The 49,258-nt window shown below is 46.1% G+C and carries 36 protein-coding genes, 1 tRNA gene and 5 pseudogenes; 18 read left to right on the forward strand and 24 right to left on the reverse strand.

All coding sequences use genetic code 11. The features are described 5' to 3' along the window. Window positions 1-788 precede the first annotated feature (788 nt). A pseudogene (locus tag DW083_RS16880) lies at window positions 789-1,981 on the reverse strand (DUF4861 domain-containing protein). A 250-nt stretch (window positions 1,982-2,231) separates the two neighbouring features. On the opposite strand from DW083_RS16880, the pseudogene DW083_RS16885 reads away from it, so the two are divergent. The 4 genes and pseudogenes from DW083_RS16885 to DW083_RS23065 all read left to right on the forward strand — a co-directional run bounded on the left by DW083_RS16885 (window position 2,232) and on the right by DW083_RS23065 (window position 6,279). Further along, window positions 2,232-3,136, forward strand: a pseudogene (locus DW083_RS16885) (electron transfer flavoprotein beta subunit/FixA family protein). Window positions 3,137-3,140: 4 nt separating this feature from the next. After that, a complete protein-coding gene (locus DW083_RS16890) occupies window positions 3,141-4,160 on the forward strand; it encodes an electron transfer flavoprotein subunit alpha/FixB family protein (RefSeq protein ID WP_115499565.1) in 1,020 nt (339 codons plus the stop codon). 4 nt (window positions 4,161-4,164) lie between these two features. Then, window positions 4,165-5,871 carry an acyl-CoA dehydrogenase family protein gene (locus DW083_RS16895; protein ID WP_122333186.1) on the forward strand — a complete coding sequence of 569 codons (1,707 nt, stop codon included), beginning with the start codon at window positions 4,165-4,167 and terminating at the stop codon, window positions 5,869-5,871. A 96-nt stretch (window positions 5,872-5,967) separates the two neighbouring features. Then, window positions 5,968-6,279, forward strand: a complete 312-nt coding sequence (locus DW083_RS23065) for a transposase (RefSeq protein ID WP_233552256.1) — start codon at window positions 5,968-5,970, stop codon at window positions 6,277-6,279. A 217-nt stretch (window positions 6,280-6,496) separates the two neighbouring features. Here the strand turns inward: DW083_RS23065 and DW083_RS16905 are convergent, their stop codons facing one another. From DW083_RS16905 to DW083_RS23075, 5 genes are all read right to left on the reverse strand, one after another. Further along, the gene (locus tag DW083_RS16905) at window positions 6,497-7,825 is read right to left on the reverse strand and encodes an MATE family efflux transporter (protein WP_122333187.1); all 1,329 of its coding nucleotides are present in this window, start codon (window positions 7,823-7,825) and stop codon (window positions 6,497-6,499) included. 602 nt (window positions 7,826-8,427) lie between these two features. After that, window positions 8,428-10,650, reverse strand: a complete 2,223-nt coding sequence (gene cas3, locus DW083_RS16910) for a CRISPR-associated helicase Cas3' (protein WP_233552257.1) — start codon at window positions 10,648-10,650, stop codon at window positions 8,428-8,430. A gap of 235 nt (window positions 10,651-10,885) precedes the next feature. Then, complete coding sequence (locus DW083_RS16915) at window positions 10,886-12,295, reverse strand: outer membrane beta-barrel family protein (RefSeq protein ID WP_233552258.1); 1,410 nt, start codon at window positions 12,293-12,295, stop codon at window positions 10,886-10,888. 55 nt (window positions 12,296-12,350) lie between these two features. Then, window positions 12,351-12,632: a hypothetical protein gene (locus DW083_RS23070; RefSeq protein ID WP_233552259.1), complete on the reverse strand. Its 282-nt coding sequence runs from the start codon at window positions 12,630-12,632 to the stop codon at window positions 12,351-12,353. A gap of 47 nt (window positions 12,633-12,679) precedes the next feature. Then, window positions 12,680-13,027, reverse strand: a complete 348-nt coding sequence (locus tag DW083_RS23075; protein ID WP_233552260.1) for a hypothetical protein — start codon at window positions 13,025-13,027, stop codon at window positions 12,680-12,682. Window positions 13,028-13,179: 152 nt separating this feature from the next. On the opposite strand from DW083_RS23075, the gene DW083_RS16920 reads away from it, so the two are divergent. From DW083_RS16920 to DW083_RS16925, 3 genes are read left to right on the forward strand one after another with little or no spacing between them, the layout of a single operon-like run. Next, window positions 13,180-14,415: a histidine kinase dimerization/phospho-acceptor domain-containing protein gene (locus tag DW083_RS16920; RefSeq protein WP_233552261.1), complete on the forward strand. Its 1,236-nt coding sequence runs from the start codon at window positions 13,180-13,182 to the stop codon at window positions 14,413-14,415. Further along, window positions 14,379-14,675, forward strand: a complete 297-nt coding sequence (locus DW083_RS23080) for a sensor histidine kinase KdpD (protein ID WP_233552262.1) — start codon at window positions 14,379-14,381, stop codon at window positions 14,673-14,675. The genes DW083_RS16920 and DW083_RS23080 overlap by 37 nt, the downstream gene beginning before the upstream one ends. Next, window positions 14,665-15,357 (forward strand): response regulator transcription factor, encoded by a 693-nt coding sequence (locus DW083_RS16925; protein ID WP_122333189.1) that lies wholly within the window; start codon window positions 14,665-14,667, stop codon window positions 15,355-15,357. The genes DW083_RS23080 and DW083_RS16925 overlap by 11 nt, the downstream gene beginning before the upstream one ends. Window positions 15,358-15,361: 4 nt before the next feature. Here the strand turns inward: DW083_RS16925 and DW083_RS16930 are convergent, their stop codons facing one another. Then, window positions 15,362-16,579 carry an MFS transporter gene (locus DW083_RS16930; protein WP_122333190.1) on the reverse strand — a complete coding sequence of 406 codons (1,218 nt, stop codon included), beginning with the start codon at window positions 16,577-16,579 and terminating at the stop codon, window positions 15,362-15,364. A 133-nt stretch (window positions 16,580-16,712) separates the two neighbouring features. Continuing rightward, window positions 16,713-17,216, reverse strand: coding sequence for a thiol peroxidase (tpx, locus tag DW083_RS16935; protein ID WP_122333191.1), 504 nt, complete (start codon window positions 17,214-17,216; stop codon window positions 16,713-16,715). 160 nt (window positions 17,217-17,376) lie between these two features. Between tpx and DW083_RS16940 the strand changes: the two genes are divergently transcribed. From DW083_RS16940 to dinB, 3 genes are read left to right on the forward strand one after another with little or no spacing between them, the layout of a single operon-like run. Further along, the gene (locus DW083_RS16940) at window positions 17,377-18,651 is read left to right on the forward strand and encodes a DNA recombination protein RmuC (protein ID WP_122333192.1); all 1,275 of its coding nucleotides are present in this window, start codon (window positions 17,377-17,379) and stop codon (window positions 18,649-18,651) included. Beyond that, the gene (locus DW083_RS16945; protein WP_122333193.1) at window positions 18,648-20,231 is read left to right on the forward strand and encodes a YfcC family protein; all 1,584 of its coding nucleotides are present in this window, start codon (window positions 18,648-18,650) and stop codon (window positions 20,229-20,231) included. Before DW083_RS16940 ends, DW083_RS16945 begins: the two co-directional genes overlap by 4 nt. Then, window positions 20,231-21,316, forward strand: a complete 1,086-nt coding sequence (gene dinB / locus DW083_RS16950) for a DNA polymerase IV (RefSeq protein WP_122333194.1) — start codon at window positions 20,231-20,233, stop codon at window positions 21,314-21,316. Before DW083_RS16945 ends, dinB begins: the two co-directional genes overlap by 1 nt. 22 nt (window positions 21,317-21,338) lie before the next feature. Here the strand turns inward: dinB and DW083_RS16955 are convergent, their stop codons facing one another. Further along, a complete protein-coding gene (locus DW083_RS16955; protein WP_122333195.1) occupies window positions 21,339-21,728 on the reverse strand; it encodes an L-rhamnose mutarotase in 390 nt (129 codons plus the stop codon). Window positions 21,729-21,990: 262 nt separating this feature from the next. On the opposite strand from DW083_RS16955, the gene DW083_RS16960 reads away from it, so the two are divergent. Further along, window positions 21,991-22,173 carry a type II toxin-antitoxin system HicA family toxin gene (locus tag DW083_RS16960; protein ID WP_087346030.1) on the forward strand — a complete coding sequence of 61 codons (183 nt, stop codon included), beginning with the start codon at window positions 21,991-21,993 and terminating at the stop codon, window positions 22,171-22,173. Window positions 22,174-22,266: 93 nt separating this feature from the next. Further along, window positions 22,267-22,662 (forward strand): type II toxin-antitoxin system HicB family antitoxin, encoded by a 396-nt coding sequence (locus DW083_RS16965; RefSeq protein ID WP_122333196.1) that lies wholly within the window; start codon window positions 22,267-22,269, stop codon window positions 22,660-22,662. Between the two features lie 807 nt (window positions 22,663-23,469). Here the strand turns inward: DW083_RS16965 and DW083_RS16970 are convergent. From DW083_RS16970 to DW083_RS16980, 3 genes and pseudogenes are all read right to left on the reverse strand, one after another. Continuing rightward, window positions 23,470-23,543 (reverse strand) — tRNA-Arg (locus DW083_RS16970). 122 nt (window positions 23,544-23,665) lie between these two features. Next, window positions 23,666-26,077 (reverse strand): TonB-dependent receptor plug domain-containing protein, encoded by a 2,412-nt coding sequence (locus DW083_RS16975; RefSeq protein WP_122333197.1) that lies wholly within the window; start codon window positions 26,075-26,077, stop codon window positions 23,666-23,668. Between the two features lie 98 nt (window positions 26,078-26,175). Then, a pseudogene (locus DW083_RS16980) lies at window positions 26,176-28,523 on the reverse strand (BamA/TamA family outer membrane protein). 74 nt (window positions 28,524-28,597) lie between these two features. Between DW083_RS16980 and DW083_RS16985 the strand changes: the two are divergent. Continuing rightward, complete coding sequence (locus DW083_RS16985; RefSeq protein ID WP_122333198.1) at window positions 28,598-29,368, forward strand: RNA methyltransferase; 771 nt, start codon at window positions 28,598-28,600, stop codon at window positions 29,366-29,368. Here DW083_RS16985 and DW083_RS16990 read toward each other — a convergent pair. The 11 genes and pseudogenes from DW083_RS16990 to DW083_RS17040 all read right to left on the reverse strand — a co-directional run bounded on the left by DW083_RS16990 (window position 29,288) and on the right by DW083_RS17040 (window position 43,824). Then, window positions 29,288-29,671 (reverse strand): hypothetical protein, encoded by a 384-nt coding sequence (locus DW083_RS16990; protein WP_122333199.1) that lies wholly within the window; start codon window positions 29,669-29,671, stop codon window positions 29,288-29,290. The two genes, DW083_RS16985 and DW083_RS16990, sit on opposite strands and share 81 nt — an antisense overlap. A gap of 9 nt (window positions 29,672-29,680) precedes the next feature. Next, window positions 29,681-30,484, reverse strand: coding sequence for a DUF4296 domain-containing protein (locus DW083_RS16995; protein WP_122333200.1), 804 nt, complete (start codon window positions 30,482-30,484; stop codon window positions 29,681-29,683). Between the two features lie 13 nt (window positions 30,485-30,497). After that, window positions 30,498-31,112: a lipoprotein signal peptidase gene (locus tag DW083_RS17000; protein ID WP_115499544.1), complete on the reverse strand. Its 615-nt coding sequence runs from the start codon at window positions 31,110-31,112 to the stop codon at window positions 30,498-30,500. Then, window positions 31,113-31,493, reverse strand: a complete 381-nt coding sequence (locus tag DW083_RS17005; RefSeq protein WP_115499543.1) for a TraR/DksA C4-type zinc finger protein — start codon at window positions 31,491-31,493, stop codon at window positions 31,113-31,115. A 113-nt stretch (window positions 31,494-31,606) separates the two neighbouring features. Further along, a pseudogene (ileS, locus tag DW083_RS17010) lies at window positions 31,607-35,031 on the reverse strand (isoleucine--tRNA ligase). 49 nt (window positions 35,032-35,080) lie between these two features. Next, window positions 35,081-36,136 carry a DUF3810 domain-containing protein gene (locus DW083_RS17015; protein WP_122333201.1) on the reverse strand — a complete coding sequence of 352 codons (1,056 nt, stop codon included), beginning with the start codon at window positions 36,134-36,136 and terminating at the stop codon, window positions 35,081-35,083. A 28-nt stretch (window positions 36,137-36,164) separates the two neighbouring features. Further along, the gene (locus DW083_RS17020) at window positions 36,165-38,183 is read right to left on the reverse strand and encodes a HAMP domain-containing sensor histidine kinase (protein WP_122333202.1); all 2,019 of its coding nucleotides are present in this window, start codon (window positions 38,181-38,183) and stop codon (window positions 36,165-36,167) included. A gap of 97 nt (window positions 38,184-38,280) precedes the next feature. Continuing rightward, window positions 38,281-41,979 carry a methionine synthase gene (gene metH / locus DW083_RS17025; RefSeq protein ID WP_122333203.1) on the reverse strand — a complete coding sequence of 1,233 codons (3,699 nt, stop codon included), beginning with the start codon at window positions 41,977-41,979 and terminating at the stop codon, window positions 38,281-38,283. A gap of 9 nt (window positions 41,980-41,988) precedes the next feature. Beyond that, entirely contained in the window at window positions 41,989-42,450 is a 462-nt protein-coding gene (gene smpB, locus DW083_RS17030) for an SsrA-binding protein SmpB (protein WP_115499537.1), read from the reverse strand. 12 nt (window positions 42,451-42,462) lie between these two features. Further along, on the reverse strand, window positions 42,463-43,029 hold the full coding sequence (locus tag DW083_RS17035; RefSeq protein WP_115499536.1) for a YIP1 family protein: 567 nt from the start codon (window positions 43,027-43,029) through the stop codon (window positions 42,463-42,465). A 33-nt stretch (window positions 43,030-43,062) separates the two neighbouring features. Continuing rightward, entirely contained in the window at window positions 43,063-43,824 is a 762-nt protein-coding gene (locus DW083_RS17040) for a hypothetical protein (protein ID WP_115499568.1), read from the reverse strand. Between the two features lie 939 nt (window positions 43,825-44,763). On the opposite strand from DW083_RS17040, the gene DW083_RS17045 reads away from it, so the two are divergent. After that, window positions 44,764-45,195, forward strand: coding sequence for an META domain-containing protein (locus tag DW083_RS17045; RefSeq protein ID WP_158582129.1), 432 nt, complete (start codon window positions 44,764-44,766; stop codon window positions 45,193-45,195). Window positions 45,196-45,351: 156 nt separating this feature from the next. Here DW083_RS17045 and DW083_RS22315 read toward each other — a convergent pair whose 3' ends face one another. After that, entirely contained in the window at window positions 45,352-45,510 is a 159-nt protein-coding gene (locus DW083_RS22315) for a hypothetical protein (RefSeq protein WP_199659188.1), read from the reverse strand. 169 nt (window positions 45,511-45,679) lie between these two features. On the opposite strand from DW083_RS22315, the pseudogene DW083_RS17055 reads away from it, so the two are divergent. The 4 genes and pseudogenes from DW083_RS17055 (at window position 45,680) to DW083_RS17070 (ending at window position 49,228) form a co-directional block, all read left to right on the forward strand. Beyond that, window positions 45,680-46,806 (forward strand): annotated as a pseudogene (locus tag DW083_RS17055) (YhcG family protein). A 147-nt stretch (window positions 46,807-46,953) separates the two neighbouring features. After that, window positions 46,954-47,988, forward strand: coding sequence for a lipopolysaccharide assembly protein LapB (locus DW083_RS17060; RefSeq protein WP_122333205.1), 1,035 nt, complete (start codon window positions 46,954-46,956; stop codon window positions 47,986-47,988). Window positions 47,989-48,220: 232 nt separating this feature from the next. Then, window positions 48,221-48,715, forward strand: coding sequence for a hypothetical protein (locus DW083_RS17065; protein ID WP_122333206.1), 495 nt, complete (start codon window positions 48,221-48,223; stop codon window positions 48,713-48,715). A gap of 168 nt (window positions 48,716-48,883) precedes the next feature. Next, window positions 48,884-49,228, forward strand: coding sequence for a DUF3244 domain-containing protein (locus tag DW083_RS17070; RefSeq protein ID WP_122333207.1), 345 nt, complete (start codon window positions 48,884-48,886; stop codon window positions 49,226-49,228). The last annotated feature ends 30 nt before the right edge of the window (window positions 49,229-49,258 follow it).

Consider the following 49,258-nt stretch of genomic DNA (forward strand, 5'->3'; position numbering starts at 1 on the left):
AAATGTAAAAATAGCATCGCAGGAATGGGATTCAATACATTAATTTTATTAAATAATCAGTTAATCATACATTATATATATATTCAAGATTCGATTTTAAGTGTTCAAACTAACTTACCGAGTTCTGCAAGAACTATGTTACATAAAAAATAAAAAGCAAGCTTATACTTTCTCGACTTGACCTTAAATAACCAACCTACCCATAAGCTCCTCCCGAATTAACGAATCGCCAGCTTTTCTGTATTCTGCAAACAGACTGATCTAAAAAAATACAATAACCCCCTTTTCGGCCGTTTTTCTATTTCGTCCGAAATCTTGATCCATTTTGAATTGACTTTTTTCATGGTTTTAACCTCCCCGGATGACAACAGGAAGAATGAGGTGCCGAGACCGCTCTGAAAAGCCTGCAATTTGATTGGTGGAAAGTAAAAATAGCGACAATGTGATAAACCTTAACTCCTGGAGAATCGAATATTTGAAAATAAAACGGACGGCGTCCCAAATATCCCAAGGAAATTCAGGTGCTTTTTTGCCATGAAAACGGTCCTCTTTCCAATTACGACCGTCATAATCGCCATTACGACCGTCCTAATCTTCGCGAGGTGCCGAGTGCACTACACATTAGAACGGTCGTAATGGCAAAGAGGACGGTCGTAATTGCGGAAAACGCTCAAAAAAGAGGGAAAAGTCCCTTTTTGAGGTCTAAAAAACGGATTAACATTTATTTTGTTTCGGATGTCTTTCGAGCCGGGAAAATACGTTTTTTACAATAACCCCTTAGCGAGAGACTACTTAATCCGGACACGGCAAGGCTGTTGCAATTCCTTTTTCCACTTCTGTACAAATGCGAACCAGTCCTCTTTTGTCTTATAACCAAATGTTTCCTTCATGGATGTAAAGGTGATATGATAAGTAAAGGACGATTTCCCCTCCGCCCCTATTATATATAGGTAATTGACGGGGTCTTGCGATTCTCCTTTTATAAGTCCGGACGGCAGGCAGGTAGCGACGCCGACCGTTTCTTTTGCATATTTGACCGTATCGTTCACAGGCCAGTCCCTTCCCCAGCAGGCAATCAAACCCTGATGATCGGAAAAAGAGGTGGAACCTTTTATGTTCAGAACGCCTGTGCTGAATATCTCTTTCTTCAACGGTTCGGCAAAAAAGACCTGCACTTCACAATCCCGATGCCCGGCATACAGGATATAACGGACTGTCATTTGGAGCTCCGAACCCTGATACTGCCAGTCGTTTGAAACAATATCCGTGACAGTACGCACCGGACCATATGCCCGAATCGTCTCCGTCAGGCTGGCAACCGGCTCGATATGGGTGGCCTTCTTACCGTCCCATCCTTTCAATGCGCCGACACCGCAACTGCCGCCCACCAACAACACGTCGTCACCGAAACCGCGTGCCAACTGCTCGTCTGTCGGATAAAACTGGGATTCCTGTATCTCAAAACCTTTATTGAACTTTCCGTAAATATCGACGGTCTGCTTCTTGTCGAAATAAATGCGATAGGCCACTAACTCCGACTCGAAAGCCGGACCGTGATGATGCAGCTGGTTGTAGATATTGCTTGTTCCCGGAATGGTCAGGGAGGTAATCGGGACATGCTTGCCGTTCCTGTCGCTCACCAGCATCTCGGCAAACACACGGGATGGATAAGTCCGGTCCGTCTTCTCGGAAGACAGGACGACTTTAAGCTTTTTTACCGCTCCGGAAGGGACATCCAACACGAGGCCAATTCATCCGCCTTACGGTCGCCATCGAGGTCATCCAATTGAGAAGGAATTTCCGTTGTCCCGTCCCAGACCGTTGCCGAACGCACACGAAAAGAGGGATTCATATCGCTCAGGCGGAGCACGACCGGCTCGTCTGCCTTATCGATATTCCATTCATTGGAGACTTCTACGGTGCGGACCAGCTCTTCCGCCTGCACCTTATATTGGAAGGCGGCAAAAAGAAATCCGGTCATACAAAGCGTGATTAACGGCCTTGTGGTTTTCTGATTAAAATTCATGGTACTGTCTTATTTTATTTTTATTGGTCTACCCGGAAGCAAAAATACAAAAGATATTCTAAAGCATATGCTCAAAAAAACCTAAAGTGTGCAGATTCCGGAAGAAAGTTCTTTGATATAAAGAATGTTTGATTACTTTTGCAGGTCAGTATTTGAAGGTTAATGCGAACAAATATCTGATATAGAAATCTAATATTCCTATAATATGAGTTTAAAAATTATTGTATTAGCGAAACAGGTTCCGGACACACGTAATGTGGGAAAGGATGCGATGAAGGAAGACGGGACAATCAACCGTGCTGCCCTTCCTGCCATCTTCAACCCGGAAGACTTGAACGCGTTAGAACAGGCCCTTCGTTTGAAAGATGCCTATCCGGGAACTACAGTAACCCTGTTGACAATGGGTCCGGGGCGCGCCGCAGAAATTATTCGTGAAGGTTTATATCGTGGAGCAGATAACGGTTATCTGCTGACAGATCGTGCATTTGCCGGCGCAGACACCTTGCTACGTCTTACGCACTTGCCACAGCGATCAGAAAAATCGGTGACTACGATATCATTATCGGAGGACGTCAGGCTATCGACGGCGACACGGCACAAGTAGGTCCGCAGGTAGCTGAAAAATTAGGACTGACACAGATCACATACGCTGAAGAAATCCTGAATGTAGACGAAAAGAGCCGCCGCATCACGGTAAAACGCCATATCGACGGCGGCGTCGAAACAGTGGAAGGCCCGCTGCCTATCGTGATAACGGTCAACGGTTCGGCTGCCCCATGTCGCCCGCGTAATGCCAAACTGGTGATGAAATACAAACGGGCATTGGGCGCACAGGAGAAGGCTCCGGCACCTGCCTGCCATCCGGAAGGCGTAGCGGCATTAGCTTACCCTGAACTGTATGAGAAACGTCCGTATCTGAACATTCCGGAATGGAGCGTGGCAGATGTAAACGGAGATCTCGAACAATGCGGTCTGTCCGGTTCGCCGACGAAGGTTAAAGCCATTCAGAACATCGTGTTCCAGGCAAAGGAAAGCAAGACGCTGACCGGTGCGGACAAGGATGTGGAAGATTTGATTGTTGAACTGTTAGCTAACCACACTATCGGATAAGAGTATGAATAATGTATTTGTATATTGTGAGCTTGAAGGTACGACGGTTGCCGATGTAAGCCTCGAACTGCTGACCAAAGGTCGCAAGTTAGCGAATCAGTTAAACTGCCAGCTCGAAGCCATTGTTGCAGGTTCCGGCCTGGAAGGGATCGAGAAGCAGGTGATGCCTTACGGCGTCGACAAGTTGCACGTTTTCGATGCACCGGGATTGTTCCCTTACACCTCCCTCCCGCATTCTTCAGTCCTGATCAACCTGTTCAAAGAAGAAAAACCGCAAATCTGCCTGATGGGTGCAACGGTTATCGGCCGTGACTTGGGACCACGTGTTTCATCCGCCCTGACAAGCGGTTTGACGGCAGACTGTACTTCCCTTGAAATCGGTTCGCACGAAGATAAGAGAGCTGGTAAAACGTATGAAAACCTGTTATACCAGATCCGTCCGGCTTTCGGTGGTAACATCGTGGCTACGATCATCAACCCGGAACACCGTCCTCAGATGGCGACTGTCCGCGAAGGTGTGATGAAGAAGGAAATACTGGATGCCAACTACAAAGGCGAAGTGATCAAACACGACGTTGCCAAATATGTTCCGGAAACGGATTATGTAGTGAAAGTCATCGACCGCCATGTAGAAAAGGCTAAACATAACCTGAAAGGAGCTCCGATCGTCATAGCCGGCGGCTACGGAATGGGTTCCAGAGAAGGATTCGACAAATTGTTCGAACTGGCGAAAGAACTTCATGCCGAAGTCGGAGCCAGCCGTGCAGCCGTTGATGCCGGTTACTGCGACCATGACCGCCAGATCGGCCAGACAGGTGTAACGGTCCGTCCGAAACTGTATATCGCTTGCGGTATCTCCGGACAGATCCAGCACATCGCAGGTATGCAGGATGCAGGTATCATCATCTCTATCAACAACGACGAGAACGCTCCGATCAACACGATTGCCGACTATGTTATCAACGGCACGGTTGAAGAAGTGATCCCGAAGATGATTAAGTATTACAAACAGAACAGCAAGTAAAGAGATGGCAAATTATTATACAGACATTCCGGAACTCAAGTATCACTTGAACAATCCGATGATGGAACGTATTTGCGAACTGAAAGAACGCAATTACAGAGATAAAGAAGAGTTCGACTATGCACCGCAGGATTATGCCGATACGTTGGATTCATTCGACAAGGTGCTCGAGATCACCGGCGAAATCACCGGCGAAATCATCGCTCCCAATGCCGAAGGTGTCGACGAAGAAGGCCCTCACTGTGCTAACGGACGTGTGGAATATGCTTCCGGAACGAAGCAGAATCTGGACGCAATGGTCAAAGCCGGCCTGAACGGTATGACGATGCCGCGCCGTTTCGGTGGCTTGAACTTCCCGATCACTCCGTACACCATGTGTGCCGAAATCGTATCTGCTGCAGATGCCGGATTCGGAAACATCTGGTCACTCCAGGACTGTATCGAAACATTATATGAATTCGGTAACGAAGACCAGCACAGCCGTTTCATCCCGCGTATCTGTGCCGGAGCGACGATGTCTATGGACCTGACAGAACCGGATGCCGGTTCAGACCTCCAGTCCGTGATGCTGAAAGCGACCTTCGACGAGAAAGAAAATTGCTGGCGCCTGAACGGTGTAAAACGTTTCATTACCAATGGTGATGCTGACTTGCACCTGGTACTGGCCCGCTCGGAAGAGGGGACAAAAGACGGACGCGGTTTGTCTATGTTCATCTATGACAAGGAAGAGGGCGGTGTGGATGTTCGCCGTATCGAAAACAAGTTGGGTATCCACGGTTCTCCTACTTGCGAATTGGTTTACAAGAATGCGAAAGCCGAACTTTGCGGAAACCGCAAATTAGGTTTGATCAAATATGTGATGGCTCTGATGAACGGCGCCCGTTTGGGTATCGCCGCCCAGTCTGTCGGCCTGAGCCAGGCTGCCTACAACGAAGGGTTAGCTTATGCCAAGGAACGGAAACAGTTCGGCAAGGCAATCATCGAATTTCCGGCTGTCTACGACATGTTGTCTATCATGAAAGCGAAACTGGATGCCGGCCGTGCACTGTTGTATCAGACTTCCCGCTATGTAGACATCTACAAAGCATTAGATGATATCGCACGCGAACGCAAGTTGACTCCGGAAGAACGTCAGGAGCAAAAGAAATATGAGAAGTTGGCAGATGCTTTCACACCGTTGGCAAAGGGTATGAACTCCGAATATGCGAACCAGAATGCATACGACTGTATCCAGATTCACGGTGGTTCCGGTTTCATGTTGGAATATGCTTGTCAGCGTATCTACCGCGATGCCCGTATCACCTCCATCTACGAAGGTACGACACAGTTGCAGACTGTCGCTGCTATCCGTTACGTAACGAACGGTTCTTATCTGGCGACCATCCGCGACTTCGAAACGATCCCATGTTCTCCGGAAATGGAACCGTTGAAAGCGCGGTTAGTTGAAATGGCCAACAAGTTGGGAGCTTGCATGAATATCGTGAAGGAAGCCCAGAACCAGGAATTGCTGGATTTCGTTGCCCGCCGCCTTATGGAAATGGCAGCCGACTGTATCATGGCCCATCTGCTGATCCAGGATGCAACAAGAGCACCCGAAATGTTTGCCAAATCAGCCGTCGTATATCTGAACTACGTTGAAGCCGAAGTTGAAAAACACAGCAGCTTCATCCACAGTTTCAACGCAGACGAATTAGTAAACTACAGACAATAAGAATCATTGTCTCCCCCATAAAAAGAGCCGGGTATCACCTTGATATCCGGCTCTTTTATTTATATTTGCATCATCACAACCAAAACAAGAATAACTATGAACAATTACAATCCCGACATCCACCACCGCCACAGCTTCCGCCTGCAAGGATATGACTATTCACAGGAAGGGTTGTATTTCGTTACGATATGCGTACAAAACATGAAATGCATATTCGGAAACATTATCAATGGAGAAATCATATTAAACGAAAATGGGAAAATCATTATATCTTGCTGCAAACAAATCGAACAACAAAATCCCCATATCTTATTTCATATATATTGTATCATGCCCAACCATTTCCATGCCATTATCGAAATCACCACCCCACGTAGGGGCGGTTCGCGAACGCCCTCCCAACAATAATAAAAAAACAAACCCCTCGGTCGTATCATCGGTGCCTTCAAAACAATATCAACCAAACAAATCAATATCAATAATAACACAATCGGCAATCAAATTTGGCAAAGAAACTATTATGAACATATTATACGAAATGAGATGTCATATAATAATATATATTGGTATATCATGAATAATCCACAGAAATGGGAGGATGATAAACTTTGGAAGGGATGAATATTTACCCAGGAAGAAGGGCGGTTCGCGAACCGCCCCTACGAGGCCTGCTCATTTGATGCCACAGCCCCCATTGCATAATCCCCCGCAAGAACAGATAGGTCAGGAATGCCATCCATAATGCGTGGTTTCCCATTGTGCCGGAAAAAAGGTAATAGATCAAGAAAAAGGTTCCAGAGGCTACCAGCATGGAATAGAGCATCAGGCGGGTGGCAGTGGCACCGATCAGGATACCATCCCAGAGAAAGGCTGCAAAACCGGCAAGCGGAACGGCCAGCACCCAATAGAAATAAGTTCCGGCTTCCTGAATGACGGCAGAATCGTTGGTCAGGAGTGACAGGAAACCCCTTCCCCCTACTCCGTAAAGCAGGGTAAAGAAGAGAGACAGACCGATCCCCCAGCCAAACAGCAGATGAATCATCCGGTTGAGCGCACTTTGGTTTCGGGCGCCGATATAACGTCCCGCCAACGCTTCACCGGCATAGGCGAATCCGTCCATTATATAAGAGAATAACGTAAACAACTGCATCAGCAATGTATTGACCGCCAAAACCGTATCCCCCTGCCGGGCTCCCGTAGAGGTAAAAAAGGTCGTAACGGCCACCAGGCAAAGCGTCCGGAAAAAGATATCGCTGTTTACCTGGAAAAAGCGGCGCATGGCAACCTTATCCACAATCTCCTGCCAGCCGACACGCCCTTTCAGCCGCTTCCGATAGAAAACAAGCCACAGAAAGACAGCCATCAGAAACCCACCATACTGTGCAATCAGCGTTCCCGTAGCAACCCCTTCCACCTTCATACCAAAGACAAACACAAAGATCAGGCTTGCCACGATATTGACAATGTTCTGCGTTATTGCAATAAACATCGGAAAACGGGAATTCTGCATCCCGATAAACCAACCGGAAAAGCCATATAATCCCAATACGGCCGGTGCACCCCAGATACAAATACGGAAATAAAGCGTAGCCAAATGCTCCACCTCCGCAGTCGTATCGAGCAAGGCAAAAGCTATTTTCCGTATCGGATACTGCAGCAGAAGCAATGCCAGCGAAATGAAAAGCCCGACTCCCACCGACCGCAACAACACCCGTGTCACCTCCGGCAAATCCCGTCTTCCCAAAGCCTGTGAAGTCATCCCACTCGTCCCCATACGCAGAAATCCGAATAGCCAGTAAATAATATTGAACAACATCCCCCCTACCGCAATCGCCCCTATATAAGAAGCCGCCCCCAGATGCCCGACAATCGCCACATCAACCAGCCCCAGTAAGGGAACGGTTATATTGGAAACAATAGAAGGGAGCGCTAATTGAAGGATTTTTTTATTCATAATTTATCGTATATATAAAAAGCTTATTCCTAAATTTGTGAGCAAAGTTACAGATTACTTTATAGATAACATTATTACGCCTATGTTTCAACAACAGACAAAACGCGAACCCTAAGTGGTTGTAAAAACGTTAGCTGTTCGCATTCCCTACTAATCAGATATTTACGTATTTGCTTAGAGAAAATGAACATCTATTATTTTTCAACTCTATCATTCGCAAAATTATATGCTAAACGTGTTGTCAATAAAGCTTTTCATAAACATGGAGTCGCATCCTTTATGGGTGCGTGGGTTGAAACCATATCAGCAGTAAATGCTGCGGCTTTATCAAACGTCGCATCCTTTATGGGGTGCGTGGATTGAAACCAGGATATCCATTCGAAAGTGTTCCAGGTGAACGTCGTATCCCGCTGGGGTACGTGGGTTGAAACTTCGACCTTTTTACGGCTGCATATCACAGGAAGGAGTCGTATCCACCAGGGATACAAGCTATGCTCCATTATTCTGTCTCAAGGTTGATAGTATTCCATAAAAGTACAAGTTTTATGGAATACTATCAACCTTATTTCACCTATTAAAATTACAATTATATCATATTTCCATCAAACCAACAACAACTCCTCCACCCAAGCACCATCCAATACCAATCCCGCCTGCTCATCATAACACCGACTATCCTCCAGAATGAAAATTCCGGCGTACTCTGCTACTGTTCCCTGTTTACGTAATTGCTCGAAATCCCACTTTCTGACAGATACGCTATATTGCTGTAGTTTACGCAGTAACCAGAATTCCGGACCGTTTCTTTTCAGTTCCTCCAGTAAGGTTGCGCCATCGCCATAACCGACTAAAATAGATACAGAATCCTTATCGTCTATCAACCGGAATCGATCGGCAGCCGTAGCAAAAAAGAAATTCATTTCTGCGGCACCTTCATATAAATTCTTTTTAATCTCCGCCCTATCAAAGGTGTTGCAATTAGCATAAAATAAACTGAAATATTGAGCTATACAAGCTGGAGAAAACAAATCCTCCCCATCAGAGACAGACAACATCTCTCGCAAAGTATTCGCCCCCTTTCCCATCAACCCACGTAAAATACTGTTCTCAAACTTGAAGACAAACACCTGTCCTAATTCACCCTTTTCATTTAACCTGCCTTCGCGGTTGCATCTTCCGGCAGCCTGGATAATTGAATCCAGACCGGCAAATGCACGATATACGACCGGGAAATCTATATCTACCCCAGCCTCAACCAACTGCGTGCTTATGACACGAACAGGTTCATTATTCTTCAACTTCTGCTTGATCAACTTTATCACCTCCATGATATGCGCGGAACACATCATACGCGACAGATGCAAAGTTCCTTCAGGCATTCGCCGGCAAAGCTCCCGCGCCTCCTTACGGGTATTAACAATACATAGTACGCTATCATATCCGGACAGTTTGCCGGCAAGTTCATCGAAGGTCGTGGTTGTGTTCGGTTCCGGCCAATGCAGCTCCACCCGTTTAAAAGCTTCAAACAAATTATCATGCACGGAAGTAATTTCCGTTACGGGAGTTTTCAATCCGTTAAAGGCCTCCGGCCCCGTTCCGATATGACCGGAAAAGACGGGCAATGTCGCCGTCGTAAACAAGATACTGGCTTTAAAAGAGGCTTGCAGGCTCTGCAAAATATCCAGTACCGGACGCAGAAACTCAACCGGTAACATCTGCGCCTCATCCAGAATAACAACAGAGTTACAGATATTATGCAACTTCCGGCACCGCGAACTACGGCAAGCATACAGCGATTCGAAGAACTGCACATTTGTTGTCACGATAATCGGAGCATCCCAGTTTTCCGTAGCCAGCAAAGAAGGGGATCGTTCGTCGTTGCTATCCCGCTGCAAATTACTATGATGCTCCACCACATTCTCCGCGCCGAAAATATTCCGGAGCACGGCAGCCGTCTGTACAATAATACTCGTATAAGGAATAACGATGACAATCCGGTCTTTTTGATAACGAACGGCATGGGTGAGCGCCCAGGCCATCGACGCCAATGTCTTTCCCCCACCAGTCGGAACCGTCAGGCTAAAAAAACCGGGAAGCCCACCGGCCATCTCCCGGCAACGGGACAGGATAGCCGCCCGCTTCTCATTGATAAAAGAAGCTGGAGCATTCGCCGTAAGCGATTCCATATAGGTATCAAACCGGTCTTTCAACGTTTCCATTGAATCATATTGTCCGCGCCTGTTCGCCTGTTCCGGCTGCATAAACCGCTCCGTATCCAGATAGTCGGCATCAACCAGGCAGGAGAACAACATGCGAATCCATTGATGCATCTCCTTCTCAAAATCATCAACCAAAGGCTGGTCTAACGAAGCAACCACCTCTTGCATCTCTTCCGGCGCATCTTTCAGCATCTCCTGATAGCAGTCTGTTTTAGACAAACGCCTATCCAGATTCGCCTCACCCGAAGAAGTCCAGTCTAACAACCCCGAATGGTGTCCGGCAATGCAATAAGCCAAAGGTTGATAATATCCCGGCAATTTCACCTTCGCCAGAATCGCTCCGGCCGAGGAATGGTCGGATTTATTCACTACTTTCTGTTCCACCGTCATACCGGATGCGCTACGGATATAAGGTTGAAAACTATTCCTTGTATATTTTCCCATATCATGCCACCAGCCATTCTGCTTTCCCCAGGCCGCCGCCCCGAAAACAGCTGCAAACGATTCACTTAAATCGGATGTACCGACAGAGTGTTCCTTTACCGTCTGTATCCGGAAAGCATCATCCTCGACCTTGACATGCGCTATAAAATCTTGCTCTTTCATTATATACGTGAAGGAATTTTAGTCCTCTGAAACAAACGGTTAAGGAAAAGTTTATACTATACCTCCCTACTTTTGTTTTATATTCAGTAATAACAAAGGTATGAAAGTTTTCCGTACTAAAGAACGAAAACTACGGGATAGTCAGCTATTTATCAAAACTCTTCTTCAAGTCCATGATTCCCGGAGAGATAAAAGAGAAAACTGAAAATCGCGACCAGCTTACAATTCCAATATATCAGATTCCCGTTCCAAAGCGCGAAGTGTCCACCTCTTTTGCTTTTTTCTCTTTGTAGCCACCGAAACTATAGCGCAATGTAAATGTCACATTCCGGCTGTCCTGCCAGAGTTTCATCCGGCTTTTCTGTCCCTGCTCGTCCACGTGGGTGACGGGATTGCCGCCCTCGAACAAATCATTGCCCCGAACCGTCAGGCGCATCTTCTTTTTCGCAAATGTCCAGGTCAGACCGGCCGAGACGTTATAAATCAAGTCGATATCATACAAGCCTTGAATAACCGGAGAGATACAATAACCACGCAAATCCAACGACAAGTTACGGTCTTTGGTCAGATAGAACGTATTGTTCAGTTCGGCCCGGCCAAACAGTTTTTTACGGTCGAAAGAGACATCATAAAGCGTCCCTTTGTTATGAATGGCACAACCCATCAATGTCAGCCTGGAACTCATAAAATCAAAAGGTCTGAAAGGGATGACGGCTACGGCTCCGTACATATTGTAGATATCCATATTCACCGTCTGGAATACGGAGCGCAACTCATCGTGGCGCTGGTACGTCATCTGTTGTATTTTATCGGGCTGGATATTGGCAAACAGGCCGAATACATACTTGCTCTTCAGGATATAATTCAGTTGCATCGAATAAGAGAGTTGCGGCTTCAAATCCGGGTTCCCGATAATAGAACTATAAATATTCATATAATAGGTATTGGGAGTAGTCATCCAGTAGGACGGGTAGGATTTATCACTCGAAAAGGAAAACATCAGCATACCGGACGGGGCTACCTTGTAAGTAAAGTTCAATTGAGGGAAAAGACTGACCCTGTTCCATAATGTCTTTTTCTTGCCCGCCGAATCGACGGATGCCTTATAATATTGCAAGGAGACAGACGCATCCAATGAAATCTTTTTCCCGAACTGTTTCGTAAAACCGGCAAAAGCCCCCACGGAATAGTCTTTTTGTTTAAGGCGGAAAGTCCCTTCAGGAGCTTCTTCGTCATTGATCAACTGGCCGGACTCGTTACGGGTATCGGAAAGAGAAGCCTCCACTCCATAATTCAGCATCCATCCTTTTTCCAACTTACGGCTGTCATTCAGATAAAGATTTGCGCGTTGTACCTGCTGGGAAGACAGAGTCGAGATTGTCTGTTCTTCCTCTTTTTCAAAGTCATTCACCAAGTGTTGCTTGTCGTCATTCTTATAAAAAGTATAATCCATCCCGGCATTGAACCCTTTGTGGCTGACATAATCCATCCGGGCATTATGCAGATTGGAGGCTCCGGACAATTCCAGTTCCGTCTCTACCCGCTGGATACCGACAAACTCGGTTAACGCGCCCCTTCTCGACACTTTATCCGGATCATAAAAACGGCCGGTATAGGAAAGTGACAACCGGTCTTTGTTCTTCAAATCGAAATCGAAAGCTCCCCGTATATTGTGGGAAAGGCTTACAAAATTATACCAGTCATCCTGCCTGATATCGTACGGCCGCGTTTACAATCGGTTGGGCAGTCATTTCCTCTTCCTGGCGTCCATGATTATAAGATGCCGAATAAGAGATATCCGCCGAATAGTTTTTCCCAACATACGAAAGATTTGCCTGGCCGGACGGAGAAAAGAAATAGCCTTGTTTACCCGTCAAAGAGATTTCCCCTTTCAGCACGTCTTTTAAAGATTTGTCATTTTCTATCACGACATTAATGGAAGCACCTTTCACGCCAAACCGGGGAGGCGTGCTATACATCACATCTATTTGTTTTACTTTGGATGAAGAGGTTGATTTCAATAAATCGGCTAATGCTCCGCAGTCATCGAACTTTTCCGTCCGTTGATCAGGATCGAAGTCGAAGGGGTTCCGATAATCGACACCTTATCCCCTTCTTTTTGTATGCCTGGCAGCTCACCAATCACATCAAAGGCGTTATCGACCGGCTTGTCTTTTACCAGGTTCGGAATGTCGTACTGCAATTTTCCTTCCGACACCTTTACTAATGGCCGTTCCGCCTTCACAAACACCTCCGGCAGGTCTACCGTTATACTGTCATTCACCAGGATATGTTTCTTTTCCGTTGCGTTCTGTCCCCATACAGGTGCCTGGCCTACCAGGAAAGCGATCCACAAATAATAATAGAAGTGTTTCATCGTATTCTTTTTTCTTGTAAAGGTTGTATTCGGAAACGAGAGTTCCAAACTTTGCCTTTCTTTCGTAAGACTATATAACATCGTCCGGTCCGAATGTTATTTAGTCTTACCAAATGAGCCGGATCAGATAAACTTTCCCTACATTTGTTTATATGAAATCTTCGTTCAAATATGTAGTCATACTGGTCATTCTTTCCTTGTCCGGAATCTTCATTTACCAGCTGTTCTGGCTAACCGGCCTCTATCACTCCCGGCAGGCCCAGAACCGGGAAGAGATCCGGATGGCTATCAAAAACGCAGACCATATCGAACTGTTCGACCGGGCAGACTTCCTTAGCAAGGCATTACACAAACAGCGGGAGACTTCAGCCATTGCCGATACGGAAGGCGGTGTCGCTATCAGCACCAGCTTTCCGGATAAAGACTCGATCATCTCCGAACGGAGCATTTTACCGCTCGACACAAACATATACAATCCCAGCTACAACAGGAAGACACTCAGCAAAGAAGCGGGGGAAATGCTTAAAAGCACGGCCGTAAAAGTAGGGGATGATTTCAGTTCGCTGGGAGAATTGGGGCTACAGATGCAACGTGCCCTGCACGAAACAATCGACACGATCAAACCGATCAGCCTTGCCAGGTTCGACAGCATCCTTTCCTCCCATTTGCAAAAAAGCGAATTGGACATTTATCATTATACCGAAATATGGAACCTGGAGGACAGTTCCATCATTTCCTCATCCGTTCCTGCCAACCTGGACCGGACAAAATATGAGCTACACAAATGGGATTACACGACTTACCACAAAAGGGCTTACTTCGTATATACCGAACCGACAAAGTGGGAAACGGTCCGGATGATGTCAGGCATCCTGTTTTCGTCTTTCCTGATCCTTCTGATCCTGACTCTTTCTTTTGCGTATATGCTCTGGTTCCTTATCCATCAGAAAACAGTGGAACAACTGAAAGATGATTTTACACACAATGTCACGCATGAACTAAAGACTCCGATCGCCATTACGTATGCCGCAGTCGAAGCCATGATCCATTACAACATAACCGGCAATAAGGAAAAAACGAACAAGTATCTGCATGTCTGCCATGAAGAACTGCAACGCCTCGGAAACATGGTCGAACAGATCCTTTCCCTCAGCCTGGAACGGAAAAAGGAGTTTAAACTCAAATTCGAACGGATCGACCTGAACGAACTGACCGGAAAGATCGTCGAACAGCAGACCATCAAATCTTCCAAAGCGTTTCACGTCTGCCGGAATTTACTCCGGACACGATCTGCCTCGAAGCAGACCGCACCCACCTTTACAACATCCTTAGCAATATACTGGATAATGCAATCAAGTATTCCGGAGACGATCCGCAAATATCGATAACAGCAAAAGAGGCGGACGGAGTTATTTCGATATGCATAACAGACAATGGAATCGGGATAGCCGAAGAACATCTGTCGCACATCTTCGACAAGTTCTACCGGATCCCGAATGAGAACAGGACTCCGGTTAAAGGATACGGAATCGGATTGTTCTATGTCAAAACTATGGTGCAAAAACACAACGGGACAATCCGGGTTGAAAGCCATCCCGGCGAAGGAAGCAGTTTTATCATCACATTACCCCAGACACATGAAAGATAAAAAGTCTATATTGGTAGTAGAAGACGAAGTAACCCTCTCCATGATCATCAAGGATGCGTTGGAGGAAGAGGGATATCTGGTTATAACAGCCTGTAACGGCCTGCAGGGAATCGACTGTTTCTACAAACAACATCCTGACCTGATCATAGCCGATGTCATGATGCCGGAAATAGACGGATTTGAAATGATCCGGCGAATACGAAAAGAAGACAAAGAGGTCCCGGTGCTCTTTCTCAGCGCCCGTTCCTCCACCGACGACATTGTCTCGGGCTTCGAGTTGGGTGCAAACGATTACGTACGCAAGCCTTTCAGCCTGCGCGAGTTAGTGGTACGGGCCAAAGCTCTCCTTATCAAAAGCAAGACGGAAGAAGAAAAAGCCGGATTTTATGAGATCGGTCTTTACACCTTCTATCCTAAAACCCAGACACTGCTGATAGCCGGTGAAAGCGATAAACTGTCCTTTAAAGAATCCGAGATACTGAAACGCTTGTGCGAAAGCGAAAACCAGCCGATTTACAGCAAAGACATCCTGCTAAACCTGTGGGGAGACGACAGTTTTTACAATGCGCGCAGCCTGCATGTATTTATCACCAAGCTGCGCCACAAATTGGAGAAAGACCCTCACATCAAGATTCTGAATGTGAGAGGTATCGGGTACAAGCTGATCAACGAACAGCTTTAAGAGATTATTTCCGAAAACTACGTCTCAAATCGTCGATCGAAGGCACAAAGAACGACACAACTCCAATCAGCCCGACTAAAACCCCGCCGATCATAAACGTATTGCCGATACCGATCGTATCGGCAAGAAAGCCGGTACTCAACAACCCGATCATGGAAGGGAGCATATTTACACTCATATAAAAAGAGAATACACGTCCCATCACTGCCGGATCGATACGGGTCTGGACCACTGTTGTAAAAGAAGCCATATAAAGAGAACCGGAAATCCCTCCTACCGCCGTTAGTATGACAAACAGCGGATATCCTGAAACAGGCAGAATTCCAGATAAAAGAAACGTAACCCCCAACAGGATATACATCCAGTTAATCAGGGAAATCTCATTCAAATGTAACTTCTTCATCCCCAAGAAAGTACCTCCCATCAAAGCCCCGATCCCCCAGGCAACCTCAACAAGGCTGATCTGGTAGGCATTCCCCGAATATTGGTTAAGTGTCATCAGCGGATACAACACGCTCACCGGCATAATGAAGAATGTACCCAAAATAGAAAGGGCGAACAACCACGACAACCCGTTTTGGCGGCGTACCTCCGTGAAAGCCTCCTTCGCCTCTTTCAGCAACCGGACCCTTTGAGTCCTCTCCGCATTTTCAGGATCGGGGATCGTCACAAACAATAACGACGTACAGGCTAATGCCGCCCCGATCACATCCATCATCAGAATATTCGTCATCTTCATAAAAGAGATGAAAAGAGCTGCTAAAGCCGGTCCGGCAATATTACAGACAGACTGGATGATCTGATTGATACCGGCAATCCGGATCAGTTCGGATTTGGGAGCCAGCAAAGGGACGGAGGCTTGCATGGCCGGCATATGGAAAGCCGAACCGACCGACCGCAATGCCAGCAAAATATAAACATGACCGAGCTTTGCAATATCCAGATAGAACAACACTGCCAGGAGCATCGTACAAAACGCAATAAAACTATCGGCCAGAATCATCACCAATTTTCTTTTCCAACGGTCCACAAAAATGCCAGTAAACAGCCCCAATATAGATTGAGGAAGCATAGCTGCAATAGTGGCTAAAGCCAAGACTTCAGCCGACTTTGTTTCAAAACTAAGCCATAAGACAATTGCAAAATTGACGATCGAGCTGGTCAGGATAGAGAAAAACTGCCCGGTCCATATAATAGCGAATACTTTTTTCCAGTTATTCATAATCGGTGCAAGTATACAAAGAAAATCCGAGATGGCAAACTGTACTAAAAAAACGAAGGTCGCGGGATTCACATCCGACGACCTCCTACACTAACCCTTAACTTTAACCAATGAAAAACAATAATCTACTTAATTAGTTTTTTAGCGAAGCGATTGCGGCTTCGTAATTCGGCTCGTTCGTTATTTCGGAAACCAGTTCCTCATAAACAATCTTACCTGCTTCGTCGACTACTATCACGCCACGGGCTAATAAACCTTTCAGCGGACCGTCAACCATCAGCATCCCGTACCCATCTTCAAAACAAGAACAACGGAATGCAGAAAGCGGAATCACTTTATCAATACCTTCCGTGGTACAGAAACGTCCTTGTGCAAAAGGTAAATCCTTTGAAACGGCAAGTACCACAGTATTCGGAAGAGAAGCGGCTTCTTTATTGAAACGTCTTACCGAAGCGGCACACACAGCTGTGTCTAAACTCGGAAATACGTTAATTACAACTTTCTTACCTTTTAACTCTTTCAGATGCAATTCTGATAAATCACTTTTCACACCTTTAAAATCAGGAGCCTCTGCTCCAACTGCGGGCAATGAACCGTTCGTATTTACGCCATTACCTTTAAATGTTATTTTTGCCATCTTTTATTGTATTTTATGTGCTACATCAAAAGCGGCTTACAAATATAAGCTGCTTTGTATAACTTAAACAAAGGTTTCAGAAGAATGTTTCTTTTTTTAACTCTTTTTAATTACTATACACGATAACTCTTTTTCTATCTTTGAGCCAAAATAGAAAAACATGAATTGGTTGATTATTTGCTTACTTGTCATTATCATTGCCTTACAACTTATCTTCCGCCTCCGGAAAGAGCATTCGGACACTGCAGACGAACTAAAACGGTTGTTGGACGAAATGCAACGTTCTTTCGAGCGCATCGAAAAAAACTTTCGGGAAGACTTTCGCCTTAACCGTGAAGAAAGCCGTATTGTCGCCCGTGATAACCGAGAAGAACTCACACATTCCATGAGTGAATTCAGAGAAACTTTCGAACGGGGTATTGCTTCCTTTAACAACCTGCAACGGGAAAAATTTGCCAACCTGGACGAACAGCAGCGTTTATTGGTCGCCAACACGGAAAAAAGACTGGAAGAAATCCGTGTCACAGTAGATGAGAAACTGCAAAAGACGCTGAACGACCGGATCGGTCAATCTTTCCGCCTTGTCACCGAACAGTTGGAAAGCGTGCAGAAGGGACTTGGAGAAATGCAAACGCTGGCACAGGATGTCGGCGGCTTAAAACGTGTCCTCAGCAATGTGAAGACGCGCGGCAATATCGGAGAGATTCAGCTTAGCATGCTCCTCGAACAACTATTGGCGCCGGAACAATACGAAGCCAATGTGCATACCCGTAAAGGTTCGGATGCCGTTGTCGAGTTTGCCGTCAAGTTGCCGGGACGCGACGATGTACGCGAATATGTGTATCTGCCGATAGATGCCAAATTCCCGAAAGACGTTTACGAACAACTTTTAGACGCCTATGACCAGGCCGACACCCAAGCCATAGAAGCTGCGGGAAAATTACTGGAAACAACCATCAAGAAGATGGCAAAAGATATTTCCGACAAATACCTGGCACCTCCGGCAACAACCGATTTCGGAATCATGTTCCTTCCGTTCGAAGGAATCTATGCGGAAGTCGTGCGCCGTTCCTCCCTGCTGGAAGAACTGCAACGGAACTACAAAGTGGTGGTAACCGGCCCGACGACGCTTGCCGCCATCCTGAACAGCCTGCAAATGGGATTCCGTACCCTTGCCATCCAGAAACATTCCGGTGAAGTATGGACAATCCTGGGAGCTGTCAAGAAAGAGTTCGAGAAAGTCGGCGGTATGCTGGAAAAGGCACAAAAGAACCTGCAAACAGCCAGCGGACAAATAGAAGAAGTATTGGGGACCCGTACCCGTGCAATCCAACGCAAGCTGAAAGACGTGGATACGCTCAGTGACAGGGAAGCACGTGCCGTCCTTCCCGAGATCGGATCATTAACAGACGAAGAAGACGAAAACAGCTTATGAAAAAGAGACAAATTCCACATACATACGTTATTATATTCTACATCATCCTGTTCTGTGCAGTCCTCACTTGGGTAATTCCAGGCGGACAATACAAGGAAAGCATCAATGCAGCCGGAGAGAAAACGGTTGTTTACGAAGCAGTAAAACATATCCCGCAAACTTGGCAAGTGTTCTCTGCCTTCTATAAAGGATTTGTCGAGAGGGCGGACATCATCGTCTTTATCCTGATCATCGGAGGGGCTTTCTGGATTGTCAACGACAGCAAGGCTTTCGATATCGGTACAGTCAGTTTCCTGCGCCGCGCCCGAAAAATGGAGAATAACCGGTTATTGCGCAAGATTGGAGTCGAAAACTTCTTATTGACGTCCATCATGTTATTGTTCAGCATTTTCGGAGCTGTATTTGGCATGAGCGAAGAAACGATTGCATTTTGCCTGGTTCTTGTTCCGATGGCAATTTCGATGGGATATGATTCCATTACCGGAGTCTGCATGGTCTTTGTCGCTGCCGGGTTAGGATTTGCCGGTGCCATACTAAACCCATTCACAATCGGTATAGCACAAGGGCTGGCCGGTATTCCGCTTTTCTCGGGAATCGAATACCGGATATTCTGTTGGATAGTCATCAATGCTATCGGTTTCACCTGGATACTCCGATATGCCGCTAAAGTTAAAAAAGACCCGCAGTCCTCACCGGTGTACGAAGAGGATAAATATTGGAGAGATCTGCACAGCAGCAATTCATTGGATGTAGTCTATCATACACCGCGAGCAGCCTGGATATGCTTTGGAATATTGACTGCCATACAAATCGTCTTTGCCGCTTTATACCCGACTACGACTTTGCAGATCGGGAACAGTCTGATCAAAGGGCTTCCTCTCCTGCCTGTCTTAACAGTCGCTTTCATCCTGACTTCCGTATTTGCCTTACGCAAAACAGTTCATTTATATATTCTGAACCTATTGTTCTTCACAATCTTTTATCTGATAACCGGGGTTATGGGATATGGCTGGTATATCATGGAGATTGCAACACTGTTCTTTGCACTCGGGCTGGCAGCCGGTATTGCTAACAACCGGACACCGAATGAGCTGGTCAAGCTTTTTCTGGACGGATGCAAAGATATTATGAGTGCTGCATTGGTTGTCGGTCTGGCAGGAGGTATTATTGTTATCTTAAAAGACGGTCTTGTCATCGATACGATCCTTTACAGCTTGGCAAAAGGGATGGAAGGACTCGGACAGGTGGCAACTGTCGGCATGATGTATGTTATTCAGACATTGATCAATCTGGTCATTCCGTCGGGAAGTGCCAAAGCTGCACTGACCATGCCTATAATGGCTCCCTTCTCCGACCTGATCGGTTTATCCAAGCAGGCAACTGTCATGGCTTTCCAGTTCGGAGACGGATTTACCAATCTGATCACCCCTACTTCGGGAGTACTGATTGCCGTGCTGGGAGTAAGCCGCATCCCCTATGACAAATGGTTCCGGTGGGCTTGGAAGTTTATTCTGCTTTTAGTGGTAGTCGGATTCATATTATTAATTCCGACAGTCTTAATTCCGATGAACGGATTTTAATGGAGCGCAAGATCATACATATCGACATGGATGCATTCTACGCATCCGTCGAACAGCGGGATAATCCGGAACTTCGCGGTATTCCACTGGCTGTCGGGCATGCCGAAGAGCGTGGTGTTGTGGCGGCTGCAAGCTATGAAGCACGGAAATTCGGAGTACGTTCCGCCATGTCTTCACAAAAAGCAAAACGGTTATGCCCGCAACTCACGTTTGTACCCGGACGTATGGATGTCTACAAAGCCGTATCCCGGCAGATACATGGGATATTCCATGAATATACGGATATTATCGAACCGCTTTCGCTGGACGAAGCCTTTCTGGATGTAACGGAAAACAAGCAGGATATCCCGCTTGCCGTCGATATAGCCAAAGCCATCAAACGGAAAATCAGGGAAGAGCTGAACCTGGTTGCTTCAGCGGGCATTTCCTATAATAAGTTTCTTGCCAAAATAGCATCGGACTACCGCAAGCCGGACGGCCTTTGCACCATACACCCGACACAAGCCGAGGAATTTATCAAACATCTCCCGATCGAATCATTCTGGGGAATCGGTCCGGTTACGGCCCAAAAGATGCATACATTAGGCATTCATAATGGCGAACAGTTACGAGCCTGTTCACAGGAAATGCTTACCCGGCAGTTCGGAAAGGCCGGAATCTTATACTATGAATTTTCGAGAGGAATCGACTTGCGCCCGGTCGAAGCTGTCCGTGTACGCAAATCCGTCGGATGTGAACATACGCTGGATAAAGATATCTCCCGGCAGTCATCCGTCATAATCGAGTTGTACCACGTTGCCACCGAACTGATCGGCCGCCTGGAGCGGACCGGCTTCAAAGGAAACACCCTAACGCTAAAAATCAAATTCCACGATTTCAGCCAGAAAACCAGAAGCATCACTCAAAGCCATGAACTGACAACACTAACCGAAATATTACCTTTAGCCAAAGAACTACTGAAAGATATCGAATACGACACTCATCCGATCCGGTTAATCGGGCTCTCCATCTCCAACCCCTACGAGAAAAATGAGGAAAAGGCCCGCTGGGAACAGTTGAGTTTTGAGTTCAGCGATTGGGAATAACTATGCCATGTTCAAAGTCCCTTTATGGATATAAATAAAAGATCCGTTCCATCAACGTCCATTTTTCCGCCGAAGAGGCATTCGGCAATGTTTTCTGGAAACGGGCGACAAAATTCTCCCATTCGGCCTGACGCGGCAATGTGTTTAACTTTGCCATAGCCGAATCCCAATCAAAATCGAGTGGAGTCTCAACAATCATAAACAAGCGGGAACCCAACAGATAAATTTCCATTTCCAGGATGCCGACAGCCCGAATGCCATCTCTTATCTCCGGCCAGGACTTCGCCTCACTATGCCACTGGACATACTCGTCGATCAACTCCGGATTATCCTTCAACTCCAACGTCTGGCAATATCTTTTCACAGGCCCGTTATATTCTTTAACCCTGTAACCGCATTTTGTTTCTTCCATTTCTTATTTATTAGTGCCAATTTGATTAACAAAGTTACACAATCATTCTTATAGTCCAGATATATTATCTGTCTAAAATCGTATTTTATCGACTTTAGACAGATACTTCAATAAAGAACACAATGGATAATAATAGCCGGCAGTCTGCATGAGTCTAATTACAAACTCACAGAATATAACAAAATAGTTATGTTTTTATTTGGCAATTTATAGCAGATACGCTATATTTGTATCGTCTTAATAAACAACGGTCTTTTATATTATGAAGTACAATCAGTTTATTGCGGAACTTACCGCAGCAGGTTGTTACGTTTCCCGTCACGGTGCTAACCATGATATTTGGTATAGCCCTATAACTGGAGAATTATTCCCGATCCCCCGTCATGGAGGTAAGGAAGTTCCCAAAGGGCTGGAACGTAAAGCAAGAAAGGTGCTCGGGGTTTAACCCCGGCATCCTTGCTTCATAAAAAACTGTTTTATTAAGCGATTGGAGTCGGTATAGTGCCGGCTCCTTTATTCACAAAAAAAGAAAAGGTATATGAAAGTTACTGTAATCATGGAAAAGGCAGGCGACGGGTATTACTCATGTTTTGTTGAGGAGGATCTGCCAGGCTTCGGACTGGCTGGTTATGGTAATACCGCAGAGGCTGCAAAAGCGGATATGTTGAAAGCCTATGAAGATATTAAGGAAATGAAAGCAGCCGAAGGCGCAGACGTTCCAGAATTGGAATTTGTCTATAAATACGATCTGCAATCATTCTTCAATTACTTCTCATTCCTAAATGTGACGAAAATTGCGGAGGTTGCCGGCATTAATCCTTCATTGATGCGTCAATACACATCAGGAGTAACAGCAGCCGGACAAAAACAATACGACAAAATACGAATAGCTGTGGAGCAAATAAGCAAGGAACTTTCCTCCGCAACATTCTAAGATAGTGTACCGCCGGGAGGCGAGACCGTTTATATTAAGACAAAGTTAAGCCCGTTCCGGTTATCGGTTCGGGCTTTATTTATTGTCCTCACCCGATAATCATTGAGGATAGCCACAAGGATGAGGCAAATTATACAATAACCCTCTTTTTTGGCGTTTTTCTATTTCGCCCGAAATCTTGATCCATTTTAGATTGACTCTTTTCACGGTTTTAATCTTCTTTACTGACAACAGATGGAGTGAGGTGCGCAGATTGTCTGAAAAAGCGTACAATTTGATTACCGAAAACAGAAAATATCGGCAAAGTGATAAAGCTTAACTCCCGAAGAATCGAATATTTCAAAATAAAACGGACGACGTTCCAAATATCTCAAGGAAATTTTGGAGACTGGTTGCCGTGAGGTGCGCAGAAAATAGCCTTGACCCGGCACTTCATCGCTCTGAAGGTTGACTTCGTACTATATGAAGTCCGACTTCAGGGCAACAAAGTGCCGGATCAGAGCGACAAAGTCCCTCTTCATGGCGATAAGGTGCAGGAAAAGAGGAATAAGTCCCTTTTTGAGGTCTAAAAAGCGGATTAACATTTGTTTTATTTCGGATGTCTTTCGAACCGGAAAAATACGTTTTTTACAATAAGCCCCCTCTGCCGCAGGCTCTCTTTTACCAAATAATGAATTTATTTATCCCCAATGATTATCGGGTGAGCCAAGAATACTCCAAAAGATCAAGTTGTGCAAATATTGTGCAACTCATATAAATCAAAAAATCGCAAACAACTATATTACAGTTATTTGCGATTCTGCCAAGTGATTCCGGAGCGATTCGAACGCTCGACCCACGCCTTAGAAGGGCGTTGCTCTATCCAGCTGAGCTACGGAACCATCCTTATTTGCGGTGCAAAGGTAGTATTATTATTTGAATATGCAAAGGCTTTTATTCCCTTTTTCGCCTTAGTTGTTATAAATCGGCTGTTCCTACTGGCAAAAGCCCCTACTCCATCGTTTTATGCAAAACCATACTTCACATCCTTTCTTAAATATATAGTTCGCCCATCCGATGTCACCCCTTCTATCAGCACAGTATAGGAACTTGCTTCATCCGCCGTATAAAACGAAAATTCAGCTTTGCCCTGTTCGGAAAGAATGACATTCGGATTCCAGTATAGCGTGGTCCGTAGATCCTGGACTTCCGAGGCTTTTTGTTCTTTTGTTTCATATACAGGAGAATAAAACTCTGCGGGACGCTGGAAACCGAGAGGGAACAGTTCACAGATATTAGGGGATGTTTTATTCGGTTTGTTTTCCGAATCCGAATAAAGTTTTGTCAGAATATAGATAACGCCGTTCTGCGTATTCAGACCATAGATATTGGAGCGAGGCGGATAGATCACTTCTACGCTTTCTACGTCAAGGACGTTCAAACTATTCAAACTTCCCTCAAAGCCATCGATCAGAATTATCGGACTTTCCCCCAACGCTCTCGATAGGGATATTGACCCATCTGTCACCTTGCACCCCGGAATAAGTCGCAATAAATCACCCATGGTCGAAGGTTTGAAACGTTTGATATAATCCGGCTTCAATACGAAATCCCCCCATTCCCCATTTCCGGAAAATGGATTCCTGGAAGGCTTTTCTTTCCGATCAGCTTCTATCACCACCTCTCCTAATTGAAGATTCCACATGACCGAATCATTAAAATAGCGTTGATAAGCTTTCCTTCTGTAAGATGCAAGAATTTCACCTCCGTTCGTTTGCAACTTCGTTTTATCGACCTCCGGAAAGTTCGGAGGAATTACCCGGATTCCAACTTGATCCCCACCCCTTGCTGTCAAAGCTGTCAAAAGAAAACGGACACTATCCGGGAACTCGAACCCTTCCAAACGAAAACGCCCTTCCCTATCTGTAACCGTATCCCTGACAAATGCACCTTTGGCAGCCAAAGCAGTCACCTTCGCTTTTCTGACAGGTCGGTTCAAAAGCAATTCTTTCACCTGACCATCTATGTACTGACCTAACTCCAATTGGTACTCTGACGGTCTTTCCGGTTTCCCCGCTAATACTTTCATATTATCATACCGCCTCCATCCCTGCGTCAGCATCAGGCAATCCAAAGCACGTTCCGACAGCAAATTACAGCTGAAATAAAATTCAGGTTTCTCTATATATCCTCTTAGATCGGATGAGAGCAACAGATAAGAACGAATTGTCAATGTCGTATCCGGCATCAGGTCCTTGCGGTCTGTAACCGAAACAGAAAAGGAGCCGGAAAGCGGATTGCCTTTTCCGTCCGAGACTTCAACGACAGACTGAATCCGATCACGGACATTATAGGAAGCACGATCTGTCGAAAACGATATCTCTGCCTGATCATCATTCCGACAGAAAACCAAACGCTCGCTGACAGATTCCAGTCTCTCATTCAACAATAAAAGCTGCAACACACCGGAAGGGAACTGATGTTTCTCAAAAAGCAACACTGAATGTGAATTATCCCATTTACCTGCATATTGAACAATACCACGCGAATGGATAACCAAAGTGTAATCTTCCGTGACACTTGCCAGATCGTCCGACTTTGTCAAAGAGACCACCAGTTTGTCGCGCATCCAGCGAGCCTGAATATTACAAATTCCCTGTTTGGCCGATGGGAAGGAAAATCGTTTTACTATTCTTTCTTCATTCCGGCATTCCGCCACATATTTCTTTCCTGCTTCCAGTTGTACACCCATTACGCCCATGCCGGCATGGATCGTCTCGAAATGAGTAACCGTGTCTCCACATTCATCCAGCAATACGCCCTTTACCTTCTCCGCCCGCCCGTCACTGTTCAAGGCTTTAACCCCGACATGCGTCAAAACGCCTGCCGGCAAATCGCCACCCTCGGGGAAAAAAGAGACGTCATAGTCTTTGCTGAATACAGTCGTCGTATTCTCTTCCTCTTTCACTCCCGCGCCAAGAGTCCCGACTGTAATCTCCCGTATAAAGAAATAGTCCGATCCCCAATTCCGCATATAATTTGTATAAGCACGCACATGGTATTTCCCGGAAGAAGCCTCTTTCGGAACATCTATGTAGCCAGAAAATACATTTTCAAAAGGACGCAGCTTCACCCGCATGACAACCGTATCTTCGCTCCCGATCAACTCCGCATACACATAACGGCTCAGCAAAACAGGACAATGCGTCGCCGCATCCACCTGATGCACACGAAACCAAATCCTATCGCCCGGCATATACACCGGCCGGTCAGTTTGAAGATAGAGCTTTTCTTGGGGATAGAGTTCTAACTGAAGCTGATATTTCGTCGCAATTGAATCGCTGATGGCAGCAACCGTATTTTGAATGCTTCCCAATAACAAAAAGATCAAAGCCAGAAACAGCCCTGAAATTCCTAATCTGCCTGACTTTCCCATATCAAGTATGATTTAAAGACTATGCTTCAAATATAACGAAAACAACAACATCAATGAACTTTTCATTCACAAATATCGCTTCTAAAAACATAAAACTATCAAAACGGATACCCCACCGCGAAATGCCAAGCGAAGTTGTCGTGGAAGTTGGGGTGCAGGATGGCCCATTTCTTTTTGCCGGTTTCTTGCGGGTTGTAGGCTTTCATACCGGTGTCGAAACGGATCAGGAAGAAATCGAAATCGAGGCGGAGGCCTAATCCATAGGAAGCGGCGATCTCCCTGTAGAAACGGGAGAAGTCGAAGTTGCCGTTCGGACGGCTCTCATCCTTATGGAAGGTCCAGATATTACCGGCGTCGAGGAAGGCGGCCATCTCGAATTTCCAGAACAGCTTGGTGCGATACTCCAAGTTCAGGTCCAGGCGGATGTCACCGACCTGCTGGGCGAACGACTTAACCGAGTCGGCCGGCATGCTGCCCGGACCAAGCGAACGGACAGACCATCCGCGGACACTGTTCGCGCCGCCGGAAAAATAACTGCGCTCGAACGGCAGCATCTTCGAATTGCCATAGGGATAACCGACACCGACGCCGACATGGAAAGCCAACTTATTGCGGCTGTCCAAGACGATGCTTTTACTGAAGTCCACATCGCCTTTCACAAACTGGGCATAATTGATACCAAACAGCTTATACCGCCCTTCATCATCTTTATCCGCTCCGGTCATTGCAGAAAGTGCATATAACAGGTTTCCCGCCATCTCGAACGACAGCCGCATGGAATGCGTGTTACGCAAACGGTTCTGGGGATTATAGTTGTTAAAGGAATATGTATATCCGGTCCCCAAAATAAACTGGTCCGTGAAGTTATAGAGCAAGGTCGATTCAGGCAGCGAATCCCTAAACGACTGGCTGATCTTCGGAAGATGCACATAATCGATATCCAACAATTTGAACACATGACGTGCCTGCATATTGCTCCGCTCCTGCCAGATGTAATTCCATCCGGCCGAAACAATGGCACGCTTGAACTCCGGCCGGGTTTGAATGCTGTAACTCATTTTCAACTCGGTAGTCGCACGTATCTTACGACGGAAATCTTCTTTCAGGAAAGGGAAAAGAAAACGGGGAAACAGAATAGAAGCCTCAGTTCCGAATTCCCAGAAATTATTACCTTCCGACTGATTGCCGGACAATGCCTCATAAGCACCACGGACTTTGGCCGAAAACACTTCCGAGCCTTTGAACAGATTACGGTGCTGATAATTCAAGCTGGAGGCAAAACCAAAATCACCCGCCGAGTTCGTCCCTTCCACATCGACCCCGAATCCTTGCAGTTTGGCAGGCGAAGTCAGAATGGTACAGCTCAGCTTCATGGTGTCGTTTTCTTCTACCTCTGAAAAGCGGATGTTCACATTGCGCAAAGCCCGCAAAGTGGCAAAAGAGGAATAAGTCTGCTCGATTGTCCGCTCATTATACAGGCGTCCCGGCGTGATATAGTTGCTCTTGCGCAAGACTCCCGGGCGGATGCTTCTTCCGTTTTTGCCATACAGGATATTGATATTGCCTGCTTTGACCGTATCATACGGCATTTCATTATCCGCTTCTAACGTCAAGGGATTATAATCCGTCACGATCGAAACATCCTTGATATAGTATTGCCGGTGCAACGTATCGACTACGCTCCGTCCGGCTTTTGCAACCGATAGGGCTTGAGCAGCATATCCAGGTCCACGATATTCCGGTTGAAAGAACTGTCGGCGATATAGGACAGATAATCGCGGTTGAAGGCATAATATCCGCGCCGGCGAAGCAAGGTCGTGATACGCTGCCGCTCCTTGTCGAGCACATCGCGGTCAAAAAGGGCGCTGTCTTTTATCAAAGAGGTGTAGTCGTCCGAATAGGTACGGAAAGCCGAGGCGAATACCGAACGGTGGGGCGGCTTAAGCCGAGCGATACTGTCGATCTTCGGGTCGCTCAGTTCCATCGAATAGTCATGTATGCGATAAGGCGTATTGGATACGATATTATACGTCACGACCGCTTTCTTGTGCTTTGAAGTATCGATAGATGCCGAAACATCCGCATTCACATACCCTTTATTGATAAAGAAACGTTCCAACTCGTCGACCGACTGTGTGACCAGCGTCGTATCCAGGATAACCGGCGCCTCTCCCATCCGGCGAAGCTGCTTGTTGATCCATCTTTTCTCATTCCGCCCGGACCAGTCGTACACGAACAACTGCCATTTCATCAATCCGAACGCCTTGAAGTTAGGTTGCTGTCGCAAATAGGGTTTCAGTTCGTTATTCTTATAGGTCTTATTATCCGATACGATTTCGATTTTGTCCAGCAGGTATTCTCCTTCGCCGACAAATTTAGTCGAGCTACAGGAGGCTAAGAGCAATATGAAACAAATGAAATATAGTATTTGGATTCCCTTCATCATTCAAGCTTTTACGCACGCAAATGTAACTGAATTTAAAGAAATTCCCGTACATTTGCCGCATAAAAAGAGTAAAGATGCTGAGCAAAGGGAAACTAAAATACATCCATTCGTTAGAAATGAAGAAATATCGGAACGAACTGAATGCATTCGTTGCCGAAGGGAATAAACTGGTTGCAGACATGCTGCACGCTTTCGAGTGTGAACTGATTCTCGCCAAACCGTCCTGGATGGCGACGCAGGGAGACATACCGACGAAAGAGCTGTTAGAAGCGGACGACGAAGACATCCGCAAAGCCAGTTTCCTGAAAACCCCGCAGGATGTACTTGCCGTATTCAAGCGCCCCACCTGGTCGCTCGCCGAAGCCGATCCGGCGTCTTCACTCGTGCTGGCGCTCGACGGCATACAAGACCCGGGAAATCTCGGAACCATCATCCGGCTTGCCGACTGGTTCGGTATCGAACATATCGTTTGCAGCCTCGACACGGCGGATGTGTTCAGCCCAAAAACAGTCCAGGCGACAATGGGAGCATTGGCTCACGTAAAAGTCCATTACACCGATCTGGCAGTCTACCTGAAAGCGCAGACGGAGAAACAGATCCCGCTGTTCGGCACATTCCTTGACGGAGAAAATATGTACTCAAAGGAATTGTCTGCAAACGGAATTATCGTCATGGGCAACGAAGGAAACGGAATACGTCCGGAGATAGAAGAATTGATCGATCAGAAACTATACATTCCGAGCTTTCCGCCGGAAAGAGAGACATCAGAGTCTCTTAATGTAGCCATTGCGACAGCCGTCATCTGTGCCGAGTTTCGCCGCCGTCAAGGAAATGCCGTTCAATAACAACAGGCAGGCAGGCTCACCGATCCCGGCCGCTTGCGGAAGCCCTAACTCCCGGCAAACATCGAAGCCGGATTCCATGCCCATGAAATTATTGTTCCATGGGCATGGAATTTTAGTTTCATGGGCATGAAATTTCTCCCCGGTTTTCACGACCGGAAAAAGGATGCCGTCATAAAACTCCGTTCCTGCAATTTCTTCTTCCAGCGGAAAAACACCTGTCAGGACACCCTTGTCGTCCAGTTCGACATAGTGCATCCGGTAAAACTGTTTCCAGTAGATATAATGAGAAGCGACCCGTCGCATAGCACCTGTTTATTTTGGAATGGAATCCTGCACGGCCACCGAATCTTTAGGCATATCGGTCAAACGGCCATAGTTATACTTCATCAGGTTCAAGCTATCTAAATAGACTTTATAATAAGAGGAGTCTGCATTATTCATAAAGATATAGCCATACACCCGCTTGATGCGCTTGGTCGGAACCGTTTTCAATATCGTCTCGTGATAGCCGTCGCGAAGGATCTTGTCGTTTACGGTCACGATCGTATCGCCCTGGTCGGCACTGATACGCACTTCCGGCTTATAAGCCATATCCTTATTGAGGCCCCAGACATGCATTCCCAGCACAAACGAACTGCCGGACGAATAATTTGTTTCCGGTTTGACATCGAATGTCACGCCGTTGAACAAAGCATCCGGTTCCAAGCGGAGGGAAGTACGGCGAGGCCAGATATCCACCGAGTCCTGCTTGGAGACGGGAGCCGCCGAAGCCTGCACATCGCCCAATGCTTTCTGCCGGCTATTCAGTTCATTCAGCACACGGTCGTACACCTTCATATAGATATCCAGGTTCCGGCCGTACCAGACCAACGAACTGTCATATTCGGCCTGGGTGATGCCATGTTTGCGGAAGATAGACTGAAACAAGGCCTCCTTATGAGCGTTATCGGGAAATTCCTTGCTGTTCAGGTTGATCATGGCTTCCGCCAACTGCATATCCACCTGTACAGCCTGCATTTTCTTTTCCGAAAGAAGACCATCGGGCACTTTGCTGCAAGCGACCGCCAGGATGCCTAACAACAAAACGACACTATATCTATGCAGTCTGTTCCGCATTTATTTTTTTCTGTTATTTTTCTTTTGAAAGACTTGTCGACAACGTGTGGCGATAGAACAGCAAAAGCAGGAAAACGCCTACACAAATAGCCGAGTCGGCCAGGTTAAAGATCGGACGGAAAAAGACGAACTCTTCTCCACCCCAGACCGGCACCCAATCAGGCAAAACCGTCTGTATCAAAGGGAAATAAAACATATCGACCACCTTTCCGTGCAACCAGCCGGCATAACCTCCGCCTTCCGGCATAAAGGTTGCCACCTGACCGAAGCTATGATCGAACACCACGCCATAAAAAACGGAGTCGATAATATTCCCGATCGCACCCGCGAAGATCAGCGAGATACAAGCGATAAAACCGAACGTGTAACGCTGTTTCACCAACTTATAGAGATAATATCCGATAAAACCGACCGCCACGATACGGAATACCGACAAAAACAGCTTCCCGATTACCTCTATCCCGAACGCCATCCCCGGATTCTCCGTAAAGTACAGATAGAACCACGGAGTGATCTCGATACTCTCATGCAACTGCATGTGAGTCTTAATCCATATTTTAAGAGCCTGGTCAAGAATAAGGAGCAGCATTATGATTAACACTGCTCCCCAACCTTTGGAATATCTCATTTACTTAGCACCTCCCTGTTTAGCTTCGATACTCAAAGTAGCGTGAGGCACTGCACGTAATCTTTCTTTCGGGATCAATTTACCGGTTTCGCGGCAAATACCGTACGTTTTATTCTCAATCCGGATCAATGCAGCCTGCAAGTTCTGGATAAACTTCATCTGACGCTGTGCCAAACGGCCAGCTTCCTCTTTCGACAAAGTCGCAGCTCCCTCTTCCAACACCTTGAATGTAGGAGATGTATCGGCGACATCATTACCGTCAGAATTCGTGACACCGGACCTCAACAACTCATAATCTTTCTTTGCCTTATCCAGCTTTTCCAATATTATGGAGCGGAACTCCTCGAGTTCGGCATCCGAATATCTTGTCTTTTCTGCCATGGTTCATTAATTTTAGGTTCTACAATAGAATATATATCAGCGCTCCCTGTCGCAGTCCAAATATACAACATTATTTATATGCGGCAAGGAGCTCTTTCTTTTTTTATTAAAAATCATACTTTTTCAATGCGCACAGACAACTTGAAATCTTCGAAATCAAGTTCCGTAGCATCGCTGATCACATCCGTAATTTCCACTGACACAGCCAATACCTGGTTGGCGATATACGAATTGAAATCCTGGATCGCCTCATCTGTCACATCGTTGGAAAGAACCGTTACCGAAATCTTATCCGTGATGTCGAAGCCATTGCTCTTACGCAAATTCTGGATACGGTTCACCAACTCGCGCGCCAGACCTTCCTTGCGGAGCTCTTCCGTCACGGTGATATCCAGTGCGACCGTCAGGCGTCCTTCGTTGGCAACCAGCCAGCCCGGTATGTCTTCGGAGATGATTTCCACGTCTGCACGTTCGACCACAGCCTCCTGTCCTTCGACAGTTAGCGTGAACGTTCCGGCCTTTTCGAAAGCGTTGATCTCGTCCTGGCTCATTGCTGGATAGCAGCAGCCAACGCTTTCATGATCTTGCCATAACGCGGGCCCAACTTCTTGAAATCGGGTTTGATCTTCTTCACCAAAATACCGGCAGCGTTATCGACAAACTTCAGTTCTTTCACATTGACTTCATTCAAGATCAGGGCTTTTACCGCCTCGAGGCTTTCCTGCTGATGCGCATCCACAACCGGCACCATAATGGTCTGCAACGGCTGGCGCACCTTGATGTTCACCTTGCGGCGCAGAGCCAGCACCATAGACGAAACATCCTGTGCCATCTGCATACGTTCTTCCAGATCCTTGTCGATCAGCACTTCGTTGCAAACCGGGAACTCGGACAGATGAACAGATGCAACCGTCTCACGTCCGGTAGCGGCAATCAGGTCGCAGAACAGCTGGTCGGCATAGAACGGCGCGATCGGCGCCATCAGCTTGGCAACAGTTTCCAGACAAGTGTACAGCGTCTGATAAGCAGACAGCTTATCGGTTGTCATGCCTCCACCCCAGAAACGGCGGCGGTTCAGACGCACATACCAGTTACTCAGGTTATCGTTGACGAAGTCGGAGATTGCACGTCCGGCACGCGTCGGTTCGTACGCATCTAAGAATCCGTCCACATCTTTCACTAACGAATTGAGCAACGACAGAATCCAGCGATCGATCTCCGGACGTTCTTTCCAGTCCACATCCGGCTCTGAATAGTCGAAGCCGTCGACGTTCGCATACAGAGCGAAGAACGAATAAGTATTATATAATGTGCCGAAGAACTTACGGCGAACCTCTTCGATACCATCGATATCAAACTTAATGTTATCCCACGGAGATGCATTCGTAATCATGTACCAGCGCAGCGGGTCGGAACCATGCTGCTCGATCGTACTGAACGGATCGACAGCGTTGCCCAAGCGTTTGGACATCTTGTTGCCATTCTTATCCAGCACCAGGCCGTTGGAGACAACAGCTTTATAGGAAACACTGTCGAATACCATCGTTGCGATAGCATGCAGCGTGAAGAACCATCCGCGTGTTTGGTCCACCCCTTCCGCAATGAAGTCGGCCGGATAGACCTTACGGTCGTCAAACAGCTCCTTGTTCTCGAACGGGTAATGGATTTGTGCATACGGCATCGCACCGGAATCGAACCAGACGTCGATCAGGTCCGTCTCGCGCTTCATCGGCTTGCCACTGGCGGAAACCAGGATCACATCGTCCACATACGGACGGTGCAAGTCGATCTTCTCATAGTTCTCCTTCGTATATTCACCCGGTTTGAACTTCAGCTCCTTATACGGATTAGCCTCCATCAAGCCGGCCTTTACGGATTTCTCTATTTCATTGTACAGCTCTTCAACCGAACCGATGCATATTTCTTCCGCCCCGTCTTCCGTCCGCCAGATAGGCAGCGGAGTTCCCCAGTAGCGGCTACGGCTCAGGTTCCAGTCCTGCAGGTTTTCCAGCCATTTGCCGAAACGTCCCGTGCCGGTGCTCTGCGGCTTCCAGTTGATCGTGTTGTTCAACTCGATCATCCGTTCGCGACAAGCCGTCGTGCGGATAAACCAGCTATCTAACGGGTAGTATAGAACCGGCTTGTCCGTCCGCCAGCAGTGCGGATAGTTATGCACATGTTTCTCGATGCGGAACACACGGTTCTGCACCTTCAGCATCATGCAGAGCTCGATATCCAATGTCTCGTCTTTTTCACCTTTCGCCTGGTCGTAAGCGTTCTTCACGAACTTGCCCTGCCAGGGATCATAGTCAGCCGCATTCATACGCGTCTGTACGAACTCCGGATCGAGGTCTTCCAGCAGATAGAACTTACCGGTCATATCGACCATCGGACGCTGGTTGCCGTCCTTATCGGTCAGCATCAAAGGAGGCACGCCGTTCGCTTTTCCCACACGGTCGTCATCCGCACCGAAAGTCGGGGCGATATGAACGATACCCGTACCGTCTTCAACCGTCACATAGTCACCTGTGATAACACGGAAAGCGCCTTCTCCCGGATTCACCCAAGGGATCAGCTGCTCGTAGTGCATACCGGCCAGTTCCGGACCTTTCCACTCGCCTACGACCTTAAACGGAATCAGTTTATCGCCCGGCTTGTAATCGGACAATGCCAGACCGGCAGCCTTCGGATTGAAATGTGCATCCAGCAAATCTTTCGCCAGCACAACCGTCATCGGCATACCTGTATATGGATTGAAGGTCTGAACAGCCACATACGTGATATTCGGCCCCACGCAAAGCGCCGTGTTAGAAGGCAATGTCCAGGGAGTGGTCGTCCATGCTAAGAAGAACGGATCGCCGAACTCCGCCATTTCCGGTTTCGGGTCAAGGATGCGGAACTGCGCCGTACAAGTCGTGTCCTTCACGTCGCGATAGCAACCCGGCTGGTTCAGCTCGTGCGAGCTAAGGCCAGTTCCGGCAGCCGGCGAATAAGGCTGTATGGTGTAACCTTTATAGAGCAACCCTTTCTTATAGAGCTCCTTCAGCAGGTACCACAATGTTTCGATATACCGGTTATCATACGTGATATACGGATTTTCCATATCCACCCAGTAACCCATCTTCTGTGTCAGGTCCTCCCACTCCTTCGTGAACTTCATCACGTCGCGGCGGCAGGCTGCGTTATATTCAGCCACAGAAATCTTTTTGCCGATATCTTCCTTGGTTATACCCATTGACTTTTCGACACCTAACTCTACCGGCAGTCCGTGTGTGTCCCATCCGGCCTTGCGGTTCACGAGATATCCTTTCATCGTCTTGTAACGACAGAAAATATCTTTGATCGAACGGGCAATCACGTGGTGAATACCAGGCATACCGTTTGCAGAAGGAGGTCCTTCATAGAACACAAACGAGGGATGTCCTTCACGTATTTCAAGACTCTTATGGAAGATGTCGCCATCCTGCCATTTCTTCAGCACCTCTTTATTGACGTTCGACAAGTCAAACTTCGAGTATTCGGCAAATTTCTTACTCATATCGCGTTATATTTATCTATCTTCTCAAAAATTGCCGCAAAGGTAGCGATTAAATCCGAATTAGGCAATAAGAAATCAGCAATGCCACCACCTCCGAATAGTTCTTGCGGCCGGAGGGGATGTTGTTGCCTTTCAGGAACCAGTTGTAGGCGGTGGATTGGACTTCGCCGATCAAAGGACTGTATAAAGACTGCCAATAGGCCGTCTTACGGTTGTAGAGGTCTTTCACTTCCGGGGAAATGGTTGCTTTCCAGGCGTTAAACTCTTCTTCCGGCAACAATCCGTAGGCATTGCCCAGCACATAAGGCAGCAATGCGAAATAAGCGGAAAAACGGATCTCCGGCACTTCGGAACGCGCACAGACCAGAAAGCCGTACAAGTTCGCTTCCGCCTCGCTGGATATGCCCAACACATGCGCCATCTCGTGGGCATACGTAAACGGATACTGCACCGGAAGCAGCTTCGGGTTCAGATTGTATTCGGTAAAGAACGGCCCCATATAGCCCAACACGCCTACGCCGCTCATCAGCGAAGGAATCAGCATCGGTTTGGGACGCAGATAACCGGCAGGCCGGACCAGGCCGAAACGCCCGTCGATCTCCCGATATCCTTTCTTTGTCTCCGCTGCAACGACCGCCTTGTCGATCGCTTCGACCGGGACAAAAGAGGCATTCAGCGAATCGGTATAGGCAGACAGAAATGAGCGGAAAGTGTCGGCGGAATAAGCGGCATACGGAATCTCGGTCCGGGTAAAAAAATCCTTCCTGAAATAATTCAATCCCCAAGCCAGATAGAACCAGAGGTAAATCCAGAAAAGATACTCCGCCATCCGTCCGGCGATCACTGCCCATCGACGCTTTCTCCAACGGGCATAAAACGGATACAGGCACAAGCCGATGATACTCCCATAGATCAGGCAATCGCCCACAGAGAAGAGGAAAAGAGAAGAAAAACGGGACAGCAAAGACGAAACGGGCGGATAAACATTCCGCGCATACCATTCGCCGGCAGCGGGCGAAGCCTGCACACACCAGACCAGAACAAGCCCGGCAGCCAATATAATCCAGCGGATCCGTATCTTTTTAATCCATTCCGTTCCTTTCATCCTAACAACAAAGATAAGCAATCCCCGTCTACTCTCCAAACGGATGGACGAAGATGAAACGCGCCCCTTTGTCGTAATCGGGATCGACTGTCAGCGTCCCGCCCAGGCGGATAGCGATCGTCCGGGCAATAGGCAGTCCCAAGCCTGCCCCGGGGATAAATTCATTCACCTTTGCGAAGCGGTCGAAAATGACTTCCTGCTTATCCAACGGAATGCCGCATCCCGTATCGGTGACGGTAAAGACAACCTGCCGATTCTCCCGGTCGACACGATAGTCGAGGTTGATTTCTCCCTGCACGGTAAATTTAACGGCGTTCGACAACAGGTTGTTCAGCAATTGTTGTAAGCGCAAATCATCGGTTTTCAGGATGAAATGATCATCCGAAGCGGTAAAGCCCAACTTGACACCCGGCTGCACCCGATGCCTGATTCTCTCCTGTGCATTCTGGCAACATTCGGACAGGTCGCAATCTTCCAGTATGACACTGAAAGAATCCGATTCGAGCCGCGACAGGTCTAACACGTCATTCACAAGCCCGAGCAACATATCGGTGTTGTTCTTGATTATTTTGAGATACTCGTTCCGCTCGGCCTCATCGGCATCTTGCAGCAGATCGGCAAACCCGACAATCGCGTTCAGCGGCGTCCGTATCTCATGGCTTATATTGGCGACAAACGACGTTTTCAGACGATTGGATTCCTCCGCCTGTTCTTTAGCCACACGCAGGCTTTCGGTGGTTTCGATCAACGTCTCGCGCTCGACTTGGAGATCATTCTTTAATTTACGAGTACGATTGGAATAGCGGAATAAGACATACAGCAACACCAACAGCATGCAGGACACAAGAATAGAGGCCGTGAGCTGTAGCTGCTTCTCGGAAAGTTGCCGTTTCTGATAAAGCAATTTCTGTTCCTGCATTTTCTTGTCGTTCAGGTCGTGCAGCATACGAAGCTGGTTCAATTGGCGGGTGAAAGCCGTCACATTCGTCTGCTCGACCAGCGACAGCAATTCGGCATACTGTTTCAACGCCTCATCCGTCCTTCCGGCGGCTTTCAGGATATCGACTTTCAGCTTCAGCGGTTCGGACGAATAATCGACAGCAAGCACTTTATCGATCTCCCGGAGCGCCTGCGGATAATCTTTGATAAAGAAATAATAGCGGGCCATCGCCAAATCATATACGGACGTAACATCCGGTCCCATGCTTTCATCCATATAAGAAGGCAAAAGACTTACGGTTTCACGCGCTTTCGGAAGATTCTTTTCCGCCACATACAAATTAAGATAATTGGCATACAGCAAGCACTTTTTGGCCTTAATCGGATAATTTTCCCTAATATCAGACTTATAGCTTTCAATTTTCTGCAACGATTCTTCGAAACGGGCAAGAGTCGACTTCACATGATCCAACTCGTCAAGATGCAAATAGGCGATCAGCAGATAGGGAATAATCTGAAGTTCATAATCCGGCTTGCTTTTTGTTTTCAACAGGTCCAACGCTTCCTCGAAAGCAGTCACCGCATCGCTGTCCCGTCCGATCAGCAAATAAACCAGGCCCAAATATTCATTACTGGATATCAAGCCCGTCATATTATTCTTTTCCTTGGACAACATCTGAAGCATCACAGCCTCGTTCATCGCCAATTCATATTCTCCGTTAATCAGATAATACCGGCAGTAATAATTCAGAAAATCGAATTTTGCCAGAGGGGTTTCCCGGCGTGCTTTTGTCACGGAATCGACCATATTGCCCCAATAAGTCAGGCTATCCAACCGGTTGATATTACAATAATAACGCCCCAATGAGGAAAGGGCGCTGTAATAATATCCCATTGAATCGACTTCTCCGGCAAGCTCTACCAATGATTTCAGATAGGGCACTTCCATCGGGGTCTCCCAGTTTTGCCGGGACAATTCATACAAAGCCTTGAGCCTCTCACCCGCATCATCCGTTCTCCCATCAGTCCTGCAAGATCCGTATAGATCCGACAGGAACAGACAAAAAACGATCAACACCCCTTTTACGTATATATGCCTCTCTTTCATACAGCACCGCTCCATCTATTGTTTTTCAAAGATAGAGTTTTTTCCATAATGCTGTATGCGTTTTCCGGTAAATAATGAATATTAGGGCATAAAGAGATTAAGAACAGGAAATATTCTTATTCAAAATCTTCTTTGCCTCCGCTTCCGATAGATTCCGGCGGCGGGCATAATCCTTCATCTGCTCTCCGTCGATATTTCCGATCATAAAATACTGGGATTCAGGATGTGCGATATAAAGACCGCTGACAGTTGCCGTCGGGTACATCGCGCCGTTTTCCGTCAGCCTGACGCCGATCTGCGACATGTCGAGCAGGTTGTCCAACGTATAGTTGAGCAGCTGGTCCGGCAAGGACGGATAACCGACAGCCGGGCGGATTCCCCGGTATTTCACTTTGAACAGGTCGGGCAAGGAATACGATTCGTCCGGAGAATATCCCCAATATTCCTGGCGGACCTTTTCGTGCAGATATTCCGCCGTCGCCTCGGCCAAACGGTCGGTCAACGTCTGGAGCAACATCGAATTGTAGGTGTCGCCTTCTTCCTCGAACTTGTTTTTCAGAGATTCGGCGCCGGCACCGGCTGTCACGACAAACGCGCCGACATAATCCGTACGCCCTTCGGAAAGAGGCATCACATAGTCGGCAAGCGATTTATAAACGCCTTCCTCCTTCTTTGTCTGCTGGCGCAAGACAGGGATCGTGACCTCACAGACACGGAGATTGTCGCCGTCGCTGTTTGCCGGGAAAAAGCCGTAAATGGCTTTGCAATAGTCGGCATTCATCTCGATAAGACGGTCGAGCAGTTTCGCCGCATCCAGATAGAGCTGCATAGCTTCCGCCGCCTTCCCGCGCTCTTCTTCGGGAACGCCGGACAGCCAATTGGCACGGCAGGCATCGCAATCATGCAAGCTGGCGACAGAGGCAAAACGCCCGCTCAGCTTCCAAGCGCTGAAGAAAAATACCCAGTTGATATAGCCAGCCACTTCATCCAAAGGAACATGAGGGATCACGTGGATGCCCATCTGACGGGGAACCACCGGATTATAGTGCGTCCAGTCGACCGGCTGCGGATTGGCCCGCGCTTCGGCAAGCGAGACGAATACTTCTTTTTTCTTTTCCAACGAGGCGCGCAGCTCTTCATATTCCTTGTTCAGGTCTTCGATATAAGCATCGCGCATATCGGGGTTCAAGAGTTTGGCGGCAATCAACGGATTCTGCGAAGCGTCGAGCACATGGATCACCGGATAATCGTAATGAGGAGCGATCTTAACAGCCGTATGCAGCTTGGAAGTCGTAGCTCCGCCAACCATCACGGGAATAGTGAGCCCGGCTTTCTGCATCTCGTCCGTCACGTGCACCATCTCTTCCAGCGAAGGCGTGATCAGGCCGGAGAGGCAGACCAAATCAGGCTTCTCCTCGATTGCTTTTTTCACGATCACGTCCGCCGGCACCATCACGCCCAGGTCGATGACCTCGTAGTTATTACAAGCTAACACGATCGAGACGATGTTCTTTCCGATGTCGTGCACATCGCCCTTGACAGTAGCGAACAGCACTTTTCCGGCTTTCGACGAGCTGGAAGCGACCTTCTCCGCCTCGATAGCCGGTTGCAGGACCGCCACCGCCTTTTTCATCGTGCGTGCCGTCTTGACCACCTGCGGAAGGAACATCTTCCCGGCGCCAAACAACTCGCCGACCTTGTTCATGCCGCTCATCAACGGACCGTCGATAATGTCCACCGCACGCGGATAAACCTTCAGGGCTTCTTGTAAATCCTCTTCCAGGTGGTCGCCGATGCCTTTTATCAAGGCATATTCCAGGCGTTCCTTCAACGGATACTCGCGCCAGGCTTCCTGTTTCGCTTCGCCTCCCTCCTGCGCTTTGACGTGCAGGTTCTGGGCGTATGTGATCAGTTCTTCCGCCGCTTCCGGACGGCGTGCCAGAATAACATCTTCGAGCAGCGTACGGAAAGAGGGTTCGATATCTTCATAGAGCACGGACGACGACGGGTTGACGATTCCCATATCCATGCCTTTGCGGATAGCATGATAGAGGAACACGGAATGCATCGCTTCGCGCACATAATTATTTCCACGGAAAGAGAAAGAAAGGTTGCTGACACCGCCGCTCACCTTCGCGCCCGGCAGGTTTTGCTTGATCCATTCGACGGCACGGATAAAATCGAGCCCGTAGCCGTTATGTTCCTCCATACCGGTCGCGATGGCCAGCACATTCGGATCGAAAATAATCCCGTTCGGATCGAAATCGACTTTTTCCCGGAGGAGACGGTAGGCGCGTTCGCACACCTCTATCTTCCGTTCAAACGTATCGGCCTGTCCTTTCTCGTCGAAAGCCATCACGACCGTTGCCGCTCCCAACTGTTTGATACGCGCGGCATGTTGCAGGAAAGCCTCCTCGCCTTCTTTGAGGGAGATCGAGTTTACAATGCTTTTACCTTGTACGCACATCAGACCTTTTTCGATCACCTCCCATTTGGAAGAGTCGATCATGACCGGCACGCGGGAAATATCGGGTTCGGAAGCGATCAGGTTCAGGAACGTGGTCATCTCCTTCACAGCGTCGAGCATCCCGTCGTCCATGTTGATGTCGATCACCTGCGCACCGTCTTCCACCTGCTTGCGGGCGATCATCAAGGCTTCTTCGTAGTTCTCTTCCTTGATCAGGCGCAGGAACTTACGCGAACCGGCCACATTACAGCGTTCGCCGATATTGACGAAATTGTTTTCCGGCTTAACCTCCAGCAGTTCCAGCCCGGACAGCCAAAGACAGTCCGGCTTCGGGACCGGCACATGCGGCTTCGCGCCTTTGACCAGTTCGGGATATTTGGCGATATGGGCCGGCGTCGTCCCGCAACAGCCTCCTAAGATATTGACCAATCCTTCGTCGATAAAGGGCTTCACGTGGGCAGCCATCTTTTCCGGCGTCTCGTCGTACGAACCGAAACTGTTCGGCAACCCGGCGTTCGGATAGGCGCTGATATAATAAGGCGCGTGTTTCGCCAGTTCAGCTAAGTAAGGCTTCATGTCGGCAGCCCCGAACGAACAGTTCAGGCCGACACTGACAATATTGGTATGTTGTACGGAAGCCAGGAACGCCAGCAAAGTCTGCCCCGAGAAAGTGCGTCCGCCCTGTGCCGAAAGCGTCAGGGAAAGCATGATCGGCAGGTCTTTACCTTTCTCCTTCAAAACAGTCTCGGCAGCCTCCAGGCCGGCTTTCACATTGAGCGTGTCGAACGTCGTCTCAAACAAGACGATGTCCACACCGCCGTCCACCAAAGCCTCCACCTGCTCTTTATAGGCGTTATACAAATCCATATAGGTGACAGCCCTGAAGGCGGGATCACTCACGTCCGGACTCATGGAAGCCGTCTTGTTGGTCGGACCGACAGAGCCGGCGACGAATATCGTACGTCCGGGATGTTCCGCCATAAAGCCATCGGCCACTTCGCGCGCCAACCGTCCGGCAGCGAGGTTTATATTGCGCACCTGCTGCTCCATGCCGTAGTCTCCCATCGAGATGGCATTCGCGTTGAAAGTGTTGGTTGCAAAGATGTCCGCACCGGCATCCAGGTATTGGCGGTGAATGGATTTGATCACATCCGGGCGGGTGATGCACAACAGGTCGTTATTGCCTTTCAGGTCACCGGGCCAACCGGCAAACTGCTCGCCGCGATAGTCCTTCTCAGTCAGTTTAAACCCCTGGACCATCGTTCCCATTCCTCCGTCCAGAATCAGAATACGTTCTTTCAGGAGATTCAAAAATATCTCTTTATCCATTAAATGTCTTTATCGTTTGAATGCACGGTCCATCTCGCGGCGATCATCCCGTTCTTTGATGGAGTCGCGTTTATCATATTCTTTCTTTCCTTTGGCGATTGCGACCACGACTTTGGCCAGCCCTTTGTCGTTAATAAAAAGGCGGGTCGGAATGATCGTAAAGCCATTGTTGCGGGCCGCCCCCTCGATCTTGCGCAACTCCTTTTTCGTCAGCAGCAGCTTGCGGTCGCGGCGGGCCGAATGGTTGTTATAAGTCCCGTAGAAATATTCCGCCACATACATATTCTTCACCCACAGCTCGCCTTTCTCAATGATACAGAACGTATCGACCAGGCTCGCCTTGCCCAGGCGGATCGATTTGATCTCCGTCCCGGTCAGCACAATGCCCGCCGTAAACGTATCAAGCAACTCATAATCGAAAGTTGCCCGCTTATTCTTTATCTGTATATTATTACTAATCTTCTCTTTCATCTCATTTATTTATCAAAAACGCAAACCGGGCATCAGCATCGACAGGACGACTTCGATCAGCCAGGGCGTCAGCAAAATCAAACTGGTCGCAGCCCCGACAAATTTCAGGCGGTCTTTTTCTTCCACCTGCATATAAGGGCCGGCACCCTCCCACACGATATAGAACGTGTATAAGACAAATATCCGCAAAAAGAAAAACTCCGGAAGCAACATCAACACGATATTCAGCGCGAACATCAGCGAAGACGAATAGCCGACGAAACGCTGGCACAGCTTCATGTCTTTCTCGCGTTTGAAAAAACCTTGCCAAAGCTCGTTCAGAAAATACGACGCCAGGTAAAAACCACCGAAGGCGGCAACCAGCGTCCGGATTGACGATTTCAGAGCCAGCTCGATGTCAAACTCTTTCCGGGTGAACAACACCCCAAGAAAAGCCGCCACCGTAACGATTCCGATCAGGGGATACACAAACCGGGATAAAAACTCATCGTCCTTTTCTTCCTTTTTCGTCAGAATATCCCAAGCTTTTCCCGGCTGGGAGATGATGGCCACTACCAATTTAAATATCTCTTTATACATCTTCAATACGTTCGTTTGCTATTTGTCATTAAGTTATTTCCCTGAAGGGTTTATCGTAAACACATCGGATGATTTCCAGACGATTGAAGCAGAGTCTTTCCCGAATGCGGATGCATAATTAACCCGGAACTTCACCTCATCGGTATTATTTTCTCCTGTCACTTTCTTCACAAAGTCCTGAATATTGAAAGCACAGGGGATAATCATCGATTGCCCGTTATCCTCCTCGCCGCCTTCAGCCGTCTTGATAGCGCGCAGATACAAGCTATAGACCTGATCGCCATTCAATACCTGATCCGGATTATAAGACAAGGCGAAACTATCTTCCTGCGCCGTCTTATGACCGCTCATTTCCGTAAAAAGAAACAGATTTCCCTTGATATAGGAAGAACGTGGCTGAAGGGTGGAAAGCAGTAATTCACCATTCTCGACGTTCGAGGTGTCTGTCAAGGTATTGAACAGCTGCCACTGGCTCACTTCCGAAAGTGTATTCTCATAAATGGTTGCAGTCATATAGCCTTTATTCGCCCCGCCGTCTGCATTTTCAGCCAGCCCGTAATCGATCGAATAATCGAACAGGATACATTCTCCATCTTCCACATTCGCATTCTGGAAGTTTTCCGAAGAGATCACATCCCCGCCTTTGACGAAAATAACCTTACCCACGGTCCCCACATTCGTTGCCACAACCCCGGTCTGATTCGCCATCGTCAATTGCGTCGCCGGGTCTCCCAAACAAGAGCTCAACACAACCAGGCAAAGGGCTATCACGCCATATAATACAGTCTTTCTCATTTCCATATACAATTTGAAATCGAAGTTATCTTCCTCCACACACAGAGGGAAGGCACAAAGGTAGCATTATTTTCTTACTCATACAATTGGGAAAGATTAAATCCATGTATATACGGATGTTCCGGGAGTGGTTTCAAATATGTTAAAATATACAATATCCCCCTTCTCCAACCGTTTTTCTATTTCATTCGAAATCTTGATCGATTTTGGATTGACTCTTTTCATGGTTTTACCCATTCCGGCTGACACCGGACGGAATGAGCTGCCGAGGTCATCCTAAAAAGCGTGCAATTTGATTGGCAAAAACCAAAAACACCGACAATGTGATAAAGCTTAACTCCCGGAGAATCGAATATTTGAAAATAAAACAGACGGCGTTCCAAATATCTCAAGGAAATTCAAGTGCTTTTTTACCATGAAAACGGTCCTCTTTCCAATTACGACCGTCATAATCTCCATTACGACCGTCATAATCTTCGCGAGGTGCCGAACGCACTGCCTATTAGCACGGTCGCAATGGCAAAGAGGACGGTCATAATTGCGAAAAACGCTCAAAAAAGAGGAAAAAGTCCCTTTTTGACGTCTGAAAAGCGGATTAACATTTGTTTTGTTTCGGACCTTTTTTTAGCCTAAAAAATACGTTTTATACAATAAGCCCCCCCGGGAAAGTTGAAAATTGGAAGTTAAGAGTTGAAAGTTAATACACTGGCATGGAAATAGGGGTGGTATCTGATCTCACATAAACAACACCCTAAACTTTTTGCAAATTTATTGTTTTATCACAAATAAATGTTTACATTTGAAGTATTGTTAGCTTTTGCTGTTGTATTTGTATTCTGATGGCTTGTCTTTTTAGCAAGAGAAGTGTGTTGAATAATTTTAACTGAATAATTAAAGTATCATGGTAAATAGAAGTTTTAGTTAATAAAAAGAGTCTGCGTGTTCTTATGTTTAGCTGTATGCTTTGGTTGCAGCGATGATTCGGATAATCCGGAAGAGCAAACTCAGATAGAAACAGAACAACAATGGCAACTGACCGCAATAGTCGAAAATGGAGCAGAAGTGGCAACTCCCGGAAATTGTAAGACTGCATATTTGATTCTAGAAGAGGACGGAACATTTCGTGGTTTAGTCGGAGTAAACCAGTTAGACGGAACATTTGACATAGACCCCATATCCGGAAAAATATCATTCAAATATACGATGACCCAGCTTGGAAGTCTGGAGCCTAACGTCATTGAATTCGAGAAAATGTATATGAAATTGTTTGGTAAAATCATATCTTATATTTCTTCGGACGATGATTTGAAGTTGTATTATGGCGATAATAGTTATTTACAGTATCAAATAGAAGAAGTAGAGAAATTATGAAAACACTAAAATTTATTTATTAGCCGAGAAAATCGTCCAAAGGAAAATCTTCATACGCTCAAAAAAAGCATCGAACAGAATCCGGATATTTATCCGGTTTCCATCCGATGCCTGTATTTATTACGAAATAAGAAATTCCTGAAATTTCAGAAATACTTATTCAGACTCTGCTATCGAGAACTGAGAGATATTAGAAACGCCCCAAGTCATGACTTTTGTGGAGCGCCTTTCTTCGTCCATCGGCAACCTCAACAGCCTCCAATGTTCGAACCGCTCCATTGCCACCTTTTTCAGCCGCAGCCGGGTAGCTACCATCTACGAGGATGTGGTGCAGCAGAAGAAAAAGAGAGGCAGACCTGACAGGCACGATGAATTGTCCGATAATAATCACTATATTTGCCAATCGGTCACAGCGAGACCCCGACTTCTCCCGTGACCGAGCATTAACCTAAACATTTTATACCGACATATAAAATAGCACAATATGAATTTTGAACAATTAGCAACTATCATAACCAACACGCACCAACAACTGCAACAGCGTGCGGTCAAAGCCGTAAACCAATGTCAAACTGTGCGCAACTGGCTTATCGGTTTTTATATCGTAGAGTTCGAGCAGAACGGGGAAGATCGTGCACAATATGGTGAACAACTTTTAAAAAAATTGGAACAAAGAATAAATCAGAACGGACTAAATGACACCCTATTCAAATGGTCAAGAAAGTTTTATTTGGTCTATCCTTCATTAGCCCCACTCATTAATAATTTGGCAACACCAATAAGTGTGACACAGTCGCACCAATCCGGAAATAATGACTCTATGCAAATAAGTGCGACAGTGTCGCACTTATTACAGAACTCTGATTATAAGCGAGAGAGTAGTATTAGTCCGGAAAAGTTAATCAGTTCAATTTCTTTCTCTCATTTTATCGAACTGACGAAGATTGACAATCCCGTCAAGCGTATGTATTACGAAATGCTCACTATCCAGACCGGACTTTCAGTTCGTGAACTCAGGCGTCAGATAGGGGCATTGAGTTACGAACGTGTCGGGTTATCCGGTAACATGGAAAATGCGTTTGCCACCATTCAACAGAAAATACATCCGCAAAACGTGACCGATGCCGTCAAAGACGATTATTTTTTCGAGTTCCTAAACATACCGAAGCAACGGGCTTCATTGCTTAAAGAGAAGGAACTCGAGACACTTCTGCTCGACCATTTGCGTGACTTTATCATAGAACTCGGAAACGGCTTCTGTTTTGAAGCCAGACAAAAAAGAATCCTTATCGGTGATGAATTTTATTTTATTGATATGGTTTTCTACCACCGGATTTTAAAGTGTCATATTTTGTGTGAGTTGAGGTCGATACTTTCAATCATGCCCATGTATCGCAACTCTATTCATACCTAAACTACTACAAAGCCGAAGTCATGGAACCGGACGATAATCCGCCTATCGGTATTCTATTAGTAACAGACAAAAACGATGCGTTGGTGCAATATACCACAGCTGGGTTGGACGAACAGATTTTCGTTTCTAAATACCAGTTACAACTTCCAACCGAGCAACAATTAAAAGACTTGATTTTAAGAACTATCCGACAATAATAACAAATGCGCAATTTGTAGCTAATGCTCTAAGATCGAAAGAGGTCTACTGACATCCACAAAATCACATTAATTAACAAGAATAAGTACAAACACTCTCATTTATATATTTATATTTGAAATATAATATACAAAGGCCGAAATTATATGAAATACTATTGGAAAATACTAATAATGATATCCTTTTTAGCTTGCAATCATCCTAATATTAAACAGTCATTAGATGAAATCAACCGTTTAGTAGACTGTAGACCAGATAGCGCATTCTGTTTACTAGAGAATATAAAAAAGAGCTCTCTAGTTTCACCAGAAAACATTGCCACACATGGGTTAATCTATATAAAAGCAAAAGATAAATGCTATCTAAATTTAGGAGAAGACACTTCAATGATTATGAATGTTTTAAATTATTATCAAGATAAAACGAACATTCCGGACAAAGGGTGGGCGTATTATTATGCAGGCCGTGTATTCCAAGATGCCAATAAAGAACAAGAGGCATATAAATATTACATAGAAGCTAGCGACTATGCAAAAATGACATCAAACCATCATTTAGGCAGTATGTCAAACTACTATTTGGCTGAATATCATGCCAGACAATTTATGTTCGATAAAGCTATAACAACATATAAACAAGCATTAAACAACTGTTTACAAACTAAAGAGAAAAAATTCGAGAGTATTTTTTTAGGATCAGTAGGATATATATTTGGGCAAAAGAATCAATTAGACAGTGCACTATATTATTTAGAAAAAGCATATACGATAGCTTCCGAACAAAACGACACGGGACAAATAGCAAATATATCAAATGACCTTAGTGTATTTTTACTTGAGGATCAGCAGTATGAAAAATCAAAAAAGTACATAGAGAAATCAATAAGTCTACACGCTGACAGTATTATACTTTCTCAACATATAATTTTGGCAGACATTTATCTCGGAATGGAAAAAGTAGATTCAGCCTTGTTTGTCCTAAAACAAATAGAAAGTAATATTCTAGCATCAAAAGACGTTTATAATAAAGCAATTTATTATGAGACATTAAGCAATTTAGATGAATCACGAAGGGATTACGCTTCATCACTTATATATTATAAAACATATACAAATTATTTAGACTCAATCTACAAAGAGGAAAGAGAAACTTCCTTAGCAGAAATAGAACAAAAAGTATAATTACATAAAAAATCAATGAGAACAATCAAAAATTAAAACACGAAAGAAAAATAACAACTTTCATAATCCTAATATTATCATTTTCACTATTACTCATATACGAAAGAAAAATAACAACTTTCATAATCCTAATATTATCATTTTCACTATTACTCATATATTACAACTTACAACAAAAAGATAAAGAACAAAAAAGAACAGACTTTACGAAGCAGAGGAAAAGCTAAATACAATGCAATGCCTGATAGAAAAAAACAATAAACATAAAACAATTTCTAAAGACATTGATAAACTCAATGAAAAAGAAAAAGAACAACTACTAAAAGATTTACTGCTAAAACAATTAGACCTATCAACAAAAATTGCTCTTATGCACGCACAAAATCCAGAAAAAAGCCAAACATTTCTCTCGAAATTCAATGAAGTAATATATGGAGAGCAGCGCCCTTTTCAATTAAATTGGGAAGAATTGTATCCAATATTTGATATATTGTATAAAGATTTTGTTAAAACCCTACAAACTAAATACCCTATATTAGTAGAAAAAGACATTCAACTTTGCTGTTTGCTCCTCATTGACCTAAATACAGCCGAAATTTCTTTCTTAATGGAACAAAGTATAAACACTGTACACAAACGAAAAACGGAAATTCGTAAAAAACTTAATATGCAAGCAGGTTCTGATATTGCATCATTTCTTAGAGAAAAAATACTGATACAACCATAAAATCCCCAAATATCACTTTCAGACAATTACTAAAACAAACTATGCCTAATTATCAACGATTTAACATTTACATATATCAATTTCACAGAATCAAATACCAAGGCCAAATAATCAAACCTCTGACATTTATGGCATACCTTTGTGCTATTAACATTTAATTATTAAATCATGAAACATTCATTAGTATTAGCAATGTTGCTCATTGGGACTTCATTAACCTGGGCACACTCAAGTTCACCTATTAAATTATCAGCAGTAAGACAAAACACTGGAAAGATTGTCAGATCTGTTAACCCTGACAGACCTATCTCTGCTTATTTAGAAGAAAAAAACATAGAAATAGATTTCTGGTTGATTTCAAACGAAATTCTAATATCTATTTATGATCAAAACGGGATTCTAATTTATGAAGAAGTGGTTAATTCAAATGAATCACATATATCAATAGACATATCCAATTTTGATAAAAACGATTATACAATTCCAATTTTGATAAAAACGATTATACAATAAGCTTTTAGCTTAGAAAGTAGCATATATATA

The organism is Parabacteroides sp. AF48-14 (genome assembly GCF_003477465.1).
GTDB lineage: Bacteria > Bacteroidota > Bacteroidia > Bacteroidales > Tannerellaceae > Parabacteroides > Parabacteroides acidifaciens.

Bases quoted from the DNA above. Each gene is read 5' to 3' on its own strand.
- DW083_RS16890 (WP_115499565.1), top strand. From the start codon at position 3,141: ATGAATAATGTATTTGTATATTGTGAGCTTGAAGGTACGACGGTTGCC.
- DW083_RS16940 (WP_122333192.1), top strand. From the start codon at position 17,377: ATGAATTGGTTGATTATTTGCTTACTTGTCATTATCATTGCCTTACAA.
- DW083_RS23065 (WP_233552256.1), top strand. From the start codon at position 5,968: ATGAACAATTACAATCCCGACATCCACCACCGCCACAGCTTCCGCCTG.
- DW083_RS17040 (WP_115499568.1), bottom strand. From the start codon at position 43,824: ATGAGAAAGACTGTATTATATGGCGTGATAGCCCTTTGCCTGGTTGTG.
- DW083_RS16965 (WP_122333196.1), top strand. From the start codon at position 22,267: ATGAAAGTTACTGTAATCATGGAAAAGGCAGGCGACGGGTATTACTCA.
- DW083_RS16990 (WP_122333199.1), bottom strand. From the start codon at position 29,671: ATGCGACGGGTCGCTTCTCATTATATCTACTGGAAACAGTTTTACCGG.
- DW083_RS17070 (WP_122333207.1), top strand. From the start codon at position 48,884: ATGAAACATTCATTAGTATTAGCAATGTTGCTCATTGGGACTTCATTA.
- DW083_RS16960 (WP_087346030.1), top strand. From the start codon at position 21,991: ATGAAGTACAATCAGTTTATTGCGGAACTTACCGCAGCAGGTTGTTAC.
- DW083_RS17015 (WP_122333201.1), bottom strand. From the start codon at position 36,136: ATGAAAGGAACGGAATGGATTAAAAAGATACGGATCCGCTGGATTATA.
- DW083_RS17000 (WP_115499544.1), bottom strand. From the start codon at position 31,112: ATGAGATATTCCAAAGGTTGGGGAGCAGTGTTAATCATAATGCTGCTC.
- metH (WP_122333203.1), bottom strand. From the start codon at position 41,979: ATGGATAAAGAGATATTTTTGAATCTCCTGAAAGAACGTATTCTGATT.
- DW083_RS17065 (WP_122333206.1), top strand. From the start codon at position 48,221: ATGCAATGCCTGATAGAAAAAAACAATAAACATAAAACAATTTCTAAA.
- DW083_RS16975 (WP_122333197.1), bottom strand. From the start codon at position 26,077: ATGGGAAAGTCAGGCAGATTAGGAATTTCAGGGCTGTTTCTGGCTTTG.
- DW083_RS17035 (WP_115499536.1), bottom strand. From the start codon at position 43,029: ATGTATAAAGAGATATTTAAATTGGTAGTGGCCATCATCTCCCAGCCG.
- DW083_RS16955 (WP_122333195.1), bottom strand. From the start codon at position 21,728: ATGGAAGAAACAAAATGCGGTTACAGGGTTAAAGAATATAACGGGCCT.
- DW083_RS17060 (WP_122333205.1), top strand. From the start codon at position 46,954: ATGAAATACTATTGGAAAATACTAATAATGATATCCTTTTTAGCTTGC.
- DW083_RS17020 (WP_122333202.1), bottom strand. From the start codon at position 38,183: ATGAAAGAGAGGCATATATACGTAAAAGGGGTGTTGATCGTTTTTTGT.
- cas3 (WP_233552257.1), bottom strand. From the start codon at position 10,650: ATGAAAGAGCAAGATTTTATAGCGCATGTCAAGGTCGAGGATGATGCT.
- DW083_RS23075 (WP_233552260.1), bottom strand. From the start codon at position 13,027: ATGAAACACTTCTATTATTATTTGTGGATCGCTTTCCTGGTAGGCCAG.
- tpx (WP_122333191.1), bottom strand. From the start codon at position 17,216: ATGGCAAAAATAACATTTAAAGGTAATGGCGTAAATACGAACGGTTCA.
- DW083_RS16995 (WP_122333200.1), bottom strand. From the start codon at position 30,484: ATGCGGAACAGACTGCATAGATATAGTGTCGTTTTGTTGTTAGGCATC.
- DW083_RS16920 (WP_233552261.1), top strand. From the start codon at position 13,180: ATGAAATCTTCGTTCAAATATGTAGTCATACTGGTCATTCTTTCCTTG.
- smpB (WP_115499537.1), bottom strand. From the start codon at position 42,450: ATGAAAGAGAAGATTAGTAATAATATACAGATAAAGAATAAGCGGGCA.
- DW083_RS16985 (WP_122333198.1), top strand. From the start codon at position 28,598: ATGCTGAGCAAAGGGAAACTAAAATACATCCATTCGTTAGAAATGAAG.
- DW083_RS16895 (WP_122333186.1), top strand. From the start codon at position 4,165: ATGGCAAATTATTATACAGACATTCCGGAACTCAAGTATCACTTGAAC.
- DW083_RS17005 (WP_115499543.1), bottom strand. From the start codon at position 31,493: ATGGCAGAAAAGACAAGATATTCGGATGCCGAACTCGAGGAGTTCCGC.
- DW083_RS16925 (WP_122333189.1), top strand. From the start codon at position 14,665: ATGAAAGATAAAAAGTCTATATTGGTAGTAGAAGACGAAGTAACCCTC.
- DW083_RS22315 (WP_199659188.1), bottom strand. From the start codon at position 45,510: ATGGTAGCTACCCGGCTGCGGCTGAAAAAGGTGGCAATGGAGCGGTTC.
- DW083_RS16930 (WP_122333190.1), bottom strand. From the start codon at position 16,579: ATGAATAACTGGAAAAAAGTATTCGCTATTATATGGACCGGGCAGTTT.
- DW083_RS16945 (WP_122333193.1), top strand. From the start codon at position 18,648: ATGAAAAAGAGACAAATTCCACATACATACGTTATTATATTCTACATC.
- dinB (WP_122333194.1), top strand. From the start codon at position 20,231: ATGGAGCGCAAGATCATACATATCGACATGGATGCATTCTACGCATCC.
- DW083_RS16905 (WP_122333187.1), bottom strand. From the start codon at position 7,825: ATGAATAAAAAAATCCTTCAATTAGCGCTCCCTTCTATTGTTTCCAAT.